The sequence below is a fragment of the Prosthecomicrobium pneumaticum genome, from assembly GCF_014199915.1.
Lineage (GTDB): Bacteria > Pseudomonadota > Alphaproteobacteria > Rhizobiales > Kaistiaceae > Prosthecomicrobium > Prosthecomicrobium pneumaticum.
Map to the genome: position 1 here is coordinate 166,993 of NZ_JACHOO010000006.1, position 57,671 is coordinate 224,663.

Sequence of the window (57,671 nt, forward strand, 5' to 3'; positions counted from 1 at the left end):
GGCCGGCGAGCGCGCCCATCGCGATCACCGTCAGCACGACGCCCCATTGCGCGGCGAGCGCCATGCCCCACATCGGCGCGTTGACGGGCGAGAGCAGAACCGCACCGAGCGTCGCGATGCACAGCGTCAGGCTGACGGGTCCGCCTCGCCAGAGGCGCGCCACCGCGACGGCGAGAATGGCGGCTGCGGCGAGGACGGCGAGCGCCGCGACGGCGGTCGTATAGTGGCCCGAGATGCCGAACAGATAATAGTCGGGGATCAGGAGCAGGTTGGTGCCGGGGAAGAGATGCTCGCCGAAGGTGGTGAGGACGGCCGGCAGGGAAGGCCTGCCCTCCGCGAGCGACTGCAGGAAGGGGATGTGGAGGAATTCCGCTTCCATGAAGACGTCGAAGCTCTGCCGCCGGGCCGCCACGCCGTAGAGCGCGGCAATGGGCAGAAGCACGAGCAGCGCGCGGCGGCGCAGCCCGTCGCGCTGGCGCGCCGTCCGATCGGGCGGCGCGCCGTCCGCCCGCACGCCCCGTCCCGCCCCGCCCGTCATTGCGATGTCCTGTGCCCGCCCGTGCGCGGATAGGGGTTGAAAGCGTTGCCCTGCGCCCATTCCGCGTCGTCGAGATAGGGGTAGCCATCGTCGATCGGCCGCCCCAGCTCGACCTTGGGTTCGATCGGCGTGTCGGGATCGAGCATGATGTCGAGGAGGCGCAGACCGGGTCCGAACATTTCCGGCGTGATGGCGTCCGGACTTTCGATGCGGTGATAGGAAAGCCCATAGGCCGCGGCGATACCGCGGAAGTCGGGCTGGCTGTAACCGCGCTCCGTGGCGTGGCGGCGGCCGCCGAGATTGGCGTCCTGGAACTGCCGGATGATGCCGTAGCCGCCATTGTTCATGACGACGATGGTGAGGTCCAGCCGATGATGGACGGCCGTCTGCAATTCCTGCAGGTTGAGCTGGAAGCCGCCATCGCCGGTGAGGCAGACGACCTGCCGGTCCGGCGCGCCGAGCTTGGCGGCGATCGCGGCCGGCAGGGCATAGCCCATCGGCGAATGGCCGCCCGCGGTGAAGAGCGTGTGCCGCGTCCGGTGGAAAGCCTGGAAGGTCCAGCAGAGTGCTGCGCCGGTGTCGTTGGCGAGGATGGCGTCGGGTGCGAGGAGCGTATTGATCCGGCGGATCACCGCATAGGGGTCCTGGCTGCCGCGGGCGGCGGCGTGGCTGCTGTGGAAGGCGCCGACATAGCCTGTCTTCATCCGCCCGACATGGTCGAGCCAGGCATTGCCCGGCCGGGGCAGAGCGAGCCGGCCGAGCAGGCGGGGGAGGTGCCGGAAGTCGAGCGCCGCCGTCAGATAGCCGTCCGCCCCGTATTTCGCCAGTTCGTCGGGATCGATGTCGAGCACGGCGACGCGGGCGCGCGGTGCGAAGCCCGCCGGATTGCCGGTCCGCTGGCGATTGTCGAGCCGGCTGCCGAGCACGAGGAGCGCATCGCAGTTCTGGATCAGAAAATTGCCGCCGCGATTGCCGTAGACGCCGACCGTGCCGCAATAGGAGGGCAGGTCGTGATCGAGATAGGTGGCGCCGGCCCAGCTCGACACGACCGGCAGGCCGGTCTCGCGCAGCCACGCCTCCGCGGCGTGTTCGACCCCGGCGAGACCGATGCCGGCGCCCCAATAGACGAGCGGCCGGCTCGCCCCTTCGAAGGCCGCACCGATCGCCGCGGCGATGCGCGCGATCTCCGCGTCGTCGGGCGGGGTGGATGGCGGCGTCTCCGGAGCCGGGGCGACGAAATCGCCGATCTCGGCCTGCTGAAGGTCGATCGGCACGTCGACGAGCACCGGCCCCATGCGTCCGCCGACCGCCTCGCGATAGGCGGTCTCGAGTTCCCGCCGCAGATCCTCCGGCCGGGTCACCTGGACGGCATATTTGGTGATCGGCCGCGCCATTTCGACGATCCGGGTCTCCTGGAAGCCGAGCTGGCGCGGTGCGGCGCCGCCGAGCCGGCGGCTCTCGCGCTGGTTCACCTGCCCGGTGATGTGGAAGGCGGGGATCGAATCGAAATAGGAGCACGCGATGCCGGTCAGGAGGTTGGTGGCGCCCGGGCCGGAGGTCACCATCGTCGCGCCGACCGTGCGGTTGACCCGCCACATCGCATCGGCCGCCATCGCGGCGGCCTGCTCGTGCTGGACGCAGACATAGTCGATGTCGTCGCGGCGGCCGACCGCGTCGAGCATGAAGGCGGCGGCGCCGCCGGTCAGGGCGAAGACGTGCCGGACGCCCTTGTCGGCGAGGAAGGCGGCGATGTATTCGGCGCCGGTCACGGCTCCCTCGCTCCGTCCCGTTCCGGCACCGGGCCGGGGAAATTGATCCGCTCGCGCTCGAAGACGACCGGCTTCGCCCTCACCCGGCCATAGATCGCCAGAATGTATTCCCCGATCAGGCCCATGAAGAAGAGTTGCACGCCGCCAAAGAAGAAGAGCGCGACGATCAGCGTGAAGATACCGGGTTCGGCGAGCTTCTGATAAAAGACGAAGCCGACGATCAGATTGATCGCGGCGTAGAGGATGCTGATACTGGCGATCGCGAAACCGGCGAGGAGGCCGAGCCGCAACGGAGCCGTGGTGAACGAGACCAGCCCGTTCATGCCCTGGTCGAACAAGGCGGCGAGCCGGTTCTTCGAGAGGCCCCGTTGACGGGCGCGCCAGCGATACGGGACGCCCACGGCGCGGCCGCCGCATTCGAACGTCATCATCCGCATGAAGGGATAGGTGTCGTCGATCTGACGCATGGCCTCGACCACCCGGCGGTCGACGAGCTGGAAATCGCCGACACCCGGCGGCACGTCGATCTCGGAGAAGCGGGTGAGCAGGGCATAATAGAGCCGCCGGACCGACCGCATGGCGAGGCCCTCTTCGCGTGTGGCGCGGATTCCGTAGACGATCTCGTAGCCGGCCTCCCAGAGCCGGACGAAGTCGGGCAACAGTTCCGGCGGGTCCTGCAGGTCGGCCGGCAGGAAGAGAAGCACGGCGTCGCCCGTCGCGGCCATCACGCCGTTATAGGTGTTGCGCAGCGGTCCGAAATTGCGCGCATTGACGATCACCCGCACATGCGGATCGTCCGCCGCGATGCTCCGCAAGAGACTTGTCGTCGCGTCCGTGGAGGCGTTGTCGCAGAAGATGTGCTCCCGCTCATAACCCCGGAGATGCGCGTCGAAGATCGCCTTCACCGCGGCATGGCATTCGGCGACGTTGTCCTCTTCATTATAGCACGGCGTGACGACGGAGATCGTCTTCATGCTCCCACCCGGAAAACGATGTGTCTGTTGGCGAGGAAGGAGAGGACGACGATTCCGGGCAGGACGGCGAGCTGCGCGAGGAGGGCGGGAAGGCCCGCCGCGACGAGAGCCTCGAGCGCGATCAGGTTGAGACCGAAGCTCGCCGCATAGACGGCGACGAACAGCGGCAGGCGGCGCCACCGGCGGCTGCCGAAGACGATCCGGCCGGTGGTGGCGAAGTTGAACAGAACACCCGCGACGGTCGCCAGCCCGAGCGCCACCCGGTGGTCTTCGAGGAGGAGGTAGAGGAGCGCGAAGAGGCCGTAGCCGAACAGCGTGTTGAGCCCGCCGACGAGAAGGAAGCGGACGAATTCGAGGAGGCGGTCGCTTCGCGTGGGAACGCCCGGGAAGATGCCGGCCCTCGTCATGACGATCCGCATCGTCTCGCCCCCTCAGCGCCGCACGAAGGCGCGCAGCGTATCGACGACATAGTCGATCGCCGGCTCGCCGAGACCGGGATAGACGCCGAGCCAGAAGCTGCGCTCCATCACGAGGTCGCTCTCGGCGAGCGATCCCACCGCGCGGTGCGGCCGCCCGGCCATGTATGGCTGGCGCAGAAGATTGCCGCCGAACAGCTGGCGGGTGCCGATGCGATGCGCGTCGAGATGCATCAGCAGCGTCCGGCGGTCGAATCCGGCCCCGGGGCGGAGCGTGAGCGGGAAGCCGAACCAGGACGGATCGGCATGGGGCGTCGCTTCCGGCAGAACGAAGACGTCCTCGAGATCGGCGAGGCCCGTCTTCAGATCGGCGAAGTTCCGCCGCCGCGCTGCGATGAAGCCGTCGAGATGATCGAGCTGCGACAGCCCGACGGCGGCCTGCATATCCGTGATCTTCAGATTATAGCCGAGATGGGAATAGATGTACTTATGGTCGTAGCCGTGCGGCAGTTCTCCGAGCTGCCAGTCGAAGCGCTTGCGGCAGGTGTTGTCGCGGCCGGGCGCGCAATAGCAGTCGCGGCCCCAGTCGCGGATCGACTCCATGGCACGGCGCAGCAGCGACTGCGCCGTGAAGACCGCGCCGCCTTCCCCCATGGTGATGTGGTGCGCGGGATAGAAGCTCAGCGTGCCGACATCGCCGAAGCTGCCGACCGGACGGCCGCGATAGGTGGCGCCGAGCGCGTCGCAGCAGTCCTCGACGAGGAACAGGCCGTGCCGGCGCGCGATCTCCGTGACGGCGTCGAGATCGAACGGGTTGCCGAGCGTGTGGGCGATGACGATCGCCCGCGTGCGCGGGCTCAGCGCGGCTTCGATCTGCGCCGGGTCGATGTTGTAGGTCGGAATGTGGATGTCGACGAAGACCGGGATCAGACCGTTCTGGAGCAGCGGGTTGATGGTCGTGGGAAAGCCGGTGGCGCAGGTGATCACCTCGTCGCCGGGGCGCAGCGCCCGCTCGCCGAGGAGCGGCGAGGTGAGCGCCGAGATCGCGACGAGATTGGCCGAGGAGCCGGAATTGACCGTCAGCACGTGCTTGCGGCCGAGGATCTTGCCGAGCCGCGCCTCGAAGGCGGCATTGAAGCGGCCGGTGGTGAGCCAGAAGTCGAGCGCGCTGTCGACGAGGCTCTGCATGTCGTGCGCATCGAACACCCGGCCGGAGACGGGCACGGGTGAGGCCCCGGCGACGAAGGGCGCCGGCTTGTGCACGGCGTCGTAATAGGCGCCGACGAGCGTCATGATCTGGGCCCGCAGGGCTTCCGGGCTCGGCCCTGCGGCATCGACGGACAGGTCCCCGCCGGGCGGACCGTCGGTGATGTCGGTGGCGCTCATGCGGCGGCCTCCCGCGCGTCCGCATGGGCTGCGATCTGATCGAGGGTGAAGGCGCGCATGTCGGCACCCGCGCGGTAGGCCTTGAACCAGTCGACGGTGCGGGCGACGGCTTCGTCGAGGCCGAACGCGGACTTCCAGCCGAGCCGCGCGCGCGCCTTGGCGCTGTCGAGCGCCAAAAGGCCGGCCTCGTGCGGACCGGCGGGATCGCCTGCGCTCCGCCATGCGGCGCCCTCGCCCCAATGCGCCGCGAGCGCGTCCGCCACGACCGAGACCGGTGCCTCCCCGCCGGCCGCCGGGCCGAAGTTCCAGGCTTGCGCGAAGTCTCTGCCCCGCGGCCCGAGCAGCAGCTCGGCGAGACGGAGATAGCCGGCGAGTGGATCGAGCACATGCTGCCAGGGACGGACGGCCTCGGGACGGCGCAGTTCGAGCGCTCGTCCGGCCGTGAAGGCCCGGATGGCGTCGGGCACCAGCCGCTCGGCCGACCAGTCGCCGCCGCCGATCACATTGCCCGCCCGCGCGGAGGCGACCGCGGTCGACCCATCGGCGAAGTAGGAGGCGCGGTAGGCCGCCACGACGAGTTCCGCGCAGCCCTTGCTGCTGCTGTAAGGATCGTGTCCGCCCATCGCGTCGCCTTCGCGATAGGCCCGGATCTGCTCGCGGTTCTCATAGCATTTGTCGCTCGTCACCACGATGACGGCGCGCACGCCGCCCCGCCGGCGGGCGGCGTCGAGCACATGGGCGGTGCCCATCACATTGGTCGCATAGGTGCCGAGCGGATCGGCATAGGACGGCCGGACGAGCGACTGCGCCGCGAGATGGAAGACCAGTTCGGGTTCCGCGCGTCCGAACGCGGCCTCCACCGCGGCGAGATCGCGGACATCGCCGGTGAGGCTCTCCGCCGTGCCGCCCCGCGCCACGAGGTCGAAGAGGCTCGGTTGCGTCGCCGGCGGCAGGGCGAAGCCGGTGACCCGGGCGCCGAGCCGCTCCAGCCAGAGGATCAGCCAGGCGCCCTTGAAGCCGGTGTGGCCGGTGACGAGGACGCGGCGGTCGCGCCAGGCATCCGCCCCGCTCACGGCCAGGCCTTCCAGGGCGCGGCACCGGACGCCCACAGCTCCTCGAGGAGGCGGCGATCGCGCGGCGTGTCCATCGGTTGCCAGAAGCCGTCGTGCCGGAACGCCTTCAGTTCGCCCGCCGCAGCGAGCCGTTCCAGAGGGGCCTGTTCCCAGGCGGTGGCGTCGTCCTCGATCAGATCGAGCACGACGGGGGAGAGGAAGAAGAAGCCGCCATTGATCCGCACCGCTTCGTGCGGCGGTTTCTCCCGGAACGACACGACCTCGTCCGCCGGGCCGATCTCGAGAACCCCGAACCGGCTCGGCGGGGTCACCGCGGCGATGGTGGCGAGCCGGCCATGGCCGCGGTGGAAGGCGAGCTCGGCGCCGAGGTCGATGTCCGCCACCCCGTCGCCATAGGTCATCGCGAAGCAGGCCTCGCCGGCGAGATAGGGCGCGATGCGCTTCAGGCGGCCGCCGGTGCTGGTGTTCTCGCCCGTCTCGACGAGTGTGACGCGCCAGGGCTCGGCGGTCTCGCGATGCACCTCCATCCGGTTGCCGGCCATGTGGAAGGTGACGTCGGACATGTGCAGGAAATAGTTTGAAAAGTATTCCTTGATCACATAGCCTCGGTGCCCCAGACAAATCAAGAAGTCGTCGAATCCGAAGGCGGAATAGATCTTCATGATGTGCCAGAGGATCGGCCGGCCGCCGATCTCGATCATCGGCTTCGGGACGAGGGTCGATGCATCACTGATGCGCGTACCCCGGCCGCCGGCGAGGATCACCACTTTCATGGCGTCACCGGAGCTCGGGTCGCGCGGAGGAACGGGCCTCTCATGCTCTCTCGTTCGCGATGGAACCGAAGTTCCGAGGGTCCCGGCCCGCTTTCGCGTTTCGGCTCCGCTCCCCTCAGCAGACCCGCAAAGGGAAGGAAACCAGATCTCCGGACCGGAATAGCGAAGTGAGCCGCCGGGTCAAGGCCCACCCTGCGTCGCCGGCTCCGCCCGCAGCAGCACGAGCGAACCCATCGGGCTCACCGCGACGCGCGTGTAGTCCCGGAACGGCGTCATCAGGTCGACGCCGAGATCCAGCGCGGTATCCGGACCCTCTGCGACGAACACGCAGGAGAAGCGGCCCGTTTCGATCTGGCGCAGCAGATCGTCACGATCGGCGATGGTCAGCATCTCGACATAGCCAGGCCCTTCGAGAGGCGAGCGAAGACCGGCCGCTGCGTAATAGAGACCCTGTCGCTGGGCGAGAATGACGCAAGTCTCGCCGCGCATCGTGTGACTGCGGATGAAGGCGAGTTCGTCGGCGACGAGCGGGGAGGTCGGGACGCCGCGTCCGACGAAGGCGGCCCGCATGTCGCGGGCCAGCGCCCCGACATTCTGCAGGAAAGGCAGGGCGCAGGAGAACAGCACGCCGAGCGCCGCCACCGGCAGCACGAGCTGGAGTCGCGACAGCCCCCCTGCCCGCACCATGCGCAGCGTCCGGTCGCCGAGGATCGCGGCGATCATCAATGCGGGCCAGCAGACCGTGACGAGATTGAGGATGTGCGAGCGGCCCTGATAATAGACGAAGAGCCCCCAGCCGAGCAGGCCGAGAAAGAACAGGAGATCGGCGCTGCGGGCGTTCGGTGTGCGGCGCCAGGCGGCGAGCGCGACGAGGATGGCCGCCAGATAGGCCGCGAGCACGCTCATCCAGGGGTTCGTGACGCCGATGGGCAGGGGCAGCATGTTGAGCCCGAGATCGTAGAAGATCCGCGCATAGCTGCCGAGCCAGCTCCATTTCGGGACGCCGCCGCCGGCGAGAAGCGCGAGCGCGCTCGCCCCGATGACGAGCGCCAGCAGGCCGAGATGGAGCGCCGAGGCCTGCAGGAGATGCCGCCGCTGCGGCGCCGAGGAGGCAGGGCCTCCGACGCGCAGCACGAACCATTTGACGAGCAGGAAGCCGCCAAAGGCGCCGACGATCATCAGCCCGGTATCGGCGTTCCACACGGTGCCGATCGCCGCGACGAGCGATACCGAGGCGGCCCGGCCGAGGCTGCGCCGGGCCGCATAGGCGTGGAAGGCGAGCACCGATAAGGCCGGCCAGAAGAAGCGGAGCGGCCAGTACTGGAAGTAGAATTCCGGGATGCCGTTGATCTTGATGACGGTCTCGAAGGTGACGAGGACGAGGGCGAGGGCGAAGGCGAGCCGAAACGGGAGCGAGCGCGTCTCGCGCAGCAGGACGGCGAACACCGCACAAAGCCCGATCACCTGCAGCAGCGCGAAGATGAGGGAGAGGCCGAGGACCGAGAAAGGGATGAGGCGGAAGATCCGGCCGATGATCTCCGGATAGAGGCCATATTGCGAGGGCAGGTCGACGAGCAGCGTGCGCCCTGCGGCCACCTGCGAAATCGCATAGGCGACGGCGTCCCAGTGGATCGACCAGACGGCCCCGGGCGCGACCGAGGCCTCGCCGACGATCCGCCATGCGCCGATCTGCAGCGCCATGGCGGCGACGAAGGCGGCGGCCGCGAGCGCCGCGCCGAACCGCCGCCCCCTCTCTCGCCCCCGCGGCAGCACGAGCGTCAGGGCGAAGGAAGCGGCGGCGGCGAGGCCGCAGAGCATGAGGGTCCGCAGGTGGTTCGGCCCCAGCGCCGTTTCTCCTTGGAGGAGGGAGGGGCCGAAATCGAACCGCGACAGACCCGCGGCGAGCAGCCCGCCGAGAGCGAGCTGAACGGCCAATCCGATCGGGACAGGGGCGACGCAGAGCACGCGGAGCAGGCCGCGCGGCCGCAGCAGCGCGGCCGCCAGCGCGAGTGCCGCCGTGATGGCCGACACCGCAAGAAAGACGAAACGCTCCCTCGGTTCGGGCAGCACGAGACCGGCGAACTTCGGCAGGATGACGGGTTCGGCGGATGCCGCAGCCGCGTCGGCGGTCGGGTAGAGCGCCGCGCCGAGCCAGGCGAGCAGCGCGGCGACGCCGATCAGAGCCGCGAGGCGCAGCATCAGCAATGCGGCGTCCGCGTCACGCCGCGAGCGCGCGGACCGCGGGTCGTACGTTACCCCCGTCATGACCCCCGTCATGCCGAACTGCAGCGCCGCGCGCGTCCCCGCTCCTTCCCCAGGTCGATCCCGGGAAGGCTCGCCGGCCATTCCCGCCGCCTCATGGCCCGGCTTGCTCTACGGCTCGCGATGTGCTGGACCATGCGCGTCGCCGGGGGGTGACCCGGCCGGAGCGCGCGCCGGCCGAAATCGTCGAGGCCCCCTCTTTCATGCCCCCCGCACCGACGAAGTTGATGCCCCTCGAGGGCATGCGCGGGCTCGCCGCGCTCCAGGTCGTCTTCGCCCATTATGCCTCTGTCTTCTTTCCCGCGATCGCCCGCATTGTGCCGGGAGAGGAGGGCACGCTCGGCCTGCGCCTCGCCCGATCGCCGCTCTTCTTTCTGCTCGATGGTGGCGTGGCGGTCTTCTCCTTCTTCCTGATGAGCGGTTTCGTGCTCGGCCTGTCCTTCCTCCGATCCGATCTGCCGATGCCGCGCCAGGTGGCGAAGCGCTTCGTGCGCCTCTATCTCCCGGTGCTCGCCGCTCTCGCTCTCGCTCTCGTGCTGCTCACCCTCTGGCCGCGCCTCGGTCTACGCATGCAGGTCTTCAACGGTTCCGACTGGCTGAGGGGGCTCCATCTCTTCTCCCCGGGCCGGACGGCGACGGTCTATCAGGATGTCCTCCTGAACTCGATGCTGCTCGGCTATGCCGGCGCATCGATCTTCCGCTTTTTCGACACGGCGGCGGTGGGACTGCCGCTCGTCGGTCTCGGCCATGCGCTCGATCCCCCGTTATGGACGCTGCACATCGAGTTCTGGGGCTCGCTGCTCACCCTCGCCATGGCTCAGGCCTACCGGCGGCTGCGCCGCCCGGCGTTCTGGGCGGTCTATGCTCTCGCGCTGGTCGCGACGGCGGGGGGCGCCTTCAGCCTGTTTCTGATCGGCTTCGCCGCCGGCCTCTTCCGCGATCGCCTGACCGGCCGCGATCACGCCCCGCTGCGCGGTCTCTTCGCCGTCCTCGCGCTCGCCGGGGCCGTCGCGCTGTCGGGCTACAGCCCGCTGATGCCCTTCGTCGGCCTGCAGATCGAGAAGGAACTCGCGGCGGTCCTCGTGTTCGGCGCCGTGCTCGTCGCGCCGTGGCTCGACCGCCTGCTGTCGGCGCGGCCGCTCGCATGGCTCGGCGGTCTCTCATTCGGCCTCTATCTCACCCACTTCCCGATTCTCTTCACGCTTTCCATCCTCCTGTTCCTCGGCCTTCAGCCTTCTTTCGGGGCGCTGCCGGCGGCGCTCGCCGCGACGGCCGTGGGGATCGCCGTTTCGATCGGCGTTGCCGCGGCATTCGAGCAGCTCGTCGACTGGCCCGCGATCGGTCTGGCGGCCCGGATCGGAAGCGGTCCGCCCGTGCCCGTCACCCCGGCCGGCGGGCGGTCCCCGGGCGCAAACCCCCGCTGACCCCAAGGGCAGCGGGCGCCCCGCTCCGGGGGCGGTCGCACAGGATCCTGCGCGCGATCGGCGCCATGGCGGGGGCGCGGGGACGGGCGGCGGGGCGCCGCTGCCCGCGCCTTCTGCCGGCGCATTGGAAGTGGTCTAAATCATTGGTGTTGCGAGGGTTTTCTGATGGCGGTATCTCGATGTCGGGTGCCGGCCCGCCGTCCGGGCCGCCGCCTGTCCGCCCGCCCCGCGCCCCAGCGGCATCCGAGATGATCGCGACCCTCGCCGATGTCTTTCTGAGCCACCGCCGCTCCATCATGTGGAGCGTCATGCGGATCGTGCGCGATCGGCAGACGGCAGAGGACGTGACGCAGGAGACCTATCTGCGAGCCCAGCGGGCGGCCGAACACGCTCCGATCGATCATGTCGAGGCCTTCCTCTTCCAGACCGCCCGCAATCTCGCCCTCAACCACAGGCGCCGGCAGACGATGCGCGGCCGGATCGAGCGCGACGGCGTGCCGGACGTGGATGTCGCCAATGTCGCCTCGGGCGTTCCCTCGCAGGAGGCCGGCCTTATCCATCGGCAGCGACTGCACTGCATCGCGGAGACCGTGTCGAAGTTGCCGCCGCGCGCCCGGACGGCCTGGCTGTTGAGCCGCATCGAAAAATGGCCCTATCCGAAGATCGCCGAGCATCTCGGGGTCTCGCCCAACACCGTCTTCAACGATCTGAAGCGCGCGCACGCGGAATGCATCGCCGCTCTGGCGAAGATCGACCGCGATTGACCGCCCGCCCGCCGCCGGACCGGAGCGGGCGCAGGGCGCCGGCGGCCTGCGCCGCGGTGCGGATCCGCGCCGGCCTTGTGAGACTGCGGTCCGCCGCGTGTCTCATGTATAAGGCCGTTCACACACCGACCAGCCGGACCGGATCGACCCGAGTGGAACGCGACGCGCCCGAGCGCCCCAACGATGATCAACGCGGCGGTCAGGACGCGCGCCGCGGCGCCGAAGCGGCGTTCGTGCATCCCGACCCGGCCATGGACGCGGCGCTCGACTGGCTGTTCACGCTCCAGGCCGCCCCCGATGATGCGGCGTCGCGGGCGGCCTTCGAAGCCTGGCGCGGGGCCGATCCGGCTCGTGCGCAGGCCTTCTCCGCGGTGGCCGGCGCCTGGGATCTGCCCGAGATGGACATCGCCGCGGCGGCGCTCGCGAAGGCGACGACGGCCCCGCGGGCGGGGCGGGTCCGGTCCGTGGTGTCCGCCGCCGCGACGCGCCGGCGGCGGCTCGCTCTCGCCGCGGCGGCCGTGCTGCTGCTCGCCGTCGGCCTCCACCAGGCGCCCGGGTTGATCCTGCGCTGGCGGGCCGACTATCTGACGCAGACCGGTGCGCGCGCGGCATTCACGCTTCCGGACGGCTCGCGCATGACGCTCAACACGGCATCGGCGGCCGCACTCGATTTCGAGGCCGGACGGCGCGCCGTCACTCTTCTCGCGGGCGAGGCCTATTTCGACGTCCTGCCGGATCCGCAGCGGCCGTTCGTCGTCGTTTCGGCCTTTTCCGAGGTGGAGGTGAAGGGCACCGCCTTCTCCGTGCGGAAGGGGGAAGCGCAGGACACCGTTCTGCTCGCGCGCGGCCATGTCGAGGTCGCCCGTCGCTCCGCGCCGGCGGACCGGGCGGCGCTCGACGCCGGCGAGGCGATCGACGTCTCGGCGACGGCCTTCTCGCCGTTGCGCGCGGCCGACGCTGAGCGGGCGCTCGCCTGGCTCGACGGCCGGATCGTCTTCGCCGATCAGCCCTTCGGCGCGGTGCTCGAGGAGATCGGCCGCTATTATCCGCACACCATCCTCGTCACCGACGGCGCGCTGGAGCGGGTCGCGATCAGCGGCAATTATCGCCTCGACGCGCCCGAGCGGACGATCCGCTCGCTCGCCACCGCCGCCGGCGCATCGGTGACGCGGCTGCCGGGCGGGGTCTTAATCCTTCGCTGAACATTCAAGTTTTTTTGTGAGACCGCCCCGGCTCGTGTGTCAGGTGTCCGTGGGCCGGGCGAACGCCGCCGATCGGGCCCTCCTCGAGAGCGTGAGGGATGACGGATGGGGCGTAGCGCGGATGCCGGCGGTCGGACCGGAACGGACGGGGGGCGCCGCCGCGCGCGTCTCGCCTCTCTTCTGATCGCCTCCAGCCTTCTCGGCGCGGCGGCGGTCTTCGGCCCGCTGGTGGCGGACGCCGCGCAGCGGACGGCGGTGCGGACGATGCGCTTCGACATCCCGGCCCAACCGCTCGCCGCGGCGATCGCCGCCTTCGTCCGGGTGACGGGCTGGGAGGTCGGCTTCGCCTCGCAGACGGTCGCCGGCAAGCGCTCGGCCGCGATATCGGGTGCGATGACGCCCGCCGAGGCCCTCGACGCCCTGCTCGCCGGGACGGCGGTGAGCGCGGCGATCTCCGGCCCCTCCACCGCCGCCCTCGTCTCCACCGTGGCAGGCGCCGGCGCGGCGCCGGACGGCGCCCTGCTGCTCGATACCATTACGGTGACCGGGGCGCAGGGCCGGGACGCGCCATCCGGGGCCGGCTATCGCGGCACGCCCGACTGGGTCTACGAGACCGCCGCCTCGGTCGGCGTGGTCTCGCGCGAGGCGCTGCAGAGTTCGGGCGCGCGCAATGTGCGCGACGCGATCGCCGACGCGGCGGGGGTCTATTCCGGCGAGGGCCAGGGCAGTTTCCCGACCGTCTCGCCCAATATCCGCGGCGTCGGCGATTCCGGGCGCGTCGTGGTGTCGATCGACGGCGCGCGGCAGAACGCGCAGGATGGCGGACGCTATGGCGGGGGGCTCGGCGGCTATGGCACCGCCTATGTCGATTCCGCCTTCGTCCGCCGGGTCGACATCGAGAAGAACCCCGATGCCTCGGCCGGCAGCGCGGGCTCGCTCGGCGGCAGCGTCGATTTCCGCACCGTGAACGCCGACGACATTATCGCCCCGGGACGGTTCTGGGGCGTGGAACTCGACGCCGTCGCGGGGAGCAATGCGAGCGACTTCCAGGGATCGATGATCGCCGCCACCCGCCTGGGAGAGATCTTCTCGCTGACGGCCGGGTTCAGCAGGACGGATATGGGCGACTATGAGGGCGGCGAGAACGGCGAGGTGACGGCCTCCAACATCTACAACATGACGGGGCGGGAGTCGTGGTCGTCCCTCCTGAAGCTCGAAGGCGAGTTCGATGATGTCCGCACGTCGCTCTCCTGGATGCATCAGCAGAACGATTTCAGCTACAGCCCCACCGGGACGATGGCGGGCAGCGACTTCGACGCGAGGAACGACAGCGTTTCCGCCGCGCTCGGCTGGGATCCGGACAGTCCGTTCCTCGACGTGAAGGCGACGCTCTGGCTCAATAGATCGAGTTCGGACGAAGTCCGGCAGGCACGCATCCTCGACGGCGTCTTGATCTGGCCGGAAACCGAGCAGGAAAGGGACCTCACGAGCTTCGGCGGCGTGCTCGAGAACACGAGCGCGATCGAGACGGGCGCAGGTCCGCTGACTTTCAACTACGGCGTGGAAGCGTTCCGCGACGACGGCTCGAGCGCCGCCATGAACGATGATATCGCAGCCGATCCGCGCTACGCCTCGGGCTATCTGCAGTTCAACCGGCCCGGCCAGCGCGATGTCGCGAGTGCGTTTCTGAACGAGACCTGGAAGCCCGCCGACTGGCTCGCGATCTCCGGCGGCCTGCGCTACGACTGGTACCGACTGCACGGGACGTCGACCTACTACCGCTATCAGGCTGCGGCCAGCTACACGGCGGGCTGCAACACGTCGGAATACGACTACCGGATAGCCTATGTGCCGAGTTGGGATCCCTCGACCGCGTCCAACGCGCTCGTCCGCATCCTGAAGAACCGGTGTGGCGAGATCTACGCCGGTTCGTTCTACACGGCGGGATCCGTCATATCGGCATTGAGCACGCCGGAGAGCTATCCGGAGACGACGCTCGACATCGACCGGACGGACGGCGCCCTGCTGCCTTCGGCCACCGTCGAGTTCGTGCCCTTCGAGGGTCTGCGCCCCTATATGAGTTATGCGCACAGCTTCCGGCCGCCGACGGTCAACGAGGCGTTCTTCTCGGGTGGGGTTTCGCCGACGATTGGCATCGACACCAGCGGCGCCGCCAATGAGGCGCTCGGGGGTGAATCGGCGCGCACCTGGGAGATCGGCGTCAATCTCTCCCGCGATCATGTGTTCGCGCCCGACGACAGCTTTCGCCTCAAGGCCGCGGCCTTCCACCGCACGATCGAGGACTACATCGTCCTCGGCTATATCCGTGTCCCGGAGGTCGACGAGGATCTTCTCTCCTTCGTCAACGCCGACGGCGACACCACGATGAAGGGCCTCGAGATCGAGGCCAATTACGATGCAGGTGCCTATTGGATCGGGGGCGCGGCGACCTGGCTCGAGACCACCTGGCCGGACAAGACGCAGACCTTCAGCAACGGATCCGGCACGACGACCGGCGAGATCTTCGCCTTCGCCGGGGCGGTGCCGCCGCGCTTCAAGGTGAGCCTCGACGTCGGCGTCCGCTCGCCCGATCGCAAGGTCACCTTCGGCGCGCACGTCAATCACGTGACACCGAATCTCGCCCGTTATCTCGACGCGAACGGCGAACTCGCCGAGACCGGTGATCCCTACACGACGCTCGATCTCGATCTCTCGCTGGCGCTCGGCCCGCACGCGACCTTCAACGTTTCGGTGAACAACGTGACGGATCAGCGCTACATTCCGGCGACCGGCAATTACATCGCGCCGGGCCGGACCTTCCTCGCCGCGCTGCGGACCCGCTTCTGACGCGGCCGATCCGACGGGCGGGGGTGCCCCCGCCCCGCTCAGGCCTTCCAGGTGCGGGCGAGCAGGTCGAGCCAGTTCTCGCGCGCGATGCGGGCGATCAGCGCCTCGCCATAGCCGTGCGCGCCGAGATGCCCGAAGAGCGCCGGAAGATGCGCCGCATCGGCGAGCGCCTCCGGCACCACGGCACCGTCGAAATCCGAGCCGAGCGCCACGCCGCCCTCGCCGAGCCGCTCGAGGAGGGCGTCGAGATGGCGCCGCATCACGTCGAGACCCGTGTCGGCGATCATGCGGCCGTCCGGCCGCAGGAAGGCGGTGGCGAAGTTGAGCCCGACGACGCCGCGCCGCTCGCGGATCGCGTCGAGCTGCCGGTCGGTCAGGTTGCGCGACACCGGGGCGATCGCATGGACGTTCGAATGGGTGGCGACGAGCGGCGCGTCGGAGAGGGCGGCGACGTCCCAGAACCCCTGTTCCGTGATGTGCGACAGGTCGATCAGGATGCCGAGCCGGTTGGCGGCGCGGACGAGGTCGCGGCCGGCCTGCGTGAGACCCGGCCCGGTGTCGGGCGATGAGGGGAAGCGCATCGGCACGCCATGGCCGAAGCGGTTCGGCCGGCTCCAGACCGGGCCGAGCGAGCGCAGGCCCGCGGCATGGAGGACGTCGAGCGCATCGAGATCGGGCCCGATCGCCTCGGCGCCCTCGATGTGCATCACCGCGGCGAGCGCGCCGCGCGCCATCGCCGCGCGGATCTCTTCGACGCTGCGGCAGACGGCGAGCGCGCCGGCCGAGGCCCGTTCGAGACGAAAGAGGATCGCCGCCATGGCGAAGGTCGAGGCCTCTCCCTCGGCGAGCGTCAGCGGCTCGGGCAGCGGCAGGTCGTAAGCCTCGCCGGTCATCGCGGCCATGAAGGCGGCGGAGGAGGGCGAGGGCGGAAAGATCGCGAACAGGCCGCCGGCGAGCCCGCCGGCGCGAGCCCGTTTCAGGTCGATATGGCCGGCCGTCGTGCCGGCGAGGAAGGCGGCGATCCCGGCCTCGCCGCCCTCGGTATAGAGACGCAGCAGGACATCGTTGTGGCCGTCGAAGACGGCGACGGGTGCGGCGCTCATCCGTTCGCCCGCCCCGGCAGCGGCGGCGCGAGGCGCAGCACCTCGTCGAGCGGCTTGCGTTGCGAGCGCGGCACCTTGAAGCGCTCCGGCATGTGGCCGAAGCCGATCATGGTGATGACGAGCTCCTCGTCGGGGATGCCGACGAAGGCGCGCATCGCGCGGTCGATGTCGGCGGTCGTGCTCCAGTTGAGCATGCAGGCGCCGAGCCCCTCGGCGTGCAGCGCGAGGGCGAGCGTCATCGCGAACATGCCGCCGTCGATCCAGCCCTGATAGCGCTCGCCGACGGCGTTCCAGTGGCGCAGGTCGCTCGTCACGACGGCGAGGCCGCCGAGCTGGTCGCCGAAGCCGCGATGGCCCTGCTGGAAGGCGAGGACGCGGGCGATGTCGTCCTTCGCGGTGAAGACGTAGGCGCGGCAGGTCTGGCGGTTGCAGCTCGACGGCGTCTGCTGCGCGGCGCGCACCGCCCGCTCGATCGCATCCCGCTCGACCGGCCGGTCGGCATAGTTGCGGACGCTGTGGCGCGCTTCCATGAAGCGCAGGAAGTCCATCGCCGCCTGCTGCCGGATGCCCTCCGCGGTGACCTCCTCGGTGCCGCCCAGCAGCTCGGCCCGCGCCCGCTCGATCCGCGTCCCGAGCGCGGCGATCGTGCCGGCGAGCGCGCCGATCGCGCCGCCGCTTTCGGCATTGAAGGCGGCATAGGCGGCGAGCGCCTTGACGGCGATCTCGGCGCTCGCATCGACGCCGTAATCGGCGATGTAATGCTCCGTTGCCGCGCAGAGTTCGGCGGCGCGGTCGCGGCCGAAGCCCGGCCGCGGTGCCCGGAGCGACAGGCCATGTTCGAGGAAATGGGCCTGCAGATGGATCTGCGCCTTGCGGCTCTCGCGCGAGCGGGCGTCGCCGAGATAGGCGGCGCGGAGAAATCGGCGCGTGTCATAGGCGACGTTGCGCATGAGCGCCGTGCGCCGGCGGAGCGCGGCGAGGAGCTCGGAGAGAAGGCGGTCGGATTTCGCGGGCATGAACCGTTCGCGCGGGAAGGGCGGCCCCGGGGGGCCGGAAAGCGAGGCCGAGGGTCGTCGCCGCGCCGGCCGCTGTCAAACCCGGGATGCCGCGCCGGGCCGCGCGGGCCGCCCTCCCCGCGAGACGGCGCGGGAGCGGAAAGTCGAACGCGATCAAGCGCCGCCCGCTTCGAAACCCCTCCTTTCGGATAGGTCGGCGAAGGAAAGTTGCGCCGGCCGACCCTCCGAATCAGTTCCCCACCTATCTCTTTTCGCCCCTTCTTCAGCGGCGCCTGCGGTGCGACCGTTTCCGCATCGCGAAGACGAGCGAGGCGAACATGGCGGCTCCGGTCGACGTCCGGGTTCTTTCCCCGATTACCACCAAGGGTTTCCGGCGGCCCGAAGATCTTGCTGCGCTGCAATATGACGGGCTCGTGGTCAGCCACAGCCAGATCGACGACGGTCCGGCCTCGATCGAGAGCGAGTATGAGATCGCGATGTCCGTGCCGGGCACGATCGTGAAGGCGATCGAGGCCGAGCGCGAGGGCGCCGACGCGATCGTCATCGACTGCATGGGCGATCCGGGCCTTCGGGCGGTGCGCGAAGTGGTGTCGATCCCGGTGCTCGGCCCGGCCGAAACGGCGATGCACGTCGCGGCGATGCTCGGCCATCGCTTCAGCGTCGTCACGGTGATGCGCCGGCTGCGCGCCCAGTTCGAGAACGAGGCGGCCGTCTACGGCCTCTCGGGCAAGATGGCGTCGGTCCGCCACGTCGACATCCCGGTGCTCGAGCTCGAGAAGGATCTCGTCGTGACGCAGGCGCGGCTCGTCGAGCAGGCGGTGCTGGCGGTCGAGGTGGACGGCGCCGAGGCGCTCATCTTCGGCTGCACGGGCCTGCTCGGCTGCGCCGGCGCGGTGCGTGCCGGGCTGCTCGCGCAGGGCATCGACATCCCGGTGATCGATCCGATCCCGACCGCGGTGTCGGTCGCCTGCGCGCTCGTCCACGTCGGTCTCAGCCAGAGCAGGCTCACCTATCCGCCGCCGCCGGTGAAGGAGATGGTCGGCTATTCGATCGTCCTGCCGACCGCGCTCGCGGCCGAGTGAGCGGCGGCGCGATGAGCTCGGCGGGCACGATCGGAGGGAGGGCGGCGATGCGCCGGCGGGGGGTCTCGATCAGCGAGGCGTTCGGCGGCTTCCGGCTGTGGTGGCTGGTGCTGCCGGCCTTCCTGTTCTTCCTCGCCTTCTTCGTCGTGCCCGTCCTGTCGCTGCTCGCGATCTCCTTCAACAAGACCGTGCCCGGCGTCGTGACGCTCACCGACGCCTTCACGCTCGACAATTTCGTCCGGATCTTCACCCGGCCGCTCTATTACGAGGCGATCCTGCGCTCGATCGGCCTCGGCGTCGTCGTCGCGGCGGTGGCGCTGGTGCTCGGCTATCCGCTCGCCTTCCTGATCGCCAAGACCGAGCATCCCGGCCGCAACACCGCGCTGATGATCCTCGTGCTCGCCTCGATGCAGCTCGACATGGTGATCCGGATGTACGGGCTGATGGTGCTGATGGGCGACACCGGCCTGATCAACAGCGCGCTGATCGGCCTTCACCTGATCGATGAGCCGCTGCCGCTGATGTACAACGCCTTCGGTGTCGTCGTCGGCCTCGTCCAGGTGACGCTGCCCTTCATGGTGCTGTCGCTCGTCGGCATCATCCGGGCGATCCATCCTTCGCTCGAGGAGGCGGCCCGCAGCCTCGGCGCGAGCCGGGGCGAAGCCTTCCGGCGGGTCGTGCTGCCTCTGTCGATGCCGGGCATCCTCGCCGGCTCGCTGCTCGTCTTCGCCCTCTCGATCAGTTCCTATGTCGTGCCGGCGCTGATGGGCGGCTGGAAGGTCGTGGTGCTGCCGATCCACATCTACCAGCAGATCGCCGAGGCCGGCCGCTGGCAGTTCGGCGCCGCGGTCGCGGCGATCCTCTTCCTCACCAGCCTCGTCGCGGTCTTCGTCTATCACCGCGCCGCGGTGCTGACCTCGGGAGGGCGGACCTGATGCGCGACGAACCCGCCGTCTCCTGGCCGATGAGGGCGGTCGCGATCCTCGCCCTCGTCATCCTGCTCCTGCCCGTGGTGATCGTCGTGCTCGCCGGGCTCAATGCCGGGGAGTATCTGACCTTTCCGCCCAAGGGCCTGTCGCTGCGCTGGGTGATCGCCTTCCTCTCCTCGCCGACCTTCATGGGCGCCTATCTCTACAGCTTCGTGCTGGCGCTCGTCGCGACGCTGATCTCGACCGTGCTCGGCACGCTCGCCGCGGTCTATCTGTCGCGCTCGCGGAGCCGCGCCGCGGCGATCCTGCGCGGCTTCTTCATGCTGCCGGTCGTGCTGCCGGGCGTCGTGCTCGGCCTTGCCCTCTACGTCTTCTACGTGACGACGGATATCGGCCTCGCCCGCTCCTTTCCGGGCCTCCTGATCGGCCATGTCCTCGTCACTTTCCCCTTCGTCATCGCGACCGTCACCGCCTCGATGGTCGGCTTCGACCTGTCGCTCGAAGAGGCGGCGCGCAGCCTCGGCGCCTCGCCCCTCACCGCCTTCATGAAGATCACGCTGCGGCTGATCGCGCCGGGCATCTCGGCGGGGGCGATCTTCGCCTTCATCGTCTCCTTCGGCCAGTTCGAGACGACGCTCTTCCTCACCGTGCCGAACCACGAGCCGCTGCCGATGGCGATGTACATCTCGCTTCGCTACAAGTTCGAACCCACGGCCGCCGCCGCCGGCATCTTCGCCATCGCCCTCGTCGCGCTCTCGACCGTCGTCTCCGCACGGCTCGTCAGCCTGCGCCGTGTCTTCCGAGCCTGAACCCCGCTTCCGCCACGCCCCGACAGAAGGGCGGGCCTTCCGCTGTGAACATCAAAGGGAACCGCATGATGAAGACGATCGACAAAAGCGGCGCCACCCGCCGCGGCTTTCTGAAGGGCTCCGCCGGCGGCCTCGCCGCGCTCGGCGCCGGCGTCAACCTGTTCAACATCAACCACGCCTGGTCGGCCGACGCCGTCTATGACGGCGGCGTCTTCGACGCCGGCGGCGCGACGCTCAATGTCGCCGAATGGGGCGGCTTCTGGGAGGAGATCGTCCGCAAGGAGATGCTCGACGCCTTCGAGAAGGACTTCAACTGCAAGATCGTCTACGAGAGCTCCTTCCCCTGGTTCCCGAAATTCGTCGCCGGCGGGCCGGAGAAGCCGCCCTTCGCCATCGCCAACTGGAACTATGGCGAGATGTTCAAGACGGCGGCGGCCGGCGACTTCTTCACCCCGGTCGACGAGGTCGTCGAGAACGTGCCGAACGCCAAGAACATCTGGCCGTTCGCGACCGCGACCGGCGTCGGCATCACCTGGAGCTACACCCGCTACTGCTACGCCTACCGGACCGATCTGGTCGATCCCCCGATCAAGTCCTTCAAGGATTTCTGGGACGAGAAATATGCCGGCAAGCGGGGCACCTATGTGACCTCGAACGGCCTGCAGATGGACTTCTTCATCGCTGCCTGCGCCCTGTTCGGCAAGGATCAATACGATCTCGACGCGGGCTATGAGGCGATGAAGGCGGCGATGCCGATGAAGATCTCCGACTTCACCGGCAACATGCAGACCCTGCTCGAGCGCGGCGAGGTGGCGGTCGCCGTCCAGCACGACGCCGAGGTCTACCAGATGATGGACCGCGGCATCAAAGTCGCGCCGTACATCTGGGACGAGGTCAAGCCGATCCTCACCCAGACCAAGACCGTCAGCAAATATCTCGAGCCGGTGCAGAAGAAGCTCGCCTATGCGCTGCTCAACCTCACCCTCGACACCAAGCTCCAGTCGGTCATGTGCGACAAGTTCTATCAGCGGCCGGTCAACAAGAACGTGGTGGTGACGCCGAACCTTTCCTCGAAGGGCGTCTCGAACACGGAAGACTCGACCGCCGGCTACTGGACGCCGGACTGGAAGAGCTACAACGAGAACGAGGCCGATATCGTCGAGACCGTCAACGGCATCTTCGCCGGCTGATCGAACGCAGCGTCCGGAGCCGGAGAGACCATGTCCGACATCCGCCTCGTGAACCTCACCAAGAGCTATGGCGAGGGGAACGCCGTCTCCGACGTCGATCTGGCGATCGAGGAGGGGGAGTTCTTCTCCCTTCTCGGACCGTCCGGCTGCGGCAAGTCGACGACGCTCCGGATGATCGCCGGCTTCGTCCGCCCGACCTCCGGCCGGATCCTGATCGGCGGCGACGACATCACCGCGCTGCCGCCGGAGCGGCGCGACATCGGGATCGTCTTCCAGAACTACGCGATCTTCCCGCACATGAACGTCGCGGAGAACATCGCCTTCGGCCTCAAGCTCAGAAAGCTGCCGAAGGCCGAGATCGCCCGCCGCATCGAGGATTCGCTGCGGCAGGTCGGGCTCTCCGGCTACGAGACGCGCTATCAGCGCCAGCTTTCGGGCGGCGAGCAGCAGCGTGTGGCGCTCGCCCGCGTGCTCGTCACCGAGCCGCGCATCCTGCTCCTCGACGAGCCGCTCTCCGCGCTCGACAAGGGCCTGCGCGAAGAGATGAAGTTCTGGATCAAGGACCTTCAGAAAAAGCTCAAGATCACCACGATCTACGTCACCCACGACCAGGACGAGGCGCTCACCATGTCCGACCGGATCGGCGTGATGGCGAAGTCGCGCATCGTCCAGGTCGGCACGCCGCAGGAGATCTATGAGCGGCCGAAGACGCTGTTCGTGACGAGCTTCATCGGCCATTCGAACGTCGTCGACGTCGCGGTGCGGCGCGTGGCGGACGGCATGGCGGTGGTGGCGCTCGGCGGCAGCGAACTGGCGAGCCGCGCCGGCGCCGGTCTTGCCGAGGGCGCGGCGGCGAAGCTCGTCGTGCGGCCGGAGAACATCCTGATCGGGACGGCGCTCCGCGAGGGCGACGCGCGGCTGCCGGCGACGGTGGTGAGCGAGACCTATCAGGGCGCGATCGTCCGCTATCGTCTCGCCGTCGGCGATCAGGAGATCGTCGCCGAGCGGCAGAACCAGGCCCATGTCGAACGCTTCGCGCCGGGAACGGCGGTGACGATCGGCTGGGCGCCCGACTGGTCGGAAACGCTCCTCGCCTGAGCGCCGACCGCTTCTCGATCATTCCAGACCGCCCATTCCCAGCGAAGGTTTGCTTCCCATGCGCATCGGCATCGACGTCGGCGGCACCAACACCGACGCCGCCCTCATGGACGGCATGACCGTCAGGGGCGCCTGCAAGACGCCCACCACCGCCGATGTCAGCTCCGGCATCACCGCGGTGTTGAAGGAGGTGCTGCGCATCACCGGCGTCGCGGCCTCCGAGATCCAGGCGGTGATGATCGGCACCACGCATTTCACCAATGCGGTGGTCGAGCGCAAGCGCCTGCTCGAGGTCGCGGCGATCCGGCTCGGCCTGCCGGCGACGAAGGCGCTGCCGCCGATGACCGACTGGCCGGACGACCTCGCCGGCGTGCTCGGCCGGCACACCTTCATGGTCCATGGCGGCCATGAATTCGACGGCCGCGAGATCGCCCCGCTCGACGAGAAGGAGATCCTGCGCATCGCCGGCGAGATCCGCGCCCGGGGCCTGCGCACCGCGGCGGTCACCTCCGTCTTCTCGCCGGTGACCCCCGTGATGGAGCAGCGCGCCGCCGAGATCCTGAAGAACGAGATCCCCGATCTCGCCGTCTCGCTCAGTCACGAGATCGGCCGCGTCGGCTTCCTCGAGCGCGAGAACGCCTCGATCATGAATGCCTGCCTCGCCGACCTGTCGACGAAAGTGGTCGGCTCGTTCCGCAATGCGCTGAAGGAACTCGCCATCGAAGCGCCCTTCTTCATCAGCCAGAACGACGGCACGCTGATGACGCCCGATTATGTCGAGCGCTATCCGGTGCTCACCTTCGCCTCGGGACCGACCAATTCGATGCGCGGCGCCGCGATGCTCGCCGGCCGCAAGGAGGCGATGGTGGTCGACATCGGCGGCACCACCTCGGATGTCGGCATGCTGATGCAGGGCTTTCCGCGCGAATCCGCGGTCGCGGTCGATATCGGCGGCGTGCGGACCAATTTCCGCATGCCGGACGTGCTCGCCGTGGGCCTCGGCGGCGGTTCGATCGTTCGCGACGACGGCGCCCGCATCGGGCCGGATTCGGTCGGCTACGAGATCACCTCGAAGGCGCTCGTCTTCGGCGGCGACACGCTGACCACGACGGACATCGTGGTGGCCGCCGGGCTCGAGGAGATCGGCGACCGCTCGCGCGTCGCCCATATCCCGGCAAAGACGATCGAGACCGCGCTCGACACCATCCACCGCATGGTCGACGAGGCGGTCGACCGGATGAAGACGAGCGCCGAGCCGCTGCCCGTCATCCTGGTCGGCGGCGGCTCGATCCTCGTCTCGCGCCCGCTTCCCTCGGCCTCCGAGGTGATCCGGCCGGAGAACGCCTCGGTCGCCAATGCGATCGGCGCGGCGATCGCGCAGGTCGGCGGCGAGGTCGACCGCATCTTCTCGCTCGAGGGCACCTCGCGCGACATCGTGCTCGGCGGTGCGAAGGCCGAGGCCTCGGAGCGCGCGGCGAAGGCCGGCGCCGATCCGGCGACGGTGAAGATCGTCGACGTCGAGGAGGTGCCGCTCTCCTATCTGCCCGGCAATGCGACGCGCATCCGGGTCAAGGCGGTCGGCGATCTGGTGATGGCGTGAGGAGAGGGCGATGAAGCTCACATCCGAGGATCTCGCCGATCTCGCGGTCGGGGCCGCCTTTCTCGGCACGGGCGGCGGCGGCAATCCCTATGTCGGCCGCCTGATGGTCGAGCGCTGCCTCGACGAGGGGCTGACGGTCGAACTGATCGACCCCTCCGCGCTCGCCGACGACGCGCTCGTCATCCCGACCGCGATGATGGGGGCGCCGACCGTGCTGGTCGAGAAACTGCCGAGCGGCGAGGAGGCGATCGATTCGCTCCGCCTTCTCGAGCGCTATCTCGGCCGCCGCGCCGATGCGACGATGCCGATCGAGATCGGCGGCATCAACTCGACCATCCCGCTCGTCGTCGGCGCCCGGCTCGGCCTGCCGATCGTCGATGCCGACGGCATGGGCCGCGCCTTCCCGGAACTGCAGATGGAGACCTTCGGCGTCTACGGCGTCTCCGGCAGCCCGATGGTGGTGACCGACGAATACGGCGATTCCACCCTGCTCAACGGCGCCGACAACAAGCAGATGGAATGGCTGTCGCGCATGGTGGCGATCCGCATGGGCGGCTGCGCCTATATCGCGGAGTATTCGATGTCGGGCGCCGACGTGAAGCGCACCGCCGTGCCGAACACGCTCACCCTCGCGATGCGGATCGGCCGCTGCCTCAGGACGGCGAAGGCGCGCCACGAGAGCCCGTTCGAGGCGCTGCTGCGGCTGCTGCCGCAGACGCTCTACAATTACGGCCGCATCATCTTCACCGGCAAGATCGTCGACGTGGCGCGCGAGACGCGCAACGGCTTCTCGCTCGGCCGCGCCCGCATCGACGGGCTCGCCGGCTTTGCGGGCACGATGGAGATCGAGATCCAGAACGAAAACCTGATCGCCCGCGTCGACGGCAAGGTGAAGGCGATCGTGCCGGATCTCATCTGCATCATGGACAGCGAGAGCGCCGAGCCGATCACCACCGAGAGCCTGCGCTACGGCCAGCGGGTCACCGTCGTCGCCGTCGCGGTGCCGCAGATCATGCGCACGCCGGAGGCGCTCGACGTCTTCGGGCCGCGCTGCTTCGGCCTCTCCGAGCCCTTCACGCCGATCGAGACGATGGTCTGAGCATGTCCACCCATATCACCCTCGCCGACCTCGACGACCTCGCCGTCGGCGCCGCCATTCTCGGCACCGGCGGCGGCGGCGATCCCTATATCGGCAAGCTGATGGCCCGCGCCGCGATCGAGGCGTTCGGCCCGGTGCCGCTGATGCCGCTCGACGCGGTGCCGGACGATCTCGCCATCGTCGCCTGCGGCGCGATGGGCGCGCCGACCATCCTGATCGAGAAGATCCCGAGCGGCGAGGAGATGGGCCGGGCGCTCGATCTCTATGTCCGCTACACGGGCCGGCCGCTCGATGCGCTGATCCCGTTCGAGGCCGGCGGCATCAACTCGACCATCCCGATCATGGCGGCCGCACAGCGCGGCCTGCCGGTGATCGATGCGGACGGCATGGGCCGCGCCTTTCCGCAGCTCGAAATGGAGACCTTCAACGTCTATGGCGTGCCCGCCGGCCCGGTGGCGATCGCCGACGAGCGCGGCAATACCGGCATCATCGAGGTGAAGGCGGCGGCGAAGTCGGAATGGCTCGCCCGCGGCCTGACCATCCGCATGGGCGGCCAGGCCTATATCGCCAATTACGGCATGGACGGCGCCACCTGCCGCCGCGTCTCGGTGCCCGGCACGATGTCGCTCGCGCTCGGCATCGGCCGCACGGTCAGGGCCGCGAAGGCGGCGCATCGCGACGTGCTCGACAGTCTGATCGAATTCTTCGCCGGAACGCATTACGAGGAGGCCCGCATCGTCGCCTCGGGCAAGGTCGTCGACGTGGCGCGCGGGGTGAAGAACGGCTGGTCGGTCGGCACGGTGAAGATCGAGGCCTTCGACCGGTCGAGCGCGCCGGTCGAGATCCTGATCCAGAACGAGAACCTCGTCGCCGAGCGCGACGGCGAAGTGCTCGCCATCGTGCCGGACCTGATCTCGATCCTCGACCTCGACACCGGTGAGGCGATCACCACCGAGCGCCTGCGTTATGGGCAGCGCGTCAATGTGCTCGCCGTCCGGGTGCCGCCGATCATGCGGACCCCCGAGGCGCTCGCCGTATTCGGACCGAAGGCGTTCGGCCTCGACAAGCCCTACCGGCCGCTCGGTCTGGCCGCCTGAAGCCGACCCTGAGAGAACGGGATCGCGCGAAGCGTGCCCGTGAGGCGTAACGATGAGGCGCAGAACTTGCTTGAGGTGACGAGGGGAGAGGGCTGAACGTTTCAACGGAGGCGGCGGATCGTGTCGATACACCCTTTCGTCGACCGGATCGGCCTGCCGGACCGCCGGTTTTCCGTGCCGCGCCGCGGCTTCGAGCCGATCGAGCGGCCCGCCCTCGTCGAGCGCATCCTGGCCGGCCTGGCCGGCCAGGTGGTGGTGCTGAAGGCGCCGCCCGGCTTCGGCAAGAGCGAACTGCTCGCCGCGGCCGCCGCGCAGCTCGGCGGCCCGGGCGACCGTGTCGCCTGGCTCACGCTGTCGGCGGAAGACCGCGAGCCGGAGCGCTTCCTCGACCATCTCGCCGCCGCCTTCGGCCTCGACACGGCGCCGGCGCAGCGGCTCGGCGCCGAGCGGGCGCGGCAGCTCCTCCTCGCCCGCCTCGCCGCCGAGGGTGGCCGGCTGATCCTGATGCTCGACGGCTTCGAGGCCGCGACCGGCGAGGCCTTCGCGGCTTGCGCCGACGCACTCTTCCGCGCCCTGCCGGACAATCTGCGCGTCGTCGTCGCGACGCACCGGCGGCCGGACCTGCCCCTGTCGCGCTTGCGGCTGAAGGGGCTCGTCACCGAGATCCTCGCCGACGAGCTCGCCTTCACCCGCGCCGAGATGAAGCAACTGGTCGGTCGCCGGCTGTCCGCCGACGCGTTCGAGGCCTTCGCGGCGCTGACCGGCGGCTGGCCGGCGCTGGTCGGCCTCGCCTTGCCGCTCCTTGCCGACCCGCAGCAGGGGGAGGCGCGCGCCGCGCTGCTCGCCGGCACGCACCGGCTCTGGCGCGATTTCGTCGTCGAGGAGGTGGTGCCGCATCTCCCCACCGACATGGGCGAGGCGCTCACCGTCTGCTCGATCCTCACCGAATTCCCCCTCGATCTCGCCGCCCATCTCTCCGGCGTCGCGGTCGGGCCGCGCTCGCTCGGCGATCTCGAGGATTTCGCGCCGATCATCGTTCCGGTCGCCGGCCAGCCGGGCTGGCTGCGGCTGCATCCGGTGCTGCGGGCGACTTTCGCGGCGCAGCTCGGCCTGCTTCCCGCCGAGCGCGTCGACGGCCTGCACGCCCGCGCCGCCGGCTGGTTCGCCGCCCGCGGCCATCTCGAAAAGGCGGTCAGCCACGCCTCGCGCGGCGGCGATTTCGCGCTCGCGGCGGAAGCGATCCGTCAGGCGGGCGGCGTCAGCCTGTTCATCCGCGCCGGCCACACCGTGCTCGCCCGGCTGATCGAGAACATCCCGACCGATGTGATCTACCGCTCGCCGAGCCTGATGCTCTCCTACGCCCTCGTGCTCGCCAAGCAGGGCCGGGTGCAGATGGCGCGCGAACTGATCCTCGAACTGAGGAAGGGCGGCGAGCCCTCGCCCTTCCCCGCCATCCCCCTCTCCGCGCTCGACCATATCGAGGGGCTGATCGACATCCACAACGACCGCACGCCCGGCGCCGGGGAGATCGCCTGGCTGGAGGCGATGGCGCAGCGCATGGGGCCCGGCGAGACCTGGAGCCGCGGCTGGATCTACAACCATCTCTGCATCGCCTATACGGTGCACGGCGATCTCGAGGCGGCGCGCACCAATGCACTCAAATCGCTCACCTGCTATCGCGAGGAGAAGGCCTCCTACGGGCAGATCTTCATGCTCATCCATCTCGGCCTCGTCGCCATCCTGTCGGGCCGGCTGAACACCGCGGTTCTGTTCGGCGAGGAGGCGGAGGACCTCTGCCGGCGGCATCAGGGCACCGACCGCAATCTCGTCGCGATCGCCCATATCCCGCTCGCCGAGGCGCTCTATCACCAGGGCGATCTCGCCGCCGCCGAGCGGCTGATGGGGGAGGGCATGCCGCATCTCGCCCGCGGCGAGGGCTGGGTCGACCTGTTCGTGCGCGGCTATGGCGTGCTCGCCCGCTGCCGGCTCGCCGCCGCCGGCATCGAGGCGGCGCTCGCCGTGACCGACCGCGCCGAGGAGGTCGCCGTCGAGCGGTCGCTGCCGCGGCTGCGGCTCGCCGTCGAGGTGCTGCGGATCGAGCTTCTGACCCGCGCCGGGCTGATCGATTCCGCGCTCCACCTCGCCGCCCACCTGCCGCCGATCGAGGACGAGGCGGCCTGGCCGTCCTGGCGGGAGTGGAGCGACGCCGCGGTCGCGCTCGCCCGTATCAAGGTGCGGGCCGGACGCGCGGAGGAGGCCGCCTCCCTCCTCGACCGCCTCGCGGAGACGAGCCGCCGGCACGGCCGCGGCTTCCATCTCCTCCTCGGCACGGTGGTGGCGGTCGAGGCCGACTGGGCCGCCGAGCGGCTCGACGCGGCGCGCGCCGCGCTGCAGCGGGCGATCGCGCTCGCCCAGCCACAGGACGCGCTGCAGGTCTTTCTCGACGAGGGCGCGCCGCTCGCCCAGGCCGTGCGCGGCATCGTCCGCCGCTTCGGCCTGTCCGCCTTCAGCCCGCGCACGGCCGAGTTCATCGGCCGCATCGCCGGCGCCGCGCAGCATTGCGGCCCGACCCGGCCCGCCGGCGGGCGCGGCGAGATCCTGAGCGAGCGGGAGAACGAGGTGCTCGAACTGCTCGCCCGCGACGCCACCAACAAGGAGATCGCCCGCGACCTCGGCGTCAGCGAGGCGACGGTGAAGTTCCATCTGAAAAACCTCTACGCCAAGCTCGGCGTCAGCCGCCGCAGCCTCGCCATCGCCGTCGCCCGCCGGACGGGGATGCTGCGCGCCGGCTGACGGTCGGATCATCCCCTTCCCGCGCGACGCCAGCCCCGCGCAAGCCGGACCGGGGATTCCTCGGTCAACCTTGTCCGGAGGGGCCGTCGGGGCTTCCGCATCCGGGCGTCGCAACATCCGACCGAGGAGTCGTCGTGTTCAAGAAGATCCCTCTGATGGCGAAGGTCTCGTCATTCCTGCTCCTGCTCGGCATCGCGGCCGGTGTCGGCATCGTCTTCACCGGAAACCGGATCGCGGGGATCGACGCCGCCTATCGCGAGGCCCTCGAGGGTCCTGCGCGGGCGACGCTCCTGCTCGCCCGCGCCAACCGGTTCGTCGTCACCTTCTCGCTCAATCTGCATCAGGCACTCGCCTCGCTCACCCCGGAGGAACGGGAGGCCGCGGTGGCGGCCGAGGCCGAGGCGCTCGACCGGGCGGAGGCCCTGTTCGAGGAAGCCGCCCGCATCGACCCCGTGCACGCCGCCCGGATCGAGGTTCTGCGGGCCGAACTGGCGCAGATCATCGGAGGCAGCTGCGCCGCGACGCGGGAGCGCGTCAACGGCGCTGCCGATGTGCAGCAGCGGCTGCTCGCCGGCGAGGAATGGACCCGCTCCTGCACGCCGCTGTTCAGCCGGCTCTCGAAGGAGATCGCGGCCGTCTCGGATACGCAGATCGAGAATCTGCGGGTCGCGGAAGGCGTTCTCAAGGGCGACACCACGCAGACCGTGATCGTCATCTATGCCTCGCTGTTCGGCGGTCTGGTTCTGATGCTGCTGCTGGCGCTCGCCGGTGTCCGCTATGGCGTCATCCGGCCGCAGGAGCGGCTGAAGGCGGAACGCGCGGCGATCGCCGCCGATTTCGAGACCAAGATGGGCCTGCTCGCCGAAGCGCTCGCCAGTTCCTCGAACGAGGTGCAGATGGCGGCCCGCAACCTCTCGGTGAGCGCCGAGGAGACGTCGCGCCAGGCGATCGCGGTGACAGGCGCGGCGGAAGAGGCGTCCAACAACGTGCAGACCGTCGCCGCCGCGACCGAGGAGCTCACCTCCTCGATCGGCGAGATCGGCGCGCAGGTCTCGCGTGCCGCGGACATGGCGGTCGACGGCTCGCAGGAGGTCAACCGGACCGCCTCGGACATCCGCGAGCTGTCGGAGGCCGCGGCGAAGATCGGCGAGGTGGTGAAGCTGATCACCGACATCGCCGCGCAGACCAATCTCCTCGCGCTCAACGCGACGATCGAGGCGGCCCGCGCCGGCGATGCCGGCCGCGGCTTCGCGGTCGTCGCGCAGGAGGTCAAGCAGCTCGCCGACCAGACCGCCCGTGCCACGCAGGAGATCGGCCACAAGGTCGCCGATATCCAGAAGGCGACCGGCCGCACCGTCGGTTCGATCGAGTCGATCGTCGCGACGATCGCGCAGATCCGCGAGGCGACCGCGATGATCGCCTCCGCGGTGCAGGAGCAGACCGCCGCCACGCACGAGATCGCGAGCAATGTTCACATGGCGGCGGACGGCACCGGCGCGGTCAACGACAACATCGCCGGCGTCAGCCGGGCGGCCGAGATGACCGGCGCCGCCTCGACCCAGCTCTCCAGCCTGTCGACGTCGCTCTCCGATCAGGCCGACGAGATGCAGCGCCGGGTCGACGACATCGTCCGCAGCCTGCGCGCGAGCGGCTGATCCGCATCGCCGGCGACCTGCCCTTCACGGTCCCGGAAGCGGCGGGCCGCGCCCGCCGCGCGATCGCACACGTTCGACTGTGACCGAAGGCCGGATCCGCTCCGGCCTTTCGGCGATTCAGGCGGAGCCGTTCGCAAAGGGACAGCGGCGGGCCCACCGCCTTTCAGCCTGACATTCCTCCGATGCCGAATGCGCCCGCTCGCCTGTCACGGCAAGGCGAGCACGACGCCAGCCCCGCGCAAGCCGGGCCATGGATTCCTCGGACAACTTCGCCTGGAAGGGGGCCATGGGGGCTCTGCGGTCCAGGGTTGCCCACCGTTCCACCGAGGAGTCCTCATGTTCAAGAACCTGCCCCTGATCGCGAAGATCGCTTCGCTCCTGCTGCTGCTCGGCGTGTTCGCCGCCGGCGGCGTGCTGTTCGCCGGAACCAAGATGCAGACGATCGACCACGCCTATGGCGAGGCCCTCGAAGGCCCGTCGCGCGCCACGCTCCTGCTCGCTCGTGCGAACCGGTTCGTCGTCCAATACGGGCAGGCGGTCTATCGCTCGCTCTCGGCCACCGACGCCGAGGCCAATGCCGCAGCCATTGCGACGCAGGAGGCTGCCATCGAGCGCTTCGGCAAGATGATCGACGCCGCCGCGGAGCGGCTGCCGGAGGCGAAGCAATCGATCGAAGCGCTCCGCGGCCGCTTCCAGCAGTTCGTCACGGTGAACTGCGGGGACGTCGTGCAGCGCGCCAACGCATCGACCGACGCGCAGTCGAACCTCAGCATCGCGGCCGAATGGAACGCGAGCTGCATGCCCCTCCTCGAGACGCTGACGCAGGACATCGCGGCTCTCATCGACGAGAAGGTCGCGGCGCTCGATGCGCTGGAGGACGGCCTCCACGCCGAGACCGCCCGGACCATCACGCTCGTCTATTCCCTGCTCTTCGGCGGTCTCGTCGTCGTCCTCGGCATCGCCGTCTTCGCCACCCGCTTCGGCATCGTCAAGCCGATCGACGGCATCCGGTCGACGCTCGAAAGTCTCGCCAAGAACCAGTTCAATCTCACCATCGCCGGCACCGACCGCAAGGACGAGATCGGCAAGATGGCGGTCGCCGCCGAGGAACTGCGCGGCGCGCTCGAGGCCGCCGACCGGGCCCGCGAGGAGGCGCGTCTCGCCGATCTGCGCGCCGCCGAGCGGCTGAAGGAGGAACGTGCGGCGATCGCTGCCGATTTCGAGACGAAGATGGGCGCGCTCGCCCAGGCGCTCGCCAACTCCTCGAGCGAGGTGTCGCAGGCCGCCCGCAATCTCTCGGCGAGCGCCGAGGAGACCTCGCGTCAGGCCGTCGCCGTGTCGAGCGCGGCGGAAGAAGCCTCCAACAACGTCCAGACCGTCGCCGCCGCGACCGAGGAGCTCACCTCCTCGATCGGCGAGATCGGCTCGCAGGTCTCGCGTGCCGCCGACATGGCGGTCGACGGCTCGCAGGAGGTCAACCGCACCGCGTCCGACATCCGTGAGCTCTCCGAGGCCGCCGCGAAGATCGGCGAGGTGGTGAAGCTCATCACCGACATCGCCTCGCAGACGAACCTCCTCGCGCTCAACGCGACGATCGAGGCGGCCCGCGCCGGCGATGCCGGCAAGGGCTTCGCGGTGGTCGCCCAGGAGGTCAAGCAGCTCGCCGAGCAGACCGCGCGGGCGACGCAGGAGATCGGCCACAAGGTCGCCGACATCCAGAAGGCGACCGGGCGCACCGTCGGTTCGATCGAGACGATCGTCGGCACCATCTCGCAGATCCGCGAGGCGACCGCGATGATCGCCTCGGCGGTCGAAGAGCAGACCGCGACCACCCGCGAGATCGCCGCCAACACCAATATGGCGGCGGACGGCACCGGGGCGGTCAACGACAACATCGCCGGTGTCGGCCGCGCGGCCGAGATGACCGGCGCCGCCTCGACGCAGCTGTCGAGCCTGTCGAGCTCGCTTTCCGATCAGGCGGACGAGATGCAGCGCCGGGTCGACGAGATCGTCCGCAGCCTGCGCGCCAGCGGCTGAGACGAGGCGACCATACGGCCCGGCCGCCCCTCCGATCGGACGGGCGGCCGGGCCTTTTCGTGTCGCGGCCGCCGGCACTGCCGCACGGAACCGGGGCGGCAAAGCCGAGTTGAGGCGGCATGATGCCGAAAACAGCCCTCCGTCCGGCTGCCGGGTACGTCCGATGACGTCCACCGGCCGGGCGGCTTCGCCTCTCGCCGGCTTGCGCGTGCTGCTCGTCGAGGACGATTTCCTGATCGCCATGGAACTCGAGGACGCGGTGGTCGACTTCGACTGCACCGTGGTCGGACCCTATGGACGCCTCGGGGAGGCGCTCGAGGCGGTGGCGCACGAGGCGATCGACGGCGCGGTCGTCGATCTCAACCTGCGCGGCGAGTCCTCTCTCCCGCTGATCGAGCGGCTGCAGGCGGCCGGCGTGCCGGTGATCGTCAGCAGCGGCTATGTCGAACTGCCGACGCTGCAGGAGCAGCTCGCCGTCCTGCCCAAGCTCCCCAAGCCGCTCGACGCCGAGCGGCTGCGCGGGCTGATGGTCGAGCATTTCCGCGGCACCGCGAAGGCCGGCGCCGACGGGGCGGCGGTCAGACCGCCGTCACGAAGCGAAGCCGGCAGACGACGCCCGTAGGCGCAAAGTCGAGATCGGCCGTGCCGTCGAGTTCGTAGCGGATGCTGCGGTCGACCAGCGTGCTGCCGAAGCCCGCCCGCGTCGGCGGCGCCACTTCGGGTCCGCCGCTCTCGCGCCAGACGAGATCGACCATCGGCCGGCCGCCGCTCTCGTCGAGCGTCCAGGAGACGTCGACCCGGCCGTTCGCCGACGACAGCGCGCCATATTTCATCGCATTGGTGACGAGTTCGTGCAGGATCAGGCTGAGCGCGAGCGCCGCCTTCGGCGCCAGCGGAACGCGGGGTCCGGAAAGGCCGATCGTCCGCTCGCCGTCGCGGCGGAACGGGTCGAGCGTGCGCTCGAGGATCTGCCGCAGGCTCGTGTCGCCCCAGTTCGCCTCGAAGAGCAGCGCATGGGCCTCGGCGAGGGCGCGCAGCCGGCTGATCAACGCCTCCTCGTATTCGGCCACCGAGCCGCTGCCGCGCGCCGTCCGGCGGGCGATCGACATCACCATGGCGAGCGTGTTCTTCACCCGGTGGCTCAGTTCGGCGACGAGCAGTTCGAGCTGGCGCTCCGCCCGCCGGCGCTCCTCCCGCTCGCGCGTCTCGGCGAGCGCCCGTTCGATCGCCGCCGGCAGCCGGATCAGCCGCTGCTTCAGCACATAGTCGGTGGCGCCGCGGCGGAAGGAATCGATCGCGATCTCCTCGCCGAGCACGCCGGAGACGAAGATGAAGGGCGTGTCGGGGGCCGCCGCCTTGGCGAGATCGAGCGCCATCATGCCGTCGAAGCCGGGCAGCGAGTAGTCGGAGAGGATGACGTCGAAACCGCCGGCTTCGAGCGCGGCGGCGTAGTCCGCCCGGCCGGTCGCCCGCACGATGTCCGGCGCCGGCACGAGGCGGTCGAGATGCGCCGCGATGAGATCGGCGTCGAGCGGGCTGTCCTCGAGGAGCAGGATGCGGGGCGGCGCCTGCGGCACGGAGGGGCGGCTCATCGCAGTCGGTAACGCGGCGGCGGCTCGTTGAGCAGCGCCCAGAACACGCCGAGGTCCTGGATCGCCTTGAAGAACTCGCTGAACTGCACCGGCTTGACGACGAAGGCGTTGACGCCGAGTTCGTAGCTGCGGACGAGATCCTGCTCCTCGCGCGAGGAGGTCAGCATGACGACCGGCACGTGCCGCAGCGCCGGGTCGCCCTTGACCTTCTGCAGCACTTCGAGGCCGTCGATCTTGGGCAGTTTGAGGTCGAGCAGGACGACGGTCGGGTCGCCCTCGGCGCGGCCGGCGAACGGACCGCGCAGATAGAGATAGTCGAGCGCTTCCTCGCCGTCGCGGGCGACGACGATGTCGTTGGCGAGCTGGCATTTTTCGAGCGCCGCGAGCGTCAGTTCGAGATCGCGGGGACTGTCTTCGACCAGGAGGATCGGACGGAGTTCGGACATTATGGCTTCGTCGGCTTCCCTGTCGGTTTCCTTGTCGGGTTCCTTGGCAGTGCGAACATGAATTCGGCTCCTTCGTCGAGGCGTCCTTGCGCCGTGATGCGGCCGTGATGGCGGTCGAGAATGCGGCGGGCGAGGGCGAGGCCGATGCCCGTGCCCTCGAAGTCTTCGGCCCGCTGCAGGCGCTGGAAAACGCCGAACAGCTTGTCGACATAGGCCATGTCGAAGCCGACCCCGTTGTCGCGGACCCGGTAGCAGGTTTCGTCGCCCTCGACCCAGCCGGTCACCTCGATCCGCGCCGGATTGCGCGGCCGCGTATATTTGACCGCGTTTTCGACGAGATTGAGCCAGACCTGCCGCAACAGATTGGGATCGCCCCAGGCCGGCGGCAAGGGATCGATCCGCCAGTCGATCGCACGCTGCTCGAGAGTGAAGGCGAGCGTGTGCTTCACTTCGGCGACGAGCTTGTTCATGTCGACATCGGTCGACGCGACATGGGTGCGGCCGAGCTGGGAAAAGGCGAGCAGGTCGTCGACGAGCCGTCCGGCCGAGAGGGCCGCGTCGGCGATGCTGTCGAGATAATGCCGGCATTTCTCGTCGAGCTCCGGCGCCCGCTCGCGCAGCAATTGCGAATAGCCGACGATGTGGCGGAACGGCGCGCGGAGATCGTGCGACACCGAATAGGAGAAGGCCTCGAGCTCCTTGTTGGAGCGCTGCAATTCCTGCGTCAGCGCGGCGAGTTCCTCGGCCTTTCTGAGCACGATCCCGACGATCGCCGCGCGCAGGTCCTGCGCGGCGGTGATCTCCGCCGGCCGCCAGGGCAGGGCGGTCAGGCGGACCTGCTCCTGCCAGGCCGCGAAGGAGGCGCGCGGATGGATGCGGCCGTGCTCTGCGACCGTCTTGTGCGGATCGCCACCCCAGCTGACGGTGCGCACCACCTCCGGCCTGAACCACAGGAGCCAGCTCGGATGGAGTTCGGAAATGCGGATGGCGAGGAGGCCGCTCGCCACCGCGGCGAAGCTCGCCGCTTCGGGCAACAGCGTGGCGAGCGCCGGCGTGGCATAGAGGTCGCCTTCGCCCCGCGCCTCGAGCCAGGCGACGATGGCGCGGACCCCGGCCTCCTCCGGCGCGTCGCCGACGGCATGATAGGAGCCCTCGGCGACGATCGCCGCGCCCGATGCGCCGACCTGAGCGAGCAGTTCCGGTCCCGCCTCGACGAGGCCGCGGCGCCAGTCGGAGGCCGCGGCCATGCGGCCGAGCAGCCGGCCGAGCACCTCGCCGAGCCGCAGCCGGAGCGCGTCGCCGGCGCTTCGCTCGCGCGCCTCGATCCGCGCGGCGGCCGCCTGGACGGCGAAATCGCAGGCGTTGCGGATGTTGAGCGAAACCGCATGCGGCCGCGCGCTGTGGCAGGCGACGAGGCCCCACAGCTCGCCGGCGACGAGGATCGACACCGACATCGAGGCGGCCGTGCCCATGTTGCGCATGTATTCGAGATGGACCGGCGAGACGCTCCGGAGCGTCGCGAGGCTCAGATCGACCGGCGGATCGATCGCCGGCATGATCGGCACGGGCCGGTAGTCGATGTCGGGGATCATCCGCAGCCGGCTGAGCCGGTAGAGCCTCCGCGCCTGGGCCGGGATGTCGCCGGCGGGGAAGCGCAGGCCGAGATAGGAGGGCAGGCGGCCATTGCCATCCTCGGCGATCACCTCGCCGTTCCATTCCGCATCGAAGCGATAGACCAGCGCGCGGTCATGGCCGGTCAGCGCCCGGACATGGCGGGCGAGATGGCCGGTCAGCCGCGCGAGATCGCCGTCGTCGGTGAGCGTCTCGGTGAAGCGCCGCAGCCGCGGGAAGAGCCGGTCCATGGTCTCGTCCTCGGCCGCCGGCGGAGCCTCGAACTCCGCCACCAGATGCGCGCCGGAGCGGTGCAGGGTCATCTGCCAGTGGCGGCCGGCCGCCTCGATCCGCTGCTGGTCGGCGCCTGCCTCGAGGGCGGCATCGCCGGACAGCGCTTCGGCGAGCGCCGGCAGGGCGGCGGGGAGCGAGGTTCCGGCCTCGAGCGGCGCGCCGAGCTTCTCCGCGGCATTGGCGCTCGCCTGCACGACGCGCAGGGTGCCGGGGTCGATCACGAGCAGCACCCCATAGGGCTGGATCGCGCCCGGAATATGGATCGGCTCACGGGCGCAAAGGTCGAGATCCGCCGTATCGTCCCTGGCGTCCGTCATCCTGTCACCTCGTCTTGCGCGGTGGGCCGAGGATGCCCGCAGCCGATGTCGGGCGTGCGGGCGCGGCGCCGGGCCGGACCCCGGCGGGGCGGATTCTCATGAACCGGATGTGGGCGAACCAAGGGCGGGGGGCTCCCTGTGGGCGGGCCGATCGGCGGCCCGGGCGAGGACGGTCCGTTCCGGCGGGTGGGAAGTCAAGTCCACACGCCGTCCCGCCGGCCTTGAAATGCCGGCGCGGCGAACAACAATAGGGCGAGGCGGCACGGCGAACAGGTATAGCGGGGACGGATCGGCATCATGGGCAGTTTCGACAGGGCCGGCGCGTCTCCGGCGCGGCTTTCCGCGCTCGCCGTCTTCCTTGTGGTCGTGGTCGGCGGCGGCCTGCTGATCGGCCTGCTCAACACGCCCGGTGCCTGGTATTCCGGCCTCGTCAAGCCGTCCTTCAATCCGCCCGCCTTCGTCTTCGGCCCGGTCTGGACGGCGCTCTATGTCGCCATCGCGGTCGCCGGCTGGCGGATCTGGCGGGTCGCGCCGAAGAGCGGGGCGATGTGGCTGTGGGGCGTACAGCTCCTCCTGAACTGGCTGTGGTCGCCGGCCTTTTTCGGCCTCGAGATGCCGGCGCTCGGGCTCGTCGTCATCCTCCCGCTGCTCGTCGCGATCCTCGCCTTCATCGTCGTGGCGCGGCGGATCGACCGGCCGGCGGCGTGGCTCTTCGTGCCCTATGCCGCCTGGGTCGGCTTCGCGACCGTGCTCAACGCGAGCATCGTCGCCCTCAATTGACAGGAAGAGCGGAACCGAACCGCGTGCCGCTCGTTTCGGAACATTGAGGGTGGGTCGGCCGGCGTCGTCGTCGACGGTAGGGGAGTGGCCGCGCGCCGCATCCGTTCCCCGGCCGACAAAGTGGGGAACGATCCGGCGTGAGCGGTGAAGACGGGATTCGGCGGACGCCGACGGGCATCGAGGGGCTCGATGCGGTGTTGAACGGCGGGCTGCTGCAGGGGGCGGCCTATATCGTCCAGGGACCGCCGGGCGCCGGCAAGACCATCCTCGCCAACCAGATCTGCTTCAATCATTCGGGCCGCGGCGAGGTCGCGCTCTATGTCAGCCTGCTCGCCGAATCGCACGACCGGATGATCCGTTACATGCAGGCGCTCGGCTTCTATGCCCAGGACCGCATCCCGGACCGGCTCAGCTACATCTCGGCCTATTCGACGCTCGAGAAGGAGGGCATGCGCGGCGTCATCCGCCTGCTCGGCCAGGAGGCGCGGCGCCGGCGGGCTTCGCTCGTCGTGCTCGACGGGCTGTTCGTCATTCACGATGTCGCCGGCAGCGAACTCGAATTCCGCAGCTTCGTGCACGAATTGCAGGGGCAGGCGGCGCTGCTCGGGCTCACCATGGTGGTGCTCACCAATCAGCGCCGCGGGCCGGATTCGCCGGAATTCACCATGGTGGACGGCTGGATCGAGCTGAGCGACGTCACCCACGGCCTGCGCGCAGCGCGCCAGCTGACGCTGCACAAGCAGCGCGGCGGCAGCTTCATGCGCGGCTCGCATTTCTTCCGCATCACGCAGAACGGCATCGTCGTCTTCCCGCGCACCGAATCCGCCTACCGGCTGGAGCGCGAGGGCGCCTCGCCGGAGGGCCGGATGAGCAGCGGCGTCGCCGGCTTCGACCGGATGCTCGGCGGCGGCTTCCCGGCCGCCTCGGCGACGCTCCTCTACGGCCCCTCCGGCTCCGGCAAGACGACGATGGGGCTGCATTTCCTCGCCGAGAGCACGGAGGAGGAGCCCGGCCTCCTGTTCGGCCTGTTCGAGAGTCCGGAACGCCTGATCGGCAAGGCGAAGGCGCTCGGGCTCGATTTCGAGCGGCTGATCGCCCGCAACGCGCTCGGCATCGTCTGGCGCAGCCCTGCGGAGAACATTGCCGACGAACTCGCCCATGAGCTGATCGCTGCGGTGAAGCACTGGAAGGCGCGCCGTGTCTTCGTCGACGGCCTGGGACCTTTCCGCAGTGCCCTTCTCCACCCGGAACGGTTCGCCCTCGTCATCAACGCGATCAACCGCCATCTGCGGGCGCTCGGCACGACCCTCGTCTGGACGCTCGAGAACCGCGAGTTCTTCCTCGCCAACAATATCGGCCATGACGACCTGTCGCAGATGGTCGACGGGGTGATCCTGCTGCACTACGCGGTCGAGGACGACGTACTCAAGCGGCGCTTCTCGATCCTCAAGGTCCGCGACAGCGATTTCGACCCGCGCGCGCGCGATTTCATCGTCACCGATCGCGGCATCCGGGTTGACGCCGTCGGGGGCACCCCCCCGCGGCGGAGCGAGGAGGAGCACGGCCGGGAAACGCCCCCATCGCCGCACGGCGCGGAGGCGCGCTAGCTCCGATGAAGCGGATCCTCCTCGTCGAAGATGAGATTCTGATCTCTCTCAACAGCAGCATGCTGCTGGAGGACGAGGGATTCGCCGTGGATGTGGCGTTCAACGGCGAGCAGGGGCTCGACCTCGCGCTTGCCCGTTCGCCCGACCTCATCGTCACCGACTACATGATGCCGCGCATGGACGGGCTCACCTTCATCATGGAGGCGCGCGCGCGGGGCGTCACCGTGCCGATCCTTCTCACCACCTCGATGCCCGAGAAGGGGCTGTCCGAGACCTATCGCGGCGGCCACGACGCCTATCTCGCCAAGCCCTACAATGCCGAGCAGCTGCTCGCGCTGGTGCGGCGCCTGCTCGGCTGAGCGGGCTGCCGGTCACGGCGCCGGCCTCTCACGAGCCGGTCCGCGGCGCGGCCGTGCCGCCCGCGTCGCGCGGGGTGCGCAGCAGCCGATAGGCGATGAGGCTCGCCGAAGCGGCGACAACGGCGCCGATCGTCGCGACGGTGGAGAAGGCGGCGAGGAAGGCACTGCGGGCCGCGGCGACGACCGCTTCGCCGTCCGCCCCGCCGATCCGGCGCCCCTCGGCGAGCGCGGCGCCGAGCGTGTCGCGCGCCGCCTCCCGCACATCGGCCGGAATGTCGACCGGCAAGGCATCGCCGACGAGGCCGCGATAGACGGCGATGGCGATGCTGCCGAGCACGGCGATGCCGAGCACGCCGCCGAACTCGGCGGCCGTCTCCGAGACGGCGCCCGCTGCGCCCGCGCGCTCCGGCGGCGCCGCGCCGACGATCAGGTCCGTGGTCAGGATGAAGACCGGGCCGAGACCCGCCGAGAGGACGAGCAGCCCGCCGATCAGCAGCGGCAGGTCGTCGGCCCCGTCGACGAAGGCGAAGACGACGAGCCCCGCGGCGAGCGAGGCGAGACCGGCGGCGAGCACGGCGGGCGCCGGGAAGCGGCCGACGACGGCGGGCGCGGCGAGCGAGCTGACGGTGATCAGCGCCGAGGAGGGCAGCATCCACAGCGCGGCGGCGAGCGGCGACAGGCCGACGACGAGCTGAAGATACTGCGCGATGAAGAGGAACATGCCGAACAGCACGAAGACGCCGACCATGTTGACGCCGAGTGCCGCCGAGAAGGCGGTGCGCCTGAAGAGGGCGAGGTCGATCATCGGATCGGCGAGCCGCTTCTGCCGCCGCACGAAGAGCGCGCCGACGCCGATCCCGGCGAGCATGATCGCCGCCGGGACGAGGCCGAGCCCGCCTTCCGCCATGCGCTTCAGGCCGTAGATGACGGTGAGCACGGCGGCGAGCGACAGCACCGCGCTCGCGATGTCGAGCCGGCCGGCCTTCGGGTCGCGGTATTCCGGCAGGAGGATGGGGGCGACGACGAGGAGCAGCACCATCACCGGCACGGCGAGCAGGAAGACCGAGCCCCACCAGAAATAGTGCAGCAGCACGCCGCCGACGATCGGGCCGATCGTGCCGCCGACCGCATAGGAGGTGCCCCAGACGCTGATCGCGAAGGTGCGCTGGCGGTCGTCGTGGAACATGTTGCGGATCAGCGACAGGGTCGAGGGCGCGACCGTTGCGCCGGCGATGCCGAGCAGCGCCCGGGCGGCGATCAGAGCTTCGGCCGTCGGGGCGAAGGCGGCGAGCACCGAGGCGACGCCGAAGAGGGCGGCGCCGATCATCAGGAGCTTGCGCCGGCCGATCCGGTCGCCGAGCGTGCCCATGGTGACCAGCCAGCCGGCGACGAGGAAGCCGTAAATGTCGACGATCCACAGGAGTTGCGCGGCGCTCGGCGCGAGGTCGGCGGTCAGCTGCGGCACGGCGAGGTTCAGGACGGTCAGGTCCATCGCGTAGAGCATGCAGGGCAGCGCGATGACCGCAAGGCCGATCCATTCGCGGCGGCCGGCCTTCGCGGGGGGATCGAGGAGGGGCATTGCTCTACTCCGGTTCGTGCGACCACCTGTGCGCGGCCTTCGGCCGCTGGAGCAAGGACGAAAGAAGGACGCCGCCGCCGACAGGCGACGGAGATCGGGCGGCCGGCCCGGTCAGAACCCGGCCATGATGGTGCGCAGGTCCCGGTCGGCCTGGCGCAGCAGCGCGAAGGCGGCGCGCTTGCGGTCGTGGAAGGCGGCGACGCGGCCGCCCTCCGGCGCGATCACGCCGGCGAGCGCGGACATCGCCTCCATCGCCGCGCGGGCGGAGGGGAAGGCGCCGGCCGCGACCGCGCCGAGCATCGCCGCGCCGAGCAGCACCGGCTCGGCGGTCGCCGGCAGGGCGACGTCGAGCCGGGTGGCGTCGGCGAGGATGCGGCGCACCAGCGGGCTGCGGCCGGCGCCGCCCGAGACGACGAGGGTGGCGAGCGGCACGCCCGCCTCGCGGATCGCGCCGACGGCTTCCGCCGTGCCGCAGGCGAGGCCGCACAGCCCGGCGAGATAGAGCCGGGCGAGGCTGTCGAGATCGGCCTCGAGCGGCAGGCGCGCGACGATCGCGCGTGCATCGGGATCGGCGAAGGGCGAGCGGTTGCCGAGATAGTCGGGCAGGACGTGCAGGTCGGCGGCGAGGAAGGCGGCCTCGGAAAGCGTCGGCGCGGCGGCGAGGATGCGCGCTTCGAGGAGGCCGAGCACGCTGTCGCCCGCCGCCTTCGCCGCGGCTTCCGCCTCGGCATGGGCGGGATGGCAGCGCACCAGATGGTCGAGCGCGGCACCGGCGGCCGACTGGCCGCCCTCCGCGAGCCAGAGGCCGGGCACCATCGCCGAGTAATAGGGGCCCCAGACGCCCTCGACGAAGACCGGATCGGGCGTCGACACCATGATGCAGGTCGACGTCCCCATGATGTAGCCGACCCGGGCGGCCGGATCGCCGGGCGTGCCGTCCGGATCGCGCCCGCCGACCGTGCCGAAGCCGCCGGCATGGGCGTCGATGAGGGCGGCGCCGACCGGCGTGCCGGGACGAAGGCCGAGCGCCTCGGCCGCCTCCGCCGTCAGGCCGCGGCCGAGCGGCGTGCCGGGATCGACGATCTCGGTGCCGATCCGGGCAAAACCCTCGTCGGCGAGCTCGGCGAGGCCGATGCCGCGGAAATAATCGGCGCTCCACCGCTTCTCGTGGGCGAGATAGGTCCATTTGCAGGTGACGGTGCAGACCGAGCGGGCGAGGCTGCCGGTCGCCTTGAAGGTCAGGAAGTCGGAGAGGTCGAGGAAATGCCCGGCGGCCGAAAAGGTCTCGGGCATGTGCTTCTTCAGCCAGAGGAGCTTAGGCGTCTCCATCTCCGGCGAGATCGCCCCGCCGACATAGGAAAGCACGTGGTGGCGGCCGGCATTGACGAGCCGCGCCTCGGCGGCGGCGCGGTGGTCCATCCAGACGATGACGTTGCGCTGCGGGTCGCCGGACGGGCCGACGGCGAGCGGATCGAAATGGGGGTCGACGACGACGAGCGAGCAGGTCGCGTCGAAGCCGATGCCGGCGATATCCGCCGCATCGGCGCCGGCCGCGGCGAGCGCGCCGCGCACCGCGGCGGCCACCGCCGCCCAGATGTCGGCGGAGGACTGTTCGACGATGTCGCCCGCCTCGTGCCAGATGCGGATCTCGTGCCGGGCGGTGCCGACGAGCGTGCCGGCGGCGTCGAAGAGGCCGGCCCGCGCGCTGCCGGTGCCGACATCCACCCCCAGAAACAGCGCCGCCATCCGATCCTCCCGCACAACCCTCTGTCGCGGGGCTCTATAGCACGTCCCGTCCGCTCCGGCCCGCTCCCCGGCTTGACCGGCGATTTCACGACATGATACGGAAGGAAAAATACGATAATTGAGACGGAACAATCGTCTCATTCGGAGGAAGCGTGAAGATCGTCGCCATCACGACCCGCATCGTGAATGCGGAGATGCGGAACTGGGTCTTCGTCCGCGTCGAGACCGACCAGCCCGGCCTCTATGGCTGGGGCGAGGCGACGCTCGAGTGGAAGACGAAGGCGGTCGCCGGCGCGATCGAGGACCTCGCCCCGCTCGTCATCGGCCGCGACCCGCGCGACATCGAGCAGATCGTCCGCATCCTGAAGAAGCATTCCTTCTGGCGGCTCGGCGTGATCGGCATGAGCGCGATCTCCGGCATCGAGATCGCGCTGTGGGACATCATGGGGAAGTGGCTCGGCCAGCCGGTCTGGCGCCTGCTCGGCGGCAAGGTGCGCGACAAGGTCAAGGTCTATACCCATCTCGGCCTCGGCGACATGCGCGCCGTCTACGAATCGCTCGAGCTCGAGCCGCTGGTGCAGCGCGCCGCCCATGTCGTCGAGCGCGGCTACCAGGCCTTCAAGGCGGTGTTCATTCCCTATACGCACTACACCGCCCCGGTCGCCGAGATCGACAAGGTGGCGCGGATGATGGAGGCGCTGCGCGCCGCCGTCGGCCCTTCGGTCGAGATCATGGTCGACTTCCATGGCCGGCCGGCCTCCGCCGCCGCGGCGCTCGCCTATATCGACGCGGTGGCGCCGGGCCGGCCGCTCTTCGTCGAGGAGGTGCTGCCGCCGGGCGAGACCGGGGCGCTCGTTCAGCTCGCGGCGAAGACGCATGTGCCGATCGCGACCGGCGAGCGGCTGGTCGACCGGGCCGAGTTCGACGACCTCTTCCGCACCCGCGCGATCGACATCGCGCAGCCCGACATCTGCCATTGCGGCGGCCTGCTCGAGGCGAAGAAGATCGCCGCGATGGCCGAGGCCGCCTCGATCGGCGTCGCGCCGCACAACCCGCTCGGGCCGATCGCCGGCGTCGCGGCGCTGCACTTCGCCGTCTCGACGCCGAACCACATCATCCAGGAGGAGATGGTCGGCGCCGTGCCCTGGTATTTCGAGGTGGTCGACGGGCCGATCCGCATGGTCGACGGCCATTGGCAGGTGCCGGACGCGCCCGGCCTCGGCATCGAGGTCGACGAGGCGGCCTGCGCCCGTCACCCCTACCGGCCCGAGATCATGCACACCGTCAACGCCGTCATGCCCGACGGCACGATCGTCGACTGGTGAGGCCACCATGGCGGGACGTCTGAAGGACAAGATCGCGATCGTCACCGGCGCCGGCCAGGGTATCGGCGAGGCGACGGCACGGGCCTATGCGGCGGAGGGCGCGACGGTCGTCATCGCAGAGCGGAACGAGGCGACCGGAAACGCGGTCGCCGCCTCGCTCGCGGCGGCGGGGGCGCGGTCGCTCTTCGTCGAAACCGACGTCGCCGACGCGGCCTCGGTCGAGGCGATGGCCGAGCGCGTGCTCTCCGCCTTCGGCCGGATCGACGTGCTCGTCGCCAATGCCGGCATCAACGTCTTCCACGAGCCGCTCGAGACGAGCGAGGCGGAGTGGCGGCGCTGTTTCGCGGTCGATCTCGACGGGGTGTGGTATTCCGCCCGCTCGGTGCTGCCGGCGATGCGCGACCAGAAGGGCGGCGCGGTGGTGGCGATCGCGTCCTGCCATTCCTTCGCGATCATTCCGAACACCTTCCCCTACCCGGTCGCCAAGCACGGCCTGCTCGGCCTCGTGCGCGCGCTCGGCATCCAGTATGCCGCCGAGGGGATCCGCGTGAACGCGATCGCGCCGGGCTATGTCGAGACCGAGATCGCGCGCGACTACTGGGCGACCTTCCCGGACCCGGAGGCCGAGAAGCGGCGCACCTACGACCTGCACCCGCCGCGCCGCATCGGACGGCCGGAAGAAGTGGCGATGACGGCGGTCTTCCTCGGCTCGGACGAGGCGCCCTTCATCAATGCCGCCTGCATCGTGATCGATGGCGGACGCTCGGTTCTCTATCACGAGTGACGCCGGACGAAACCGGCGTCCGGCCGCCGGAAGAAGAGCCTGAGGAGAGGGACCCCGGACCGGACGGGCTCCATCGGAGGAAACAGACATGAAGACCTTTCTTCGTTCGGCGCTCGTCGCGGGCGCCGCGCTCGCCGCGCTCGTGACCGCCGCCGCGGCCGAGGACCCGATCAAGTTCGGCTACATCAACAAGATGGGCGACCATCCCTGGTTCGTCCGCGAGGTCGAGGGCGCCAAGGCGAAGGCGAAGGAGCTCGGCGTCGAGCTGCTCGTGCAGGACGTCCAGTTCGACGCCAATCTCGCCGTGACGACCTTCGACACCTATGTCGGCGACGGCGTGAAGGGCATCGCGATCGTCGTTCCCGACCGGGCGCTCGGCCCGGTGGTCGCCGACAAGGCGAAGGCGGCGGGCATCGGCCTGATGGCGGTCGACGACGACATCGTCACCTCGGAAGGCGGCGCGGTGCCCTATGTCGGCCTCGACGCGCATTCGATCGGCAAGCAGGTCGGCACCGAGATCGCCCGCCTCTACAAGGAAGAAGGCTGGGCCTCCGAGATCGACAAGGTGCGCGTCGGCTCGATCGAGGACCAGAAGGCCGACACCTGCATGCGGCGCAATGCCGGCGCCCGCGAGGCGCTGATCGCGGCCGTGCCGGAGCTCGCCGACAAGGTGATCTCGATCCCCTACGACAACACGATGGTGAACGCGATCGACGTCGTCTCGACGACGCTGACCGCCCATCCGGACGCCGAGAAGTGGATCTTCTTCTCCTGCAACGATGACGGCGTGCTCGGCGGCGTGCGGGCGACGGAGAATTCCGGCGTCGACCCGAAGAACGTCATCGGCGTCGGCATCGACGGCTCGCGCTCCTGCGAGGCGTTCTCCGCCGGCACGCCGACCGGCTTCCGCGGCACGATGTGGCTCGACAGCGCCAAGCACGGCTCGGCGGCGATCCAGGCGCTCTATGACCATGTGAAGAACGGCACGCCGCTGCCCGAGGCGAGCTACCAGGACGCGACGCTGATCAATGCCGGGAATTTCGGCGAGTACAAGGCGACGCTCGGCTGCAAGTGAGCCGGCGAAGGATCGGCTCGACCCGATGTCGGGCCGATCCGCCGCCGCCTCGCCGCGCCACCGTCACCCCGGCCTCCGTTGCCGGGGTCCATGATCGGGCCGGTCCGGGGGAAGGGTGAGGCGCCCTCCGCCGCCTCGACGCCTTCGGCCGCGTGCCGTTGGTGCTGTCGCCCCCGCCGCCCGGCGTCACGATTATGGATGCCGGCACGGAGGCCGGCATGACGGGCGTGTGGGGTGGGTATGGTGTGCCGGCATGACGGGTGTGGGGTGGCGGTGCGGACATGACGGGTTTGGCGTGGTCAATCGTCCCTCGGCGCCGTGTTCGGGGGCGAAGGTCGGACGTGAGATGCGGAGCGCCGTTTCCGCCCCGCGCAACCGTCACCCCGGCCTCTGTGCCGGGGTCCATGATCGGGCCGGCCGGGGGAAGGGTGAGGCGCCCTTCGCCGTCTCGACGCCTTTGGCCGCGTGCCGTTGGCGCTGTCGCCTCCGCCGCCCGGCGTCACGATTATGGATGCCGGCACGGAGGCCGGCATGACGGGCGTGTGGGGTGGGTAGGGTGTGCGGGCATGACGGGTTTGGCGTGGTCAATCATCCCTCGGCCGTGTGTTCGGGGGCGGAGGTCGGACGTGAGATGCGGAGCGCCGTTTCCGCCCCGCGCAACCGTCACCCCGGCCTCTGTGCCGGGGTCCATGATCGGGCCGGTCGGGGGAAGGGTGAGGCGCCCGCCGCCGTCTCGGCCCGGCCTCGACGCGTTGGGCCGCGTGCCGTTGGTGCTGTCGCCCCCGCCGCCCGGCATCACGATTATGGATGCCGGCACGGAGGCCGGCATGACGGGTGTTGGGGGTGGCGGCCGGCATGACGGGTGTGTGGGGTGGGTAGGGTGTGCGGGTATGAGGGGTGGGCGGCGATGAATGGGCGGGCCGGGTGGCGCAGGGAGGGTTGCGATGGCTGACAGTGAACGGATGCCCGTCGTCCGCGTCGAGGCGGTCGCCAAGCGGTTCGGGGTCGTGCAGGCGCTGAAGGGCGTCTCGGTCGATTTCCGGGCCGGCGAGATCTGTGCCCTCGTCGGCGAGAACGGCGCCGGCAAGTCGACGCTGATGCGCGTGCTCGAGGGCGAGCACCGGCCGGACACCGGCACCATCGCCGTCGACGGCCGGCCGGTCACGCTCGCCTCGGCGCGCGAGGCGCACGCGCTCGGCATCCGCGTCATTCATCAGGAACCGGAGATCATTCCCGAACTCACCGTGGCCGAGAACATCTTCGTCGGCGATTTCCGCGCCCGCGCCGGCCTGTTTCTCGACCGCGACGATCTGGTGCGCCGCGCCCGGGCGCTGATCGACGCTTTCGGGGTCGGCGATCAGCTCGCCCCGGAGCGGACCTGCCACGGGCTCGGGCCGGCGCAGCGCCAGCTGATCGAGATCATGCGGGCGCTCCGGCCGGGCGCGCGCCTCGTCGCCTTCGACGAGCCGACCTCCTCGCTGACCGAGGAGGAGGCGGGCCGGCTCTTCGAGATGATTCGCCGGCTCAAGACCGACGGCGTCGCCGTCGTCTACATCTCGCACCGGCTGCGCGAGATCGTCGCGCTCGCCGACCGGGTGGTGGTGCTGCGCGACGGCGAGCGCGTCGCCGACGAGCCGATCGCCGCCGTCGACGAGGCGACCATGGTGCGCCTGATGGTCGGCCGGCCGATCAGCGACCTGTTCCATCGCCGGGTGCGCGCGCTCGGCCCCGTGGCGCTGGCGCTCGACGGCGTCTCGACCGACAAGGTCACCGACATCTCCTTCTCGATCCGGGCCGGCGAGATCGTCGGGCTCGGCGGCCTCGTCGGCGCCGGCCGGACCGAAGTCGCCCGCGCGATCGTCGGCATGGACCGGCTCGCCGCCGGCACGATGGCCGTCTTAAGCGCGCCCTACCGGCCGCGCGACCCCTCCGACGCGATCCGCGCCGGCATCGGCCTCGTGCCCGAGGACCGCAAGCAGGAGGCGCTTCTGCTTCTCCAGCCGGTGCGCGACAATGTCAGCCTCGTCGTGCCCGACAAGGTGTCGCGCTTCGGCTTCTTCGACCGGCGGAAGGAGACCCGCCTCGTCGAACACCATGTCGCGGAGCTGCGGGTGAAGACGCCCTCGATCGGCCAGCCGGTCGGCAAGCTCTCCGGCGGCAACCAGCAGAAGGTCGTCTTCGCCCGCTGGCAGGCGCGCGGGCCGGCCGTGCTGATCCTCGACGAGCCGACGCGCGGCATCGATGTCGGTGCCAAGGCGGAGATCTACCGGCTGATCGAGAGCCTCGCCGATGCCGGCCTCGCCATCCTGCTGATCTCGTCGGAAATGCCCGAACTGCTCGGCCTCGCCGACCGCATCCTCGCCATGGCCGGCGGCCGCATCACCGGCGAACTCGACGGCGCCACGGCGACCGAGGAAGCCGTGCTCGCGCTCTCCATGCGCCAAACCCTCGCGAAGGCCTCCTGACGATGACGACCGCTTCGCCCGCCGCCCGGCGTTCCCGCCCCGGCCTCCTCGCCCGCATCGGCACGCAGAATCTCAGCCTCCTGATCGCGCTCGTCGTGCTGCTCGCGATCTTCGGCGTGCTGCGGCCGGACGTCTTCTTCTCCTGGCGCAACATGGTGAATATCGGCCTCGCCATCACCATTCTCGGCATCCTCGCCATGGCGCAGACGATCGTCATCGTCTCGGGCGGGCTCGACATCTCGGTCGGCTCGGTGGTCGGCCTGTCGACCATGGTGCTCGCCGTCGCCGTGCAGACGACCGGCTCGGTCGGCATCGGCGTCGCCGCCGGGCTCGCGGCGGGCGTCCTCGCCGGCGCGGCGAACGGCGTCGCGATCGTCTACGGGCCGGTCAATGCGGTGATCGCGACGCTCGGCACCATGTCGGCCTTCCGCGGCCTCGCCTACATCATCAACAACGGCAATTCGATCCCGATCCAGGGCGATGCGCTGCGGCTGCTCGGCACCGGCACGCTCATCGGCCTGCCCTTCGCGATCTGGCTGCTCGTCGTGGTGATGATCGTCTTCATGATCTTCACCCAGAAGACGATCGTCGGCCGCAACATCTATGCGATGGGCGGCAATCCGACCGTCGCCCGGCTCGCCGGCATCCCGATCCGGCGCTACCAGATCGGCATCTATGCGATGAGCGGCGTCGCCGCGGCGCTCGCCGGCGTCGTGCTCGCCGGCCGCACCATGTCCGGCCAGCCGGCCTCGGGCAGCCAGGGCCTCGAGCTCGAGGCGATCACCGCGGCGATTCTGGGCGGCGCGGCGCTGCAGGGCGGCAAGGGCACGATCGTCGGGGCGATGCTCGGCGTGCTGATCATCGGCGTGCTCAACAACGGCATGATCCTGACGAGCGTGCCGACCTTCTACCAGCTGCTCGCAAAAGGAGCGTTGCTGATCCTCGCCGTGGTGGTGCAGGAAAGACAGCGCGCGACCCGCGGAGAATAGAGAGCCGATGGACGAGATCGTCGATCCCCGAAGCGCCGACGGCCCGAGCCTCCCGCTCGCTTCGGGCACGCCGGGCGACGGCGGCCGGATCCACGATCTCGTGGTGCGCACGATCGGCCAGTGGGTGCTCGGCGGATCCTATGCGCCGGGCGCCGTGATGCCGCGCGAGGACGAGCTCTCCGACATGCTGAAGGTCTCCCGCACCACGGTGCGCGAGGCGGTCAAGGTGCTGTCGGCGAAGGGCCTGATCGAGACCCGGCCGCGGATCGGCGTGCGCGTCCGGCCGCGCGACGAATGGCGGCTGCTCGATCCGGCCGTGCTCTCCTGGCACCCCGACATCGGCCGCGACGACGAACTCCTGACCGGGCTCCTCGAGGCGCGGCGGATCATCGAGCCGGCGGCCGCCGAACTCGCCGCCGAGCGGGCGACCGGCGCCGACCTCGCGGCGATCGAGAACGGCTATCTCGGCATGGAGCGCAGCCTGCCCGACGACATCGCCGGCTGCTGCGAGGCCGACCTCGCCTTCCACCGCGGCGTCATCGCGGCGAGCCACAACATCGTGCTGCGCGGCCTGATCGGCACGATCGAGGCGGCGCTCACCGCGACCTTCACGGTGACGACGGAACTGTCGAAGACGCAGGCCGCGACGCTCGCCGTGCATCGCGAGGTGTTCGAGCGCATCCGCATGCGCGACAAGGCGGGCGCCCGCAAGGCGATGAACGAGCTGCTCGACCGCGCCGCCGCCGACCTGCAGGGCGACGCGCTGCGCTAGCGTCCCGCTCGCACGGGGACCGCGATGCTCGATGCGCTCCGTTCGCCCGGGCCGAACGGCCGAACACCATGGCGGACCGACGTCGCGGGGAGCGGCGACGGTCGGGCGGCTCCGGGGCACACCGATCGCGTCACCCCGGACGGCCCGCGGGGAGCGGAGAGGCGCGGTCGCGGCGGACGGTTCGGCCGATCGGGGCGCCACAGGCCGGCCGCCGCCGGGTCCGGCCCCGGCCGGTCTTCAGCCGTCGCGGCCGCTGAAGCCGGCTTCCCAGCCGAGAATGGCGCGCTTGCGGGTCAGGCCCCAGTGATAGCCGGTCAGATCCCCGGATTTGCCGAGCACGCGGTGGCATGGCACGACGAAGGAGATCGGATTCTTGCCGACCGCCGCGCCGACCGCCCGCGCCGCCTTCGGATTCGCGACCCGCTCGGCGATCGCCGAATAGGTCGTCGCCTTGCCGAGCGGGATGGCGAGCAGCGTCTCCCACACCCGCACCTCGAAGTCGGAGCCGATCAGCACCAGCCGCAGCGGCGTATCCGGCCGCCAGCGCTGCGGATCGAAGATGCGCGAGGCATAGGGTGCCGTCGCCTGCTCGTCGCACTCATAGAGGGCGCACGGGAAGCGGCTCTTCATGTCGTCGAGCGCGGTCTGCTCCTGGCCGGGATCGGCGAAGGCGAGGCCGGCGAGCCCGCGATCGGTCGCCATCAGGAGGGCGTAGCCGAAGGGCGAGGCGTGAAAGCCCCATTTGATCGTCACGCCCTCGCCGCGCGCCTTGTAGGCGCCCGGGCTCATCGCCTCATGGGTGACGAAGAGGTCGTGCAGCCGGCCCGGGCCGGAGAGGCCGACCTCATAGCTCGCATCGAGCACCGACACGTCGGCGGCGAGCAGCGCGCGGGCGTGGTCGATCGTCTGCGCCTGGATGAAGGCCTTCGGCGACAGGCCGCACCAGCGGGTGAAGAGTTTCTGCAACGCCAGAGGCGGCATGCCGACATGACCGGCGATCCGCTCGAGCGAGGGCTGCTGGCGCCAATGGGCGATCAGGAACTCGATGGTGCGGCGAACGATCTCGTAGTCGGCGACCGGGCCCTCTGGGACCTGCGGCACGGCGGAGGCGAGCACGGACTGGATGTTGAGCATGGCGTCGGGTCCGGTCATACGATCGATCGTGCCAATCTAGGCGCGCGGGCGCGAGGCCGACACCCGATTCCTGCCGTCCGGCGCGGCTCAGCCGCGGCCGGCCCGCACCGCCGCGAGCGCCCGGTCGAGCGCCGCGACGAAGCCCTCGCGCTCGTCCGGCACAAGGAAGCCGCCGATCGGCAGCCGCCGCCCATGCGAGGCGAGCGCGATCGCCGTGACGCCGAAATGCGGCCGCCGCTCCACCTCGACACGCGCCCAGTAGGGATTGAGCTCGATGGAATGCGCCGCACCGCGCGCGTCCACCCTCGTCACGGTGAGCCGCTCGCGGGTCACCTCGACGATCTCGCGCGCTTCCGCCGCCCGGAAGTTCATCCGGAAGGCCAACTGGATAGCGAGCAGGTCGAGCCCGAAGAAGCCGGCGATCGGCCACGCGCCGAGCGACCAGAACAACAGGCCGCTCGCGAAACAGGTGCCGCCGATGAAGGCGAGCAGCAGGCCGAACTGCCGCGGCGACAACGAGCGATGCGGCCGCAGCACGGCCGCGAAGACCGGCTCTTCCGCGCGAGCCGCATCGGCTCCGTCCTGCTCCGCCATTGCCGTCCCTCCGCAATTCCGGGCCGGGCGCCGAGCTCGCATGGCCGCAGCGCGTGCGCAGAAGTATAGAGGAAGGATGAGCGATTCCGAGTCCTCTCGTCGCCGCACCCCGTCTGCAGCTTCCGCCGCGGCGCGGCCCCGCCGCGCGCGGGCGGCCGCCGCCGCCGAAGGAAAGGCCCCTCGCGCGCGTCGTTCCGGCCTGACCAGGGCCGAGGTCGAAACCGTCTTCGCCCGCTTCGCCGCCGCCGATCCGGAGCCGAAGGGCGAACTCGACTATGTGAACCCCTTCACGCTGCTCGTCGCGGTCGTCCTGTCGGCGCAGGCGACGGACGCCGGCGTCAACAAGGCGACGAAGGCGCTCTTCGCCGCGGCCGACACGCCGCAGAAGATGGTGGCGCTCGGCGAGGACCGTGTGCGCGAGATGATCCGCACCATCGGGCTCTACCGCACCAAGGCGAAGAACGTCATCGCGCTGTCCGAGCGGCTGGTCGCCGAGCACGGCGGCGCCGTGCCCGCGGAGCGCGCCGCGCTCGAGGCGCTGCCCGGCGTCGGCCGCAAGACGGCGAACGTCGTGCTGAACATCGCCTTCGGCGAGCCCACCATCGCCGTCGACACCCATCTCTTCCGGGTCGGCAATCGCACCGGCCTCGCCTCCGGCGCGACGCCGCTCGCGGTCGAGGAGGCGCTGCTGCGCGTCGTGCCGGCGGCCTATCGGCGCCACGCCCATCACTGGCTGATCCTGCAAGGCCGCTATGTCTGCAAGGCCCGGCGGCCGGAATGCTGGCGCTGCCCGATCGCCGATCTCTGCCGGTTCGAGGCGAAGACGCCGCCGCCCGCCGGCGCGATGCCGCTGCGGCCCTATCGCTGAAGCCGCTGCGCCGCTCTTTTTTGCCGCTTAACCCCGGCCCGGTTCGCCGCTAATGTCCCGGCGCCGCGACGGGCGCGGCGGGCAAGGGGGACGATCCATGCGAAACCATCTTCTCGGCGCGGCGGTCGTCGCGACCCTTCTCGGCGCCACGGCGGCCGAGGCGGCCGGCGAGCGCGTCTCGGTGCTCACCCCCTATCTCTCCGCCGTCACGACGGCCGAGATGGCCGAGGCCTTCAAGGCCGAAGCGGCGAAGCACGACTGGTCGGTCGACGTCGTCGATACCGGCGGCGACATGGGCGCGCTGGCGAGCCGCGTCGAGGACGTGACCGCGGCGAAGGTCGCGGCGATCGTGCTGATCTCGATCGATCCGGCGCAGATCCAGGACCAGGTCTCGAAGGCGAAGGCGGCCGGCATTCCGGTGGTGACGATCGACGGCGCCAAGAACGACGCCGTCGCGGTCAACGTCACCTCCGACAATTACGTGCTCGGTGCGACGATGACGAAGTTCCTGTTCGAGCAGATCGGCAACAAGGGCAAGATCGTCCGGCTCTTTCATTCCGCCCATCCGGGTGTGCGTCAGCGCGAGATCGCCCTCGACGATGCGCTGAAGGCCAATCCGGACGTCACCGAGGTCGGCGGACACTATGTCCAGGTGCCGGGCCAGATCGAGGACGCGCGCGCCGCTGTCGACGCGATCCTCCTCGCCAACCCGGCGCCCGACGCGATCAACGCCGTCTGGGCCGCCTGGGACGAGCCGGCGATCGGCGCCGATCTGGCGCTGAAGGCGGCCGGCCGCACCGGCGTCGTCGTCGCGGGCATCGACGGCAACCCGCAGGCGATCGAGCTGATCAAGGCGTGTTCCTCGATCGTCGGCACCGTCCGCCAGGGTTTCGGCCAGATGGCGACGATCGCCGCCGACGAGCTCGCGAAGATCCTTTCCGGCGGCACGCCGGAGAAGAACGAGCTCTACGCCCCCGTCGAGGTGATCACCCGGGAGAGCCTCGGCGTCACCTGCCCGTGATGCCGCCGGCGTCCGGCCGACGCGCCGTTCCGAACCCGCGCCCCTCTCCCCCCTCGGGCGGGAGAGGGGAAGAGGGGGGTGACCGGGAGGGCCGCCGGTCGCCCCGACCCCATCGCCCCGCCCTGCCGAGCCCTCTTTCTCCATGACCCTCCTCCTCCAGCGCTACGGCACGCTCGGCGCCTTTCTCCTTCTCGTCGCCGGCTTCTCGATCGCCGTGCCGCAGGCTTTCGCCTCGACCGCCAACCTGCTCAATCTCCTGCAGCAGGTGACGGTGCTCGCGATCGTCGCCACGGCGGCGACCTTCGTCATGGTGGTGGGGGAGTTCGATCTGTCCGTCGGCTTCGTCGCCTCGCTCGCCGCGGTGCTCGCCTTCGTGCTGTTCGGCGCGGGCGCGCCGGTCTGGCTCGCCATCCTCGCCGGCCTCGCCGCCGGTGCGGCGGCGGGGCTCGCCAACGGCCTCCTCGTCGCCCGGCTCGGCGTGCCGTCCTTCGTCGCCACCCTTGCGGTCGGAACGATCGTCTCGGGCTTCGCCTATTGGGCCTCGGGCGGCTCGAGCCTCTTCTCGGGCGTGCCGCCGAGCTTCACCGCGCTCGGCCGGGCCTCGGTCTATGGCGTGCCCGCGCTGACGCTGTGGATGATCGCCGTGCTCGGTCTCGCCGCGCTGCTGCTCGCCCGCTCCCGCTTCGGCCGCCGGCTGCACGCGATCGGCGACAATGCCGCCGCCGCGCGGCTGGTCGGCCTGCCGGTCGCCCGCGACAGGACGCTCGCCTTCGTGCTCGCCGGCCTCGTCGCGGCCCTCGCCGGCCTGCTGCTCGCCGCGCGGCTCGGCAGCGTCCAGCACACGATGGGCGAGGCCCTGCTCCTGCCGGCCTATGCCGCCGTCTTCATCGGCACGACCGCCTCGCCCCGCGGCATCCCCAACATCCCGGGCACGTTTCTCGGCGTCGCGATCGCCGGGGTGATCGCCAACGGCCTGACGATCATCGGCGTCGAGCCCTTCGTGCAGCGCATGGTGACCGGCGCGATCATCATCGCCGCGGTGCTGATCCGGCGCGCCGGGCGGACCGCATGAGGGCGCCGATCCTCGCTCTCGACGTCGGCTCCTCGGCCTTGAAGGCCGTTCTCTTCGAGACGGACGGCCGTGTCGCGGCGAGCACGGAGGCGGGCTATGAGGGCGTGGACGGTGGCCGCGATCCCGACGCCTGGTGGCGCGCCGCCCGTGCGGCGGTCGCCGCGCTCGGCCGGCCCGCCGTCGCCGCCGTCACGCTCTCCGGGACGATGGAGAACCTGATCCCGGTCGACGCGGCCGGCCGGCCGGTCTGCCCGGCGGTCCCCTATTCCGACCCCTGCGGCGAGCCCTTCCTCGCCGCCGCCGCCGGCCGGCTCGAGGCGCTCGGCGCCGCCGCGCGGATCGGCAATCCGCCCGAGCCGCTGATGACGGCGTTCAAGATCGGCTGGCTCCGCCGGCACGCGCCCGAAGCGCTCGCCGCCGCCGCCTTCCTCCTGCCGGGCGCCAAGGACGCGCTCGCGCTCCGCCTCACCGGCATCGCCGCGACCGACGCCGCGACCGCCACCACCACCGGCCTGATGGCGATCGCCGACCGGCGCTGGGATCCGGAGATCGCCGCCGCACTCGATGTGCCGCTCGACCGGCTGCCGCCGATCCGGCCGGCCGCCGCCGTGCTCGGCGGCATCACCGCGACGGCGGCAGCCGAGATCGGCCTCGCGGCCGGAACGCCGGTCGTCAATGGCTGCGGCGACGGCGCGGCGACGACGCTCGGCTCCGACTGCCACGCCGCCGGCGATGTCAGCCTGCATCTCGGCACCACCGGCTGGCTCGCCCGGGTCGTCGACGATGCGGGCCTCGCCGAGCCGCGCCCGGTCTATCGCCTCGCCCATCCCGCCGAGCGCACCCTCGTCGAGATCACGCCGATCCTCTCCGCCGGCGCAGCGGTCGCCTGGGCGCGGCGCCTGTTCGGTTATGACGGCGAGCGGGCGGAGGCGGAACTCGCTGCGATCGACCGCGCGCCACCCGATCTCCTCTTCCTTCCCTACCTCGCGGGCGAGCGTTTCCCCTTTCTCGACACCGCCGTCCGCGGCGCCTTTCACGGGCTCGACGCGGGCCACGGACCGGCGGACCTCTATTACGCCGTGCTCGAAGGCGTGGCCCTCGCCGTCGAGGCGAATCTCGCCGCCATCGATCCGGCGGGCACCGCCCGGCTCTGTCTCGCGGGCGGCGGCGCGAAGAGCGCCGTCTGGCCGCAGATGATCGCCGACCTGCTCGGCCGGCCGGTCACCATCCCGCACGGGGCGGAGATCGCCACCGCCCGCGGCGCCTTCCTGCTCGCCCGGCGCGCGCTCGGCCTCGTGGCGGAAGACAGCGGCTCGGCGGGCCGAACGGTGGCACCACGTGCTCGGCGCCGCGCCCGGGCGCAGCGCCTCGCGGCCGGCTTCGCGGCCGCGACCGGCTTCGCCCGCGCCTTGAAGATCGCTGCGGACGGGATCGAAACGGCTCCGACGGGTCCTTGACAGCCGTCACCCGTCCACCCTAAATGGCGCCCGTTCGCCAAAGGCGACGGGGCCGTAGCTCAGTTGGGAGAGCGCTGCAATCGCACTGCAGAGGTCAGGGGTTCGACTCCCCTCGGCTCCACCAAGGCGAAGCGCCATTCCTCCGTAAATCTGCGAATTGCGCTCAGCCTCCGGTTGTTTGATCATCGCATCTGACCTTTACCGCCCCCCGCGGATCCCGCGACGGTCGAAGACGCCCTGATGCGTCGAGAGAACCCCCGTCGCGAAACTCCGAGTGCCGGTGTCCCGTATCCGAATGCGTTCCGCGCAATGGGGCATTGCACATCTTCACCCACCGATTCACTCGTGTCGCCATTGGAGCGCGGGACGATCGCCGGCCGGCGCGTGGCGACGTGGCTTCATCCGGACTGCTTCCCGGTTCCGCATGCGCGGAGAATCTCGCGCCGGCGGACCGACGCGCCGCGCGTCCTGATCCGGCACGGCCGTGCTGCCGCGGAGCGTGGTGTCGCTGCGGCGCTTCTCCCGAGCCCCTCGAAACAACCGCAGACCGGCCTTCACATCGGAGCCCGGTCGGGTGTCGGGACGGCGCCCTGCGGCTCCGTCTTCGGGCAATCGTCCGCCCGGTAGCGGCCGGCGAGGCGCAGCCGCAAGGTCCATTCGGCGGCGCGCAGCGCGACCGCGCGATGGACGGTCCGCCAGTGCTTGGGTCGGCCGAGCATCAGGCCGAACACCCGGCGTTGCGCCAGATCCAGACGGCGAAGCAGGGATTTTCGCACCCTCGGCCGCTCGAGGCGGAACTCGGCCGGGAGAAAGCGGCGGAACACGAAGCGGAACGGCGTCTCTTCGCG

General features: G+C 70.2%; 47 protein-coding genes and 1 tRNA gene (2 of these 48 only partly in view). 30 read left to right on the plus strand and 18 right to left on the minus strand.

What is annotated here, in order from left to right:
- From GGQ63_RS14930 to GGQ63_RS14965, 8 genes are all read right to left on the minus strand, one after another.
- Positions 1-538: the start of a hypothetical protein gene (locus tag GGQ63_RS14930; protein ID WP_183857203.1), read on the minus strand. Its footprint begins 1,229 nt before the window's first position; 538 of the gene's 1,767 nt are visible here — the first part of the coding sequence; the start codon lies at positions 536-538; its stop codon lies beyond the left edge, outside the window.
- Positions 535-2,307, minus strand: coding sequence for a thiamine pyrophosphate-dependent enzyme (locus GGQ63_RS22350; RefSeq protein WP_183857205.1), 1,773 nt, complete (start codon positions 2,305-2,307; stop codon positions 535-537). Before GGQ63_RS22350 ends, GGQ63_RS14930 begins: the two co-directional genes overlap by 4 nt.
- Positions 2,304-3,281 (minus strand): glycosyltransferase family 2 protein, encoded by a 978-nt coding sequence (locus GGQ63_RS14940; protein ID WP_183857207.1) that lies wholly within the window; start codon positions 3,279-3,281, stop codon positions 2,304-2,306. The genes GGQ63_RS22350 and GGQ63_RS14940 overlap by 4 nt, the downstream gene beginning before the upstream one ends.
- Positions 3,278-3,700 carry a GtrA family protein gene (locus GGQ63_RS14945; protein WP_183857209.1) on the minus strand — a complete coding sequence of 141 codons (423 nt, stop codon included), beginning with the start codon at positions 3,698-3,700 and terminating at the stop codon, positions 3,278-3,280. The genes GGQ63_RS14940 and GGQ63_RS14945 overlap by 4 nt, the downstream gene beginning before the upstream one ends.
- Before the next feature lie 12 nt (positions 3,701-3,712).
- Entirely contained in the window at positions 3,713-5,083 is a 1,371-nt protein-coding gene (gene rfbH, locus GGQ63_RS14950; protein ID WP_183857211.1) for a lipopolysaccharide biosynthesis protein RfbH, read from the minus strand.
- Positions 5,080-6,156: a CDP-glucose 4,6-dehydratase gene (gene rfbG / locus GGQ63_RS14955; protein WP_343061162.1), complete on the minus strand. Its 1,077-nt coding sequence runs from the start codon at positions 6,154-6,156 to the stop codon at positions 5,080-5,082. Before rfbG ends, rfbH begins: the two co-directional genes overlap by 4 nt.
- Positions 6,153-6,929 carry a glucose-1-phosphate cytidylyltransferase gene (gene rfbF / locus GGQ63_RS14960; protein ID WP_183857213.1) on the minus strand — a complete coding sequence of 259 codons (777 nt, stop codon included), beginning with the start codon at positions 6,927-6,929 and terminating at the stop codon, positions 6,153-6,155. The genes rfbG and rfbF overlap by 4 nt, the downstream gene beginning before the upstream one ends.
- A gap of 180 nt (positions 6,930-7,109) precedes the next feature.
- Positions 7,110-9,134: a hypothetical protein gene (locus GGQ63_RS14965; protein WP_183857215.1), complete on the minus strand. Its 2,025-nt coding sequence runs from the start codon at positions 9,132-9,134 to the stop codon at positions 7,110-7,112.
- 284 nt (positions 9,135-9,418) lie between these two features.
- Between GGQ63_RS14965 and GGQ63_RS14970 the strand changes: the two genes are divergently transcribed.
- From GGQ63_RS14970 to GGQ63_RS14985, 4 genes are all read left to right on the plus strand, one after another.
- Positions 9,419-10,615 (plus strand): acyltransferase family protein, encoded by a 1,197-nt coding sequence (locus GGQ63_RS14970; RefSeq protein WP_183857217.1) that lies wholly within the window; start codon positions 9,419-9,421, stop codon positions 10,613-10,615.
- A gap of 248 nt (positions 10,616-10,863) precedes the next feature.
- The gene (locus GGQ63_RS14975) at positions 10,864-11,379 is read left to right on the plus strand and encodes an RNA polymerase sigma factor (protein ID WP_183857219.1); all 516 of its coding nucleotides are present in this window, start codon (positions 10,864-10,866) and stop codon (positions 11,377-11,379) included.
- Between the two features lie 152 nt (positions 11,380-11,531).
- Positions 11,532-12,581 carry a FecR family protein gene (locus tag GGQ63_RS14980; protein WP_343061163.1) on the plus strand — a complete coding sequence of 350 codons (1,050 nt, stop codon included), beginning with the start codon at positions 11,532-11,534 and terminating at the stop codon, positions 12,579-12,581.
- A 105-nt stretch (positions 12,582-12,686) separates the two neighbouring features.
- Positions 12,687-15,428 carry a TonB-dependent receptor gene (locus GGQ63_RS14985; RefSeq protein WP_183857221.1) on the plus strand — a complete coding sequence of 914 codons (2,742 nt, stop codon included), beginning with the start codon at positions 12,687-12,689 and terminating at the stop codon, positions 15,426-15,428.
- Between the two features lie 38 nt (positions 15,429-15,466).
- On the opposite strand, the gene GGQ63_RS14990 is transcribed toward GGQ63_RS14985, so the two are convergent.
- Positions 15,467-16,531 (minus strand): dipeptidase, encoded by a 1,065-nt coding sequence (locus GGQ63_RS14990; RefSeq protein ID WP_183857223.1) that lies wholly within the window; start codon positions 16,529-16,531, stop codon positions 15,467-15,469.
- On the minus strand, positions 16,528-17,547 hold the full coding sequence (locus tag GGQ63_RS14995; RefSeq protein WP_183857225.1) for a nitroreductase family protein: 1,020 nt from the start codon (positions 17,545-17,547) through the stop codon (positions 16,528-16,530). The genes GGQ63_RS14990 and GGQ63_RS14995 overlap by 4 nt, the downstream gene beginning before the upstream one ends.
- A 317-nt stretch (positions 17,548-17,864) precedes the next feature.
- On the opposite strand from GGQ63_RS14995, the gene GGQ63_RS15000 reads away from it, so the two are divergent.
- From GGQ63_RS15000 to GGQ63_RS15055, 12 genes are all read left to right on the plus strand, one after another.
- On the plus strand, positions 17,865-18,629 hold the full coding sequence (locus GGQ63_RS15000; RefSeq protein ID WP_183857227.1) for an aspartate/glutamate racemase family protein: 765 nt from the start codon (positions 17,865-17,867) through the stop codon (positions 18,627-18,629).
- A 47-nt stretch (positions 18,630-18,676) separates the two neighbouring features.
- Positions 18,677-19,564: an ABC transporter permease gene (locus GGQ63_RS15005; protein ID WP_183857229.1), complete on the plus strand. Its 888-nt coding sequence runs from the start codon at positions 18,677-18,679 to the stop codon at positions 19,562-19,564.
- A complete protein-coding gene (locus GGQ63_RS15010; RefSeq protein WP_183857231.1) occupies positions 19,564-20,367 on the plus strand; it encodes an ABC transporter permease in 804 nt (267 codons plus the stop codon). Before GGQ63_RS15005 ends, GGQ63_RS15010 begins: the two co-directional genes overlap by 1 nt.
- A 65-nt stretch (positions 20,368-20,432) precedes the next feature.
- A complete protein-coding gene (locus GGQ63_RS15015) occupies positions 20,433-21,557 on the plus strand; it encodes an ABC transporter substrate-binding protein (protein ID WP_246429800.1) in 1,125 nt (374 codons plus the stop codon).
- Positions 21,558-21,587: 30 nt separating this feature from the next.
- Positions 21,588-22,655: an ABC transporter ATP-binding protein gene (locus GGQ63_RS15020; protein WP_183857233.1), complete on the plus strand. Its 1,068-nt coding sequence runs from the start codon at positions 21,588-21,590 to the stop codon at positions 22,653-22,655.
- Positions 22,656-22,713: 58 nt separating this feature from the next.
- A complete protein-coding gene (locus GGQ63_RS15025) occupies positions 22,714-24,255 on the plus strand; it encodes a hydantoinase/oxoprolinase family protein (protein WP_183857236.1) in 1,542 nt (513 codons plus the stop codon).
- Between the two features lie 10 nt (positions 24,256-24,265).
- Positions 24,266-25,354 carry an S-methyl thiohydantoin desulfurase family protein gene (locus GGQ63_RS15030; protein ID WP_183857238.1) on the plus strand — a complete coding sequence of 363 codons (1,089 nt, stop codon included), beginning with the start codon at positions 24,266-24,268 and terminating at the stop codon, positions 25,352-25,354.
- Between the two features lie 2 nt (positions 25,355-25,356).
- Complete coding sequence (locus tag GGQ63_RS15035; RefSeq protein ID WP_183857241.1) at positions 25,357-26,451, plus strand: S-methyl thiohydantoin desulfurase family protein; 1,095 nt, start codon at positions 25,357-25,359, stop codon at positions 26,449-26,451.
- A gap of 120 nt (positions 26,452-26,571) precedes the next feature.
- A complete protein-coding gene (locus GGQ63_RS22355) occupies positions 26,572-29,244 on the plus strand; it encodes a LuxR C-terminal-related transcriptional regulator (RefSeq protein WP_183857243.1) in 2,673 nt (890 codons plus the stop codon).
- Between the two features lie 134 nt (positions 29,245-29,378).
- Positions 29,379-30,899: a methyl-accepting chemotaxis protein gene (locus GGQ63_RS15045; RefSeq protein WP_343061164.1), complete on the plus strand. Its 1,521-nt coding sequence runs from the start codon at positions 29,379-29,381 to the stop codon at positions 30,897-30,899.
- Between the two features lie 336 nt (positions 30,900-31,235).
- Complete coding sequence (locus GGQ63_RS15050; protein WP_183857245.1) at positions 31,236-32,936, plus strand: methyl-accepting chemotaxis protein; 1,701 nt, start codon at positions 31,236-31,238, stop codon at positions 32,934-32,936.
- 163 nt (positions 32,937-33,099) lie between these two features.
- Positions 33,100-33,558 carry a response regulator gene (locus GGQ63_RS15055; RefSeq protein ID WP_183857247.1) on the plus strand — a complete coding sequence of 153 codons (459 nt, stop codon included), beginning with the start codon at positions 33,100-33,102 and terminating at the stop codon, positions 33,556-33,558.
- Here the strand turns inward: GGQ63_RS15055 and GGQ63_RS15060 are convergent.
- Genes GGQ63_RS15060 through GGQ63_RS15070 form a run of 3 tightly spaced genes read right to left on the minus strand, consistent with a single transcriptional unit; the run spans position 33,515 to position 37,196 of the window.
- Positions 33,515-34,528, minus strand: coding sequence for a sensor histidine kinase (locus GGQ63_RS15060; RefSeq protein WP_183857249.1), 1,014 nt, complete (start codon positions 34,526-34,528; stop codon positions 33,515-33,517). The two genes, GGQ63_RS15055 and GGQ63_RS15060, sit on opposite strands and share 44 nt — an antisense overlap.
- The gene (locus GGQ63_RS15065) at positions 34,525-34,974 is read right to left on the minus strand and encodes a response regulator (RefSeq protein WP_183857251.1); all 450 of its coding nucleotides are present in this window, start codon (positions 34,972-34,974) and stop codon (positions 34,525-34,527) included. Before GGQ63_RS15065 ends, GGQ63_RS15060 begins: the two co-directional genes overlap by 4 nt.
- Positions 34,974-37,196 (minus strand): ATP-binding protein, encoded by a 2,223-nt coding sequence (locus GGQ63_RS15070; protein WP_183857253.1) that lies wholly within the window; start codon positions 37,194-37,196, stop codon positions 34,974-34,976. Before GGQ63_RS15070 ends, GGQ63_RS15065 begins: the two co-directional genes overlap by 1 nt.
- A 297-nt stretch (positions 37,197-37,493) precedes the next feature.
- On the opposite strand from GGQ63_RS15070, the gene GGQ63_RS15075 reads away from it, so the two are divergent.
- The 3 genes from GGQ63_RS15075 (at position 37,494) to GGQ63_RS15085 (ending at position 39,942) form a co-directional block, all read left to right on the plus strand.
- Entirely contained in the window at positions 37,494-37,976 is a 483-nt protein-coding gene (locus tag GGQ63_RS15075; protein WP_183857255.1) for a TspO/MBR family protein, read from the plus strand.
- 137 nt (positions 37,977-38,113) lie between these two features.
- Positions 38,114-39,583, plus strand: a complete 1,470-nt coding sequence (locus GGQ63_RS22360; RefSeq protein ID WP_183857257.1) for an ATPase domain-containing protein — start codon at positions 38,114-38,116, stop codon at positions 39,581-39,583.
- 5 nt (positions 39,584-39,588) lie between these two features.
- Positions 39,589-39,942, plus strand: coding sequence for a response regulator transcription factor (locus GGQ63_RS15085; RefSeq protein ID WP_183857259.1), 354 nt, complete (start codon positions 39,589-39,591; stop codon positions 39,940-39,942).
- A gap of 28 nt (positions 39,943-39,970) precedes the next feature.
- Here the strand turns inward: GGQ63_RS15085 and GGQ63_RS15090 are convergent, their stop codons facing one another.
- Together GGQ63_RS15090 and GGQ63_RS15095 are read right to left on the minus strand one after the other, a co-directional pair.
- Positions 39,971-41,521, minus strand: coding sequence for an MFS transporter (locus GGQ63_RS15090; RefSeq protein WP_183857261.1), 1,551 nt, complete (start codon positions 41,519-41,521; stop codon positions 39,971-39,973).
- A gap of 111 nt (positions 41,522-41,632) precedes the next feature.
- The gene (locus GGQ63_RS15095; protein ID WP_183857263.1) at positions 41,633-43,267 is read right to left on the minus strand and encodes an FGGY-family carbohydrate kinase; all 1,635 of its coding nucleotides are present in this window, start codon (positions 43,265-43,267) and stop codon (positions 41,633-41,635) included.
- 152 nt (positions 43,268-43,419) lie between these two features.
- Between GGQ63_RS15095 and dgoD the strand changes: the two genes are divergently transcribed.
- From dgoD to GGQ63_RS15125, 6 genes are all read left to right on the plus strand, one after another.
- A complete protein-coding gene (dgoD, locus tag GGQ63_RS15100; protein WP_183857265.1) occupies positions 43,420-44,592 on the plus strand; it encodes a galactonate dehydratase in 1,173 nt (390 codons plus the stop codon).
- 7 nt (positions 44,593-44,599) lie between these two features.
- A complete protein-coding gene (locus GGQ63_RS15105) occupies positions 44,600-45,376 on the plus strand; it encodes an SDR family oxidoreductase (RefSeq protein WP_183857267.1) in 777 nt (258 codons plus the stop codon).
- A gap of 88 nt (positions 45,377-45,464) precedes the next feature.
- Positions 45,465-46,451: a substrate-binding domain-containing protein gene (locus GGQ63_RS15110; protein ID WP_183857270.1), complete on the plus strand. Its 987-nt coding sequence runs from the start codon at positions 45,465-45,467 to the stop codon at positions 46,449-46,451.
- Positions 46,452-47,395: 944 nt separating this feature from the next.
- Positions 47,396-48,916 (plus strand): sugar ABC transporter ATP-binding protein, encoded by a 1,521-nt coding sequence (locus GGQ63_RS15115; RefSeq protein WP_210308528.1) that lies wholly within the window; start codon positions 47,396-47,398, stop codon positions 48,914-48,916.
- Positions 48,917-48,918: 2 nt separating this feature from the next.
- Positions 48,919-49,905: an ABC transporter permease gene (locus GGQ63_RS15120; RefSeq protein WP_183857272.1), complete on the plus strand. Its 987-nt coding sequence runs from the start codon at positions 48,919-48,921 to the stop codon at positions 49,903-49,905.
- Between the two features lie 7 nt (positions 49,906-49,912).
- Positions 49,913-50,677, plus strand: a complete 765-nt coding sequence (locus GGQ63_RS15125) for a FadR/GntR family transcriptional regulator (RefSeq protein ID WP_183857274.1) — start codon at positions 49,913-49,915, stop codon at positions 50,675-50,677.
- Positions 50,678-50,914: 237 nt separating this feature from the next.
- On the opposite strand, the gene GGQ63_RS15130 is transcribed toward GGQ63_RS15125, so the two are convergent.
- On the minus strand, positions 50,915-51,811 hold the full coding sequence (locus tag GGQ63_RS15130; RefSeq protein WP_183857591.1) for a methylated-DNA--[protein]-cysteine S-methyltransferase: 897 nt from the start codon (positions 51,809-51,811) through the stop codon (positions 50,915-50,917).
- An 87-nt stretch (positions 51,812-51,898) separates the two neighbouring features.
- On the minus strand, positions 51,899-52,405 hold the full coding sequence (locus GGQ63_RS15135; protein WP_246429801.1) for a DUF2244 domain-containing protein: 507 nt from the start codon (positions 52,403-52,405) through the stop codon (positions 51,899-51,901).
- A gap of 76 nt (positions 52,406-52,481) precedes the next feature.
- Between GGQ63_RS15135 and nth the strand changes: the two genes are divergently transcribed.
- From nth to GGQ63_RS15160, 5 genes are all read left to right on the plus strand, one after another.
- On the plus strand, positions 52,482-53,273 hold the full coding sequence (gene nth / locus GGQ63_RS15140) for an endonuclease III (RefSeq protein ID WP_183857279.1): 792 nt from the start codon (positions 52,482-52,484) through the stop codon (positions 53,271-53,273).
- Between the two features lie 97 nt (positions 53,274-53,370).
- On the plus strand, positions 53,371-54,294 hold the full coding sequence (locus tag GGQ63_RS15145; protein ID WP_183857281.1) for a sugar ABC transporter substrate-binding protein: 924 nt from the start codon (positions 53,371-53,373) through the stop codon (positions 54,292-54,294).
- Positions 54,295-54,436: 142 nt separating this feature from the next.
- The gene (locus GGQ63_RS15150) at positions 54,437-55,366 is read left to right on the plus strand and encodes an ABC transporter permease (RefSeq protein WP_183857283.1); all 930 of its coding nucleotides are present in this window, start codon (positions 54,437-54,439) and stop codon (positions 55,364-55,366) included.
- Entirely contained in the window at positions 55,363-56,823 is a 1,461-nt protein-coding gene (locus tag GGQ63_RS15155) for an FGGY family carbohydrate kinase (RefSeq protein ID WP_183857285.1), read from the plus strand. Before GGQ63_RS15150 ends, GGQ63_RS15155 begins: the two co-directional genes overlap by 4 nt.
- A 48-nt stretch (positions 56,824-56,871) precedes the next feature.
- Positions 56,872-56,947 (plus strand) — tRNA-Ala (locus GGQ63_RS15160).
- A 430-nt stretch (positions 56,948-57,377) separates the two neighbouring features.
- On the opposite strand, the gene GGQ63_RS15165 is transcribed toward GGQ63_RS15160, so the two are convergent.
- On the minus strand, positions 57,378-57,671 hold the end of the coding sequence (locus tag GGQ63_RS15165) for a glycosyltransferase (RefSeq protein WP_183857288.1). 702 nt of this gene lie beyond the right edge of the window; only the last 294 of its 996 coding nucleotides appear in the window; its start codon lies beyond the right edge, outside the window; it ends in the stop codon at positions 57,378-57,380.

What these genes read in the sequence shown, in the direction of transcription:
- GGQ63_RS14940 (WP_183857207.1), bottom strand. Translation starts at nt 3,281, where the DNA reads ATGAAGACGATCTCCGTCGTCACGCCGTGCTATAATGAAGAGGACAAC.
- GGQ63_RS14945 (WP_183857209.1), bottom strand. Translation starts at nt 3,700, where the DNA reads ATGCGGATCGTCATGACGAGGGCCGGCATCTTCCCGGGCGTTCCCACG.
- rfbH (WP_183857211.1), bottom strand. Translation starts at nt 5,083, where the DNA reads ATGAGCGCCACCGACATCACCGACGGTCCGCCCGGCGGGGACCTGTCC.
- rfbF (WP_183857213.1), bottom strand. Translation starts at nt 6,929, where the DNA reads ATGAAAGTGGTGATCCTCGCCGGCGGCCGGGGTACGCGCATCAGTGAT.
- GGQ63_RS14970 (WP_183857217.1), top strand. Translation starts at nt 9,419, where the DNA reads ATGCCCCTCGAGGGCATGCGCGGGCTCGCCGCGCTCCAGGTCGTCTTC.
- GGQ63_RS14975 (WP_183857219.1), top strand. Translation starts at nt 10,864, where the DNA reads ATGATCGCGACCCTCGCCGATGTCTTTCTGAGCCACCGCCGCTCCATC.
- GGQ63_RS14985 (WP_183857221.1), top strand. Translation starts at nt 12,687, where the DNA reads ATGGGGCGTAGCGCGGATGCCGGCGGTCGGACCGGAACGGACGGGGGG.
- GGQ63_RS14990 (WP_183857223.1), bottom strand. Translation starts at nt 16,531, where the DNA reads ATGAGCGCCGCACCCGTCGCCGTCTTCGACGGCCACAACGATGTCCTG.
- GGQ63_RS14995 (WP_183857225.1), bottom strand. Translation starts at nt 17,547, where the DNA reads ATGCCCGCGAAATCCGACCGCCTTCTCTCCGAGCTCCTCGCCGCGCTC.
- GGQ63_RS15000 (WP_183857227.1), top strand. Translation starts at nt 17,865, where the DNA reads ATGGCGGCTCCGGTCGACGTCCGGGTTCTTTCCCCGATTACCACCAAG.
- GGQ63_RS15005 (WP_183857229.1), top strand. Translation starts at nt 18,677, where the DNA reads ATGCGCCGGCGGGGGGTCTCGATCAGCGAGGCGTTCGGCGGCTTCCGG.
- GGQ63_RS15010 (WP_183857231.1), top strand. Translation starts at nt 19,564, where the DNA reads ATGCGCGACGAACCCGCCGTCTCCTGGCCGATGAGGGCGGTCGCGATC.
- GGQ63_RS15015 (WP_246429800.1), top strand. Translation starts at nt 20,433, where the DNA reads ATGATGAAGACGATCGACAAAAGCGGCGCCACCCGCCGCGGCTTTCTG.
- GGQ63_RS15020 (WP_183857233.1), top strand. Translation starts at nt 21,588, where the DNA reads ATGTCCGACATCCGCCTCGTGAACCTCACCAAGAGCTATGGCGAGGGG.
- GGQ63_RS15025 (WP_183857236.1), top strand. Translation starts at nt 22,714, where the DNA reads ATGCGCATCGGCATCGACGTCGGCGGCACCAACACCGACGCCGCCCTC.
- GGQ63_RS15030 (WP_183857238.1), top strand. Translation starts at nt 24,266, where the DNA reads ATGAAGCTCACATCCGAGGATCTCGCCGATCTCGCGGTCGGGGCCGCC.
- GGQ63_RS15035 (WP_183857241.1), top strand. Translation starts at nt 25,357, where the DNA reads ATGTCCACCCATATCACCCTCGCCGACCTCGACGACCTCGCCGTCGGC.
- GGQ63_RS15050 (WP_183857245.1), top strand. Translation starts at nt 31,236, where the DNA reads ATGTTCAAGAACCTGCCCCTGATCGCGAAGATCGCTTCGCTCCTGCTG.
- GGQ63_RS15055 (WP_183857247.1), top strand. Translation starts at nt 33,100, where the DNA reads ATGACGTCCACCGGCCGGGCGGCTTCGCCTCTCGCCGGCTTGCGCGTG.
- GGQ63_RS15060 (WP_183857249.1), bottom strand. Translation starts at nt 34,528, where the DNA reads ATGAGCCGCCCCTCCGTGCCGCAGGCGCCGCCCCGCATCCTGCTCCTC.
- GGQ63_RS15065 (WP_183857251.1), bottom strand. Translation starts at nt 34,974, where the DNA reads ATGTCCGAACTCCGTCCGATCCTCCTGGTCGAAGACAGTCCCCGCGAT.
- GGQ63_RS15070 (WP_183857253.1), bottom strand. Translation starts at nt 37,196, where the DNA reads ATGACGGACGCCAGGGACGATACGGCGGATCTCGACCTTTGCGCCCGT.
- GGQ63_RS15075 (WP_183857255.1), top strand. Translation starts at nt 37,494, where the DNA reads ATGGGCAGTTTCGACAGGGCCGGCGCGTCTCCGGCGCGGCTTTCCGCG.
- GGQ63_RS15085 (WP_183857259.1), top strand. Translation starts at nt 39,589, where the DNA reads ATGAAGCGGATCCTCCTCGTCGAAGATGAGATTCTGATCTCTCTCAAC.
- GGQ63_RS15090 (WP_183857261.1), bottom strand. Translation starts at nt 41,521, where the DNA reads ATGCCCCTCCTCGATCCCCCCGCGAAGGCCGGCCGCCGCGAATGGATC.
- GGQ63_RS15095 (WP_183857263.1), bottom strand. Translation starts at nt 43,267, where the DNA reads ATGGCGGCGCTGTTTCTGGGGGTGGATGTCGGCACCGGCAGCGCGCGG.
- GGQ63_RS15105 (WP_183857267.1), top strand. Translation starts at nt 44,600, where the DNA reads ATGGCGGGACGTCTGAAGGACAAGATCGCGATCGTCACCGGCGCCGGC.
- GGQ63_RS15110 (WP_183857270.1), top strand. Translation starts at nt 45,465, where the DNA reads ATGAAGACCTTTCTTCGTTCGGCGCTCGTCGCGGGCGCCGCGCTCGCC.
- GGQ63_RS15115 (WP_210308528.1), top strand. Translation starts at nt 47,396, where the DNA reads ATGGCTGACAGTGAACGGATGCCCGTCGTCCGCGTCGAGGCGGTCGCC.
- GGQ63_RS15120 (WP_183857272.1), top strand. Translation starts at nt 48,919, where the DNA reads ATGACGACCGCTTCGCCCGCCGCCCGGCGTTCCCGCCCCGGCCTCCTC.
- GGQ63_RS15125 (WP_183857274.1), top strand. Translation starts at nt 49,913, where the DNA reads ATGGACGAGATCGTCGATCCCCGAAGCGCCGACGGCCCGAGCCTCCCG.
- GGQ63_RS15130 (WP_183857591.1), bottom strand. Translation starts at nt 51,811, where the DNA reads ATGCTCAACATCCAGTCCGTGCTCGCCTCCGCCGTGCCGCAGGTCCCA.
- GGQ63_RS15135 (WP_246429801.1), bottom strand. Translation starts at nt 52,405, where the DNA reads ATGGCGGAGCAGGACGGAGCCGATGCGGCTCGCGCGGAAGAGCCGGTC.
- nth (WP_183857279.1), top strand. Translation starts at nt 52,482, where the DNA reads ATGAGCGATTCCGAGTCCTCTCGTCGCCGCACCCCGTCTGCAGCTTCC.
- GGQ63_RS15145 (WP_183857281.1), top strand. Translation starts at nt 53,371, where the DNA reads ATGCGAAACCATCTTCTCGGCGCGGCGGTCGTCGCGACCCTTCTCGGC.
- GGQ63_RS15150 (WP_183857283.1), top strand. Translation starts at nt 54,437, where the DNA reads ATGACCCTCCTCCTCCAGCGCTACGGCACGCTCGGCGCCTTTCTCCTT.
- GGQ63_RS15155 (WP_183857285.1), top strand. Translation starts at nt 55,363, where the DNA reads ATGAGGGCGCCGATCCTCGCTCTCGACGTCGGCTCCTCGGCCTTGAAG.